Annotated in this window: 56 protein-coding genes and 1 pseudogene; 21 read left to right on the forward strand and 36 right to left on the reverse strand. The window is 59.3% G+C overall.

All coding sequences use genetic code 11. The features are described from left to right. Positions 1 to 165: 165 nt before the first annotated feature. On the forward strand, positions 166 to 1,299 hold the full coding sequence (locus tag ACODSM_RS15685; RefSeq protein ID WP_488805937.1) for a YagK/YfjJ domain-containing protein: 1,134 nt from the start codon (positions 166 to 168) through the stop codon (positions 1,297 to 1,299). A gap of 79 nt (positions 1,300 to 1,378) precedes the next feature. Here the strand turns inward: ACODSM_RS15685 and ACODSM_RS15690 are convergent, their stop codons facing one another. From ACODSM_RS15690 to ACODSM_RS15705, 4 genes are all read right to left on the reverse strand, one after another. Next, positions 1,379 to 2,137 carry a DNA/RNA non-specific endonuclease gene (locus tag ACODSM_RS15690; RefSeq protein ID WP_488805939.1) on the reverse strand — a complete coding sequence of 253 codons (759 nt, stop codon included), beginning with the start codon at positions 2,135 to 2,137 and terminating at the stop codon, positions 1,379 to 1,381. 322 nt (positions 2,138 to 2,459) lie between these two features. Further along, positions 2,460 to 2,753, reverse strand: a complete 294-nt coding sequence (locus ACODSM_RS15695) for a DUF4148 domain-containing protein (RefSeq protein ID WP_488805941.1) — start codon at positions 2,751 to 2,753, stop codon at positions 2,460 to 2,462. A 236-nt stretch (positions 2,754 to 2,989) separates the two neighbouring features. Further along, positions 2,990 to 3,370 (reverse strand): DUF72 domain-containing protein, encoded by a 381-nt coding sequence (locus tag ACODSM_RS15700; RefSeq protein ID WP_488805943.1) that lies wholly within the window; start codon positions 3,368 to 3,370, stop codon positions 2,990 to 2,992. Between the two features lie 685 nt (positions 3,371 to 4,055). Beyond that, positions 4,056 to 5,018, reverse strand: a complete 963-nt coding sequence (locus ACODSM_RS15705; RefSeq protein WP_488805945.1) for an IS5 family transposase — start codon at positions 5,016 to 5,018, stop codon at positions 4,056 to 4,058. Between the two features lie 491 nt (positions 5,019 to 5,509). On the opposite strand from ACODSM_RS15705, the gene ACODSM_RS15710 reads away from it, so the two are divergent. From ACODSM_RS15710 to ACODSM_RS15720, 3 genes are read left to right on the forward strand one after another with little or no spacing between them, the layout of a single operon-like run. Further along, complete coding sequence (locus ACODSM_RS15710) at positions 5,510 to 5,647, forward strand: hypothetical protein (RefSeq protein ID WP_156391310.1); 138 nt, start codon at positions 5,510 to 5,512, stop codon at positions 5,645 to 5,647. Between the two features lie 20 nt (positions 5,648 to 5,667). Further along, positions 5,668 to 5,991, forward strand: coding sequence for a heavy-metal-associated domain-containing protein (locus ACODSM_RS15715; RefSeq protein ID WP_015012964.1), 324 nt, complete (start codon positions 5,668 to 5,670; stop codon positions 5,989 to 5,991). Between the two features lie 18 nt (positions 5,992 to 6,009). Next, a complete protein-coding gene (locus ACODSM_RS15720) occupies positions 6,010 to 6,516 on the forward strand; it encodes a hypothetical protein (protein WP_488805947.1) in 507 nt (168 codons plus the stop codon). 394 nt (positions 6,517 to 6,910) lie between these two features. Here ACODSM_RS15720 and ACODSM_RS15725 read toward each other — a convergent pair. Next, positions 6,911 to 8,011 (reverse strand): annotated as a pseudogene (locus ACODSM_RS15725) (efflux RND transporter permease subunit); the annotation flags it as partial. Between ACODSM_RS15725 and ACODSM_RS15730 the strand changes: the two are divergent. Together ACODSM_RS15730 and ACODSM_RS15735 are read left to right on the forward strand one after the other, a co-directional pair. Next, the gene (locus tag ACODSM_RS15730) at positions 7,935 to 8,273 is read left to right on the forward strand and encodes a copper-binding protein (protein WP_488805949.1); all 339 of its coding nucleotides are present in this window, start codon (positions 7,935 to 7,937) and stop codon (positions 8,271 to 8,273) included. The pseudogene ACODSM_RS15725 and the gene ACODSM_RS15730 overlap by 77 nt on opposite strands. A 74-nt stretch (positions 8,274 to 8,347) precedes the next feature. Beyond that, on the forward strand, positions 8,348 to 8,641 hold the full coding sequence (locus ACODSM_RS15735; protein ID WP_488805951.1) for a hypothetical protein: 294 nt from the start codon (positions 8,348 to 8,350) through the stop codon (positions 8,639 to 8,641). A 595-nt stretch (positions 8,642 to 9,236) separates the two neighbouring features. Here ACODSM_RS15735 and arsH read toward each other — a convergent pair. The 8 genes from arsH to ACODSM_RS15775 all read right to left on the reverse strand — a co-directional run bounded on the left by arsH (position 9,237) and on the right by ACODSM_RS15775 (position 17,332). Next, the gene (gene arsH / locus ACODSM_RS15740; protein ID WP_055396770.1) at positions 9,237 to 9,950 is read right to left on the reverse strand and encodes an arsenical resistance protein ArsH; all 714 of its coding nucleotides are present in this window, start codon (positions 9,948 to 9,950) and stop codon (positions 9,237 to 9,239) included. Beyond that, positions 9,925 to 10,971: an ACR3 family arsenite efflux transporter gene (gene arsB, locus ACODSM_RS15745; RefSeq protein WP_197506379.1), complete on the reverse strand. Its 1,047-nt coding sequence runs from the start codon at positions 10,969 to 10,971 to the stop codon at positions 9,925 to 9,927. The genes arsH and arsB overlap by 26 nt, the downstream gene beginning before the upstream one ends. 8 nt (positions 10,972 to 10,979) lie before the next feature. Then, on the reverse strand, positions 10,980 to 11,486 hold the full coding sequence (locus ACODSM_RS15750) for an arsenate reductase ArsC (protein WP_063459417.1): 507 nt from the start codon (positions 11,484 to 11,486) through the stop codon (positions 10,980 to 10,982). Between the two features lie 89 nt (positions 11,487 to 11,575). Next, positions 11,576 to 11,899: an ArsR/SmtB family transcription factor gene (locus tag ACODSM_RS15755; RefSeq protein ID WP_063459325.1), complete on the reverse strand. Its 324-nt coding sequence runs from the start codon at positions 11,897 to 11,899 to the stop codon at positions 11,576 to 11,578. Positions 11,900 to 12,123: 224 nt separating this feature from the next. Further along, the gene (locus ACODSM_RS15760; RefSeq protein ID WP_024815622.1) at positions 12,124 to 12,558 is read right to left on the reverse strand and encodes a MarR family winged helix-turn-helix transcriptional regulator; all 435 of its coding nucleotides are present in this window, start codon (positions 12,556 to 12,558) and stop codon (positions 12,124 to 12,126) included. Positions 12,559 to 12,700: 142 nt separating this feature from the next. Beyond that, positions 12,701 to 15,040 carry a heavy metal translocating P-type ATPase gene (locus ACODSM_RS15765; RefSeq protein ID WP_488805955.1) on the reverse strand — a complete coding sequence of 780 codons (2,340 nt, stop codon included), beginning with the start codon at positions 15,038 to 15,040 and terminating at the stop codon, positions 12,701 to 12,703. A 271-nt stretch (positions 15,041 to 15,311) separates the two neighbouring features. Beyond that, complete coding sequence (locus ACODSM_RS15770; RefSeq protein ID WP_488805957.1) at positions 15,312 to 16,649, reverse strand: heavy metal sensor histidine kinase; 1,338 nt, start codon at positions 16,647 to 16,649, stop codon at positions 15,312 to 15,314. Beyond that, positions 16,646 to 17,332 (reverse strand): heavy metal response regulator transcription factor, encoded by a 687-nt coding sequence (locus ACODSM_RS15775; RefSeq protein WP_092699768.1) that lies wholly within the window; start codon positions 17,330 to 17,332, stop codon positions 16,646 to 16,648. Before ACODSM_RS15775 ends, ACODSM_RS15770 begins: the two co-directional genes overlap by 4 nt. 156 nt (positions 17,333 to 17,488) lie before the next feature. On the opposite strand from ACODSM_RS15775, the gene ACODSM_RS15780 reads away from it, so the two are divergent. From ACODSM_RS15780 to ACODSM_RS15815, 8 genes are all read left to right on the forward strand, one after another. After that, positions 17,489 to 17,827 (forward strand): DUF4148 domain-containing protein, encoded by a 339-nt coding sequence (locus ACODSM_RS15780; RefSeq protein WP_436075137.1) that lies wholly within the window; start codon positions 17,489 to 17,491, stop codon positions 17,825 to 17,827. A 74-nt stretch (positions 17,828 to 17,901) separates the two neighbouring features. After that, positions 17,902 to 18,261 carry a cation efflux protein, CzcI family gene (gene czcI, locus ACODSM_RS15785; protein ID WP_404302438.1) on the forward strand — a complete coding sequence of 120 codons (360 nt, stop codon included), beginning with the start codon at positions 17,902 to 17,904 and terminating at the stop codon, positions 18,259 to 18,261. Between the two features lie 157 nt (positions 18,262 to 18,418). Next, positions 18,419 to 19,774 carry a TolC family protein gene (locus tag ACODSM_RS15790; RefSeq protein WP_436075138.1) on the forward strand — a complete coding sequence of 452 codons (1,356 nt, stop codon included), beginning with the start codon at positions 18,419 to 18,421 and terminating at the stop codon, positions 19,772 to 19,774. 2 nt (positions 19,775 to 19,776) lie between these two features. Further along, positions 19,777 to 21,393: an efflux RND transporter periplasmic adaptor subunit gene (locus ACODSM_RS15795; RefSeq protein WP_488805960.1), complete on the forward strand. Its 1,617-nt coding sequence runs from the start codon at positions 19,777 to 19,779 to the stop codon at positions 21,391 to 21,393. Between the two features lie 15 nt (positions 21,394 to 21,408). Then, positions 21,409 to 24,597 (forward strand): CusA/CzcA family heavy metal efflux RND transporter, encoded by a 3,189-nt coding sequence (locus ACODSM_RS15800; protein WP_099655485.1) that lies wholly within the window; start codon positions 21,409 to 21,411, stop codon positions 24,595 to 24,597. Between the two features lie 63 nt (positions 24,598 to 24,660). Continuing rightward, on the forward strand, positions 24,661 to 25,041 hold the full coding sequence (locus tag ACODSM_RS15805) for a hypothetical protein (protein WP_044402376.1): 381 nt from the start codon (positions 24,661 to 24,663) through the stop codon (positions 25,039 to 25,041). 158 nt (positions 25,042 to 25,199) lie between these two features. Then, positions 25,200 to 25,457 carry a hypothetical protein gene (locus ACODSM_RS15810; RefSeq protein WP_092699802.1) on the forward strand — a complete coding sequence of 86 codons (258 nt, stop codon included), beginning with the start codon at positions 25,200 to 25,202 and terminating at the stop codon, positions 25,455 to 25,457. Between the two features lie 67 nt (positions 25,458 to 25,524). Further along, complete coding sequence (locus ACODSM_RS15815; protein WP_044402927.1) at positions 25,525 to 26,085, forward strand: hypothetical protein; 561 nt, start codon at positions 25,525 to 25,527, stop codon at positions 26,083 to 26,085. A gap of 33 nt (positions 26,086 to 26,118) precedes the next feature. On the opposite strand, the gene ACODSM_RS15820 is transcribed toward ACODSM_RS15815, so the two are convergent. The 4 genes from ACODSM_RS15820 to ACODSM_RS15835 form a co-directional block, all read right to left on the reverse strand. Next, positions 26,119 to 27,174, reverse strand: a complete 1,056-nt coding sequence (locus ACODSM_RS15820; protein WP_488805962.1) for a DMT family transporter — start codon at positions 27,172 to 27,174, stop codon at positions 26,119 to 26,121. 308 nt (positions 27,175 to 27,482) lie between these two features. Further along, positions 27,483 to 27,809, reverse strand: a complete 327-nt coding sequence (locus tag ACODSM_RS15825) for a hypothetical protein (protein ID WP_488805964.1) — start codon at positions 27,807 to 27,809, stop codon at positions 27,483 to 27,485. Positions 27,810 to 27,888: 79 nt separating this feature from the next. Continuing rightward, positions 27,889 to 28,023, reverse strand: coding sequence for a hypothetical protein (locus ACODSM_RS15830; RefSeq protein WP_488805966.1), 135 nt, complete (start codon positions 28,021 to 28,023; stop codon positions 27,889 to 27,891). Positions 28,024 to 28,045: 22 nt separating this feature from the next. Then, positions 28,046 to 28,267, reverse strand: coding sequence for a hypothetical protein (locus tag ACODSM_RS15835; protein ID WP_488805968.1), 222 nt, complete (start codon positions 28,265 to 28,267; stop codon positions 28,046 to 28,048). Between the two features lie 110 nt (positions 28,268 to 28,377). On the opposite strand from ACODSM_RS15835, the gene ACODSM_RS15840 reads away from it, so the two are divergent. Then, a complete protein-coding gene (locus ACODSM_RS15840; RefSeq protein ID WP_488805970.1) occupies positions 28,378 to 28,683 on the forward strand; it encodes a helix-turn-helix domain-containing protein in 306 nt (101 codons plus the stop codon). 32 nt (positions 28,684 to 28,715) lie between these two features. Here the strand turns inward: ACODSM_RS15840 and ACODSM_RS15845 are convergent, their stop codons facing one another. Further along, positions 28,716 to 29,600 (reverse strand): hypothetical protein, encoded by an 885-nt coding sequence (locus tag ACODSM_RS15845; protein WP_488805972.1) that lies wholly within the window; start codon positions 29,598 to 29,600, stop codon positions 28,716 to 28,718. 307 nt (positions 29,601 to 29,907) lie between these two features. Here ACODSM_RS15845 and ACODSM_RS15850 point away from each other — a divergent pair, with 307 nt between their 5' ends. Continuing rightward, complete coding sequence (locus ACODSM_RS15850) at positions 29,908 to 30,120, forward strand: hypothetical protein (RefSeq protein ID WP_488805974.1); 213 nt, start codon at positions 29,908 to 29,910, stop codon at positions 30,118 to 30,120. A 100-nt stretch (positions 30,121 to 30,220) separates the two neighbouring features. Beyond that, positions 30,221 to 30,496, forward strand: a complete 276-nt coding sequence (locus tag ACODSM_RS15855; RefSeq protein WP_488805976.1) for an H-NS histone family protein — start codon at positions 30,221 to 30,223, stop codon at positions 30,494 to 30,496. A gap of 755 nt (positions 30,497 to 31,251) precedes the next feature. Here the strand turns inward: ACODSM_RS15855 and ACODSM_RS15860 are convergent. The 16 genes from ACODSM_RS15860 to ACODSM_RS15935 form a co-directional block, all read right to left on the reverse strand. Further along, entirely contained in the window at positions 31,252 to 32,223 is a 972-nt protein-coding gene (locus ACODSM_RS15860) for a recombination directionality factor (protein ID WP_488805978.1), read from the reverse strand. Positions 32,224 to 32,325: 102 nt separating this feature from the next. Next, positions 32,326 to 33,339 (reverse strand): YqaJ viral recombinase family nuclease, encoded by a 1,014-nt coding sequence (locus tag ACODSM_RS15865; protein WP_488805980.1) that lies wholly within the window; start codon positions 33,337 to 33,339, stop codon positions 32,326 to 32,328. 185 nt (positions 33,340 to 33,524) lie between these two features. Further along, a complete protein-coding gene (locus tag ACODSM_RS15870) occupies positions 33,525 to 34,526 on the reverse strand; it encodes a DUF932 domain-containing protein (protein WP_488805982.1) in 1,002 nt (333 codons plus the stop codon). 198 nt (positions 34,527 to 34,724) lie between these two features. After that, positions 34,725 to 35,054 (reverse strand): hypothetical protein, encoded by a 330-nt coding sequence (locus ACODSM_RS15875; RefSeq protein WP_488805984.1) that lies wholly within the window; start codon positions 35,052 to 35,054, stop codon positions 34,725 to 34,727. A 346-nt stretch (positions 35,055 to 35,400) separates the two neighbouring features. Next, entirely contained in the window at positions 35,401 to 35,751 is a 351-nt protein-coding gene (locus ACODSM_RS15880) for a hypothetical protein (protein ID WP_488805986.1), read from the reverse strand. A gap of 385 nt (positions 35,752 to 36,136) precedes the next feature. Continuing rightward, on the reverse strand, positions 36,137 to 36,817 hold the full coding sequence (locus ACODSM_RS15885) for a TetR/AcrR family transcriptional regulator (protein WP_066788831.1): 681 nt from the start codon (positions 36,815 to 36,817) through the stop codon (positions 36,137 to 36,139). Positions 36,818 to 36,913: 96 nt separating this feature from the next. Beyond that, on the reverse strand, positions 36,914 to 38,065 hold the full coding sequence (locus ACODSM_RS15890) for an acyl-CoA dehydrogenase family protein (RefSeq protein WP_066788828.1): 1,152 nt from the start codon (positions 38,063 to 38,065) through the stop codon (positions 36,914 to 36,916). Between the two features lie 43 nt (positions 38,066 to 38,108). Beyond that, positions 38,109 to 38,897 carry an ABC transporter ATP-binding protein gene (locus ACODSM_RS15895; RefSeq protein WP_409886579.1) on the reverse strand — a complete coding sequence of 263 codons (789 nt, stop codon included), beginning with the start codon at positions 38,895 to 38,897 and terminating at the stop codon, positions 38,109 to 38,111. A 60-nt stretch (positions 38,898 to 38,957) separates the two neighbouring features. Continuing rightward, positions 38,958 to 40,208 carry an ABC transporter substrate-binding protein gene (locus ACODSM_RS15900; protein ID WP_082759273.1) on the reverse strand — a complete coding sequence of 417 codons (1,251 nt, stop codon included), beginning with the start codon at positions 40,206 to 40,208 and terminating at the stop codon, positions 38,958 to 38,960. A gap of 84 nt (positions 40,209 to 40,292) precedes the next feature. Next, complete coding sequence (locus tag ACODSM_RS15905; RefSeq protein ID WP_066788820.1) at positions 40,293 to 41,345, reverse strand: branched-chain amino acid ABC transporter permease; 1,053 nt, start codon at positions 41,343 to 41,345, stop codon at positions 40,293 to 40,295. Between the two features lie 2 nt (positions 41,346 to 41,347). Continuing rightward, on the reverse strand, positions 41,348 to 42,232 hold the full coding sequence (locus tag ACODSM_RS15910) for a branched-chain amino acid ABC transporter permease (protein WP_056743883.1): 885 nt from the start codon (positions 42,230 to 42,232) through the stop codon (positions 41,348 to 41,350). Then, positions 42,229 to 44,196, reverse strand: coding sequence for an AMP-dependent synthetase/ligase (locus ACODSM_RS15915; RefSeq protein ID WP_066788817.1), 1,968 nt, complete (start codon positions 44,194 to 44,196; stop codon positions 42,229 to 42,231). Before ACODSM_RS15915 ends, ACODSM_RS15910 begins: the two co-directional genes overlap by 4 nt. Beyond that, entirely contained in the window at positions 44,193 to 44,990 is a 798-nt protein-coding gene (locus ACODSM_RS15920; protein ID WP_066788815.1) for an ABC transporter ATP-binding protein, read from the reverse strand. The genes ACODSM_RS15915 and ACODSM_RS15920 overlap by 4 nt, the downstream gene beginning before the upstream one ends. 112 nt (positions 44,991 to 45,102) lie before the next feature. After that, positions 45,103 to 45,864: an SDR family NAD(P)-dependent oxidoreductase gene (locus ACODSM_RS15925; RefSeq protein WP_056642823.1), complete on the reverse strand. Its 762-nt coding sequence runs from the start codon at positions 45,862 to 45,864 to the stop codon at positions 45,103 to 45,105. 33 nt (positions 45,865 to 45,897) lie between these two features. Then, positions 45,898 to 47,136 carry a thiolase family protein gene (locus tag ACODSM_RS15930; RefSeq protein ID WP_066788812.1) on the reverse strand — a complete coding sequence of 413 codons (1,239 nt, stop codon included), beginning with the start codon at positions 47,134 to 47,136 and terminating at the stop codon, positions 45,898 to 45,900. 129 nt (positions 47,137 to 47,265) lie between these two features. Next, positions 47,266 to 48,315: a CaiB/BaiF CoA transferase family protein gene (locus ACODSM_RS15935; RefSeq protein ID WP_421563350.1), complete on the reverse strand. Its 1,050-nt coding sequence runs from the start codon at positions 48,313 to 48,315 to the stop codon at positions 47,266 to 47,268. Positions 48,316 to 48,452: 137 nt separating this feature from the next. On the opposite strand from ACODSM_RS15935, the gene ACODSM_RS15940 reads away from it, so the two are divergent. The 3 genes from ACODSM_RS15940 to ACODSM_RS15950 all read left to right on the forward strand — a co-directional run bounded on the left by ACODSM_RS15940 (position 48,453) and on the right by ACODSM_RS15950 (position 51,641). Further along, positions 48,453 to 49,235 (forward strand): enoyl-CoA hydratase/isomerase family protein, encoded by a 783-nt coding sequence (locus ACODSM_RS15940; protein WP_067511708.1) that lies wholly within the window; start codon positions 48,453 to 48,455, stop codon positions 49,233 to 49,235. 12 nt (positions 49,236 to 49,247) lie between these two features. Beyond that, positions 49,248 to 50,471, forward strand: a complete 1,224-nt coding sequence (locus tag ACODSM_RS15945; protein ID WP_066788308.1) for a phenylacetate--CoA ligase family protein — start codon at positions 49,248 to 49,250, stop codon at positions 50,469 to 50,471. Positions 50,472 to 50,540: 69 nt separating this feature from the next. Further along, on the forward strand, positions 50,541 to 51,641 hold the full coding sequence (locus ACODSM_RS15950) for an MBL fold metallo-hydrolase (RefSeq protein WP_066788307.1): 1,101 nt from the start codon (positions 50,541 to 50,543) through the stop codon (positions 51,639 to 51,641). A gap of 312 nt (positions 51,642 to 51,953) precedes the next feature. On the opposite strand, the gene ACODSM_RS15955 is transcribed toward ACODSM_RS15950, so the two are convergent. Continuing rightward, positions 51,954 to 53,252: a Y-family DNA polymerase gene (locus tag ACODSM_RS15955; RefSeq protein WP_488805993.1), complete on the reverse strand. Its 1,299-nt coding sequence runs from the start codon at positions 53,250 to 53,252 to the stop codon at positions 51,954 to 51,956. Between the two features lie 20 nt (positions 53,253 to 53,272). Further along, positions 53,273 to 53,719: a LexA family protein gene (locus tag ACODSM_RS15960; protein WP_488805995.1), complete on the reverse strand. Its 447-nt coding sequence runs from the start codon at positions 53,717 to 53,719 to the stop codon at positions 53,273 to 53,275. 36 nt (positions 53,720 to 53,755) lie between these two features. Here ACODSM_RS15960 and ACODSM_RS15965 point away from each other — a divergent pair, with 36 nt between their 5' ends. Continuing rightward, positions 53,756 to 54,454: an SOS response-associated peptidase gene (locus ACODSM_RS15965; protein ID WP_488805997.1), complete on the forward strand. Its 699-nt coding sequence runs from the start codon at positions 53,756 to 53,758 to the stop codon at positions 54,452 to 54,454. Positions 54,455 to 55,248: the final 794 nt, after the last annotated feature.

The following is a 55,248-nucleotide window of genomic DNA, read 5'->3' on the forward strand; positions in this document are numbered from 1 at the left end:
CCCCCCCCCCCCCAGCACTTGTTGGATCAGTTGCGCGATGCAGCTGAAGCAGGATGCAAGTGGCAAAGGTTTTTTTCTCCAAAGTGCTGTTGAGTTATTGTGTTTCTCAGGGAGTTTTCGTTATTTGATGCTCAGATTGGAGCTTTTGAATAGGGAGTGTATGTTATGTCTTTCAATGAGAGTGTTGGGTGTGATGAATTAATTGAAAAGAATGGGTTGATTGTTAACACGTTGAGCCTTAGAGACGGATTGGAATTGGAGTCAGTAAGTGCACTCCAGTCCTCGATATCGTCGAATATCTTTGTCAACGATGTGCAATGTAATTGGCGAGTAGATGAGCATTTATCATCATCAGCAGCAGAGACTGATATTCAGTGGATTGCTTCACTACACGAAGCCGCAGTGAAGTGCAAAAGCAATAAGCGCAAGCTTATGGTTGGAAATAGGCTAGGTGCTCTTGGAGAACGGACTGCCTCTGGCTTCGCAAGCCTGCTAGTCGGTCAGACGTGGCAGGGTGCTCATGACCGCCTCGCGAAGGTTCGCCAGCCTTACCTGCAGTGGGTCGCTAGGGCGTTCGAACGCCTGCGTCCCCACGTTGATCCTTCTGTGCTGATCGACGAACAACAAGCCATTCCTCTTGCCCGACGCTTGATTGTGGAAATGGTTGATCTGGCAGATAACAAAACGATACTTGCTCGTCTCGATACAGTGCGCCGGGAGCACCAGCGAAAGCGCTCTGCGTTGGTTAGGCGTCTCGTTGCTTTCAAGCGAGCCTTCCCGAAACTGATGGTCCTACGCCTGGACTTTGGCTACGGAAAGGAGCACTCGCCGATCTCCACAGATCGCATCATTAGCGACTGGGAGGTGCTCAAGGCCTTCATCAGCACGAACTTTCCCAGCAATCTGGGCCATGTCGTCAAGCTCGAATACGGGCTGCAGAAGGGTGCCCACATGCACGTGCTGCTGCTGTTCAATGGCGCAATGGTGCGTCAGGATGTCACCATTGCCAAGCTGATCGGAGAGCATTGGTCCAAAGTGGTCACTGGCGGCATGGGTGTGTACTTCAATTGCAATGCTGCGCCCTACAAGAACAGGTTCAGTTACTGCGGCGTGGGGGTGTTCAACAAGTTAGATGAGGCAACGGTGGCTGGATTTCAGGCGGTGGCCGATTACATCACCAAGCCTGATCCGTTGGTGACCTTGATGATGCCCCGTGAGAAGCGGTTTTACCGCGCGCATCTGGCATTGCCAGAGCGCAAGCGTCGTCCCTGCTCTAAAAGTACGGCTCTGGCAGCTTAGGTAGAGCGAAATAGGAAGGGGCGCAAAGCCCCTTCGTCTGAACACCGGATAGTGGCTACGCAAATTGACCGGGCTCGGCTCAATGCTGCAGTGCACTTCTTGGCAAAAACTCCACGCCCGTGCGTTTCACCAGCTCCTGGTAGCTGATCGGCCTATCCACCGTCTCCCCCTCTCGGTTCTCTTGCCAATGCGCCCATGCCCTTTGGATGGTGGCGTCATAGACCAGCTTGTACAGATAGGTCGGCACCTTCACCCCATTGGAGCCAATGCGCGGCCCCGCATCCGTGAACACCGGCCCAGTGATCACAAACACATCCCCTTTGGCCCGCTTCACGTAGTGCCGCGTGTCCTGCTCGATCTTGTTCCAGGCGCCCCCGTTGTGTTGGGTATTCTGGGGGACCATGTTCGCCAGACTGAAACTCTGGGCCATGGAAGTGGGTGTGGCCATATCCCCCGCCGGCGCCATGTGGCCTCGGGAGTAACCTGAGTTTTTGTAATCCTCCAGCTCCGCACGCTCCCCACTGGGCAGCCGCGCATCCGCGAAGAACCGTTTGGCCCGTTTCTCATTGGCCCCTTCCAGCATCTGGCGATTCAGCCTCTGGGCTACGAACACCGGAGTCTTGGTCGTCCCGGAGTGAAGCACTGCAAAGGCCTCATAACAAAGCTCCCTCAGCTGCGGCCTGGGTGTGATGGCCGGTGGTATGCCATTCGCAAAGAACTGCGGGCACTGCGCAAAGGAGGTGGGCTCGGGCGTGAGCAGGGCCGCACTGTCGAACTGCGGAAACCGCGCCCAGGAAAGATTCGGTAGAGCAACGCCGGCCAGAGACAGGGCCAGCACAGCCGCCAGGCGCACACGGCCTGGCCAAGAGAACAAACTATTCACAGAAGGAGCATTCGGGTCGAACAAAACGGAGCCCGATTGGAGCACCGATCACCTCTCGCTTTGGGCCCGAATGCTCGGAAACCGCAGGGTTTTACAGCTGCTTGCAGGTGGGCTGCCCACAAACAGAAAAGGCTCCCAGTGGGAGCCCGATCTGCCTGCCCGCCCCTGCGGCTCAGTTAACACTCCCCATGGCAGCAGCACCCGCAAATGCAAAGTGCCACCACCATGGGAAGTCCCGCAACTGCTTCAAACCAATCTCAGCAGTTGGTCTGCCAAATTACATGGCGCTGAATTCACCCGAAGGGATCTGGCCGGTGCGCACAGCTTCAGCAGCCTGGGCACGCACGGCAGCGCGGTCAGCGGTGGACTTGTAGGTCACCACACGCGAACCAGCAGGCTCGATGCTGCGTGTTTGAGCCACGGTAGCGGCTTCGGCAGCCACTTCAGCGCGGGTGCGGTTCGTGTCGAACTTCAGGGCAAATTGCGAGCCATCGGCTTCGTCAGCATGGGCACTAAAGGCGGCGAAAGCGGCAACAGCGGCGACGGAGAGGAAGCGAGCGGTCTTGTTCATGATGAAAATCCTTGGAAGTTAAAAAGCGTCTCAAAAAAGCCGGGTCAAAAACCATTCCTGAACCGGGTTCGGTGAGTCGCCTTGCGGGTTCGGCTCATCGATGGGATGAACTGTACGCCGATGGTGTTCAGAGAAAAACCACCCAGTCGCGAACTAACTGTTCCAGTATTGAAAACAATCTCTCGGCACCTTCCTACGCCGAATCTCCGCGCCTTCGCGTCTCATCTAGCACGCCTTCAACTCGCTTTCAAGGCCTCCAAAAACTCCCGTGCATTGAGCTGGCTCTTGTCCTCCATGCAGTTGTTGAACACCGCATGCGGATACCGCACTGACCGCGCAATCGGGCTGTACCGCTGGGCCAGAGTCTGCAACTCTGCGGAGGTGTACGCATAGTCAAACCGCTCGGCCGCTGACTTGGCTGGCATCCCGTACGCCACCTCATTGCGCCCATGGGGCCTGAGCAATGGATGCGCTGGATGGGTGGACTGTGAAGCACTCGGGGGAGGTGCTGTATGCGGGACCGGGCCTGTGGTGTTGGTGGAGCCGCCTGCGCCGTTTTGAGCGTTGTGTCGAAGGAACCCGTAGGGCGTACCTGTGGTCAGCAGTTGGGGGCGCATTCGGCTACAGCACGTTTCTTTAAGACGGCTACGAATACAGTTTCGTGTTGGACGCAATGCTTTCTGACTATCAACGGGGTGGCTAATTTGCTCCGCATCAGTTTGCGGACAACGGACCTGCTTGTTAATCGTCCAGGTCTCGAAGTCGACCTTCCATGAATGATGAGCACCGAATCGTTACCTGCGTTGTAGGCGCATTCCAGAGCAGCAAGAGTTTTTTCGTGAACATCTTGCATTAGGTCTTCATAAGGTCGTTCTCTTGGACCAAGATGTCTCTCCCTTGACTTTAGATGTAGGTCCAACTCCAACTGATTTTTGGTGCGATACAGAGTCCAGTCCCCGGTTCCCTGGATGAACATGGAGCTTGTCGTACGAGGCATGTTTCCAAAGTCCTTTATCAATCGTTTTAGTATTCAGGGTGCAATTTAGTTCAGTGCAGCGAGCTACCTTGACAGGCCCGGTCACGATGTGCCGGGAGCTGTTTGTCTCAAGAGCGGTAGGCATGAAGTATCCGGCGAGTTCTAGGGAAACTCTTCACGAATCGCTCCTGACTGTGCCCTGGCGATGCCTGAAGTAAAACGGGACTGACTCTGAGCAATTGCGGGCGTGCAGTGCTCTTGGTGGGCACTGCGCGAGGGCAATCGTCCGACTTCTTGGGGCTCTACGCCCCCTGCACGCGCACCTGTCACAGGCCCGCCATCAGCTTGTGCCTTGCCATCCACAGGTTTGCCAGTGCAAACAGCGTCACGATCTGCGCTGTGTTCTTCTTGAGCCCACGGTAGCGCACCTTCACATATCCAAACTGTTGCTTGAGCACTCGGAAGGGATGCTCCACCTTGGCCCGGATGCTGGCCTTGATGCGCTCGAGCTGATCGATCAGCGCGTCCACGGGCTTGTCCTTATCCAAAGCGCGACGCAGTCCCGGGCGCATGGCCACATGCCAGCGTACGTGCTTGTTGGCGTCGGGCCGCTTGTCCACCCCTTGGTAGCCTGCATCACCAAAGGCGTCTGTCTCCTGCCCGTGCAGCAGACTGTTGGCTTCAATCACATCACCGACGTTGCCGCTGGTGCCTCGCACCGTATGTACCAAGCCCGAATCCGCGTCCACCCCAATGTGGGCCTTCATGCCAAAGTACCACTGATTGCCCTTCTTGCTTTGGTGCATCTCGGGGTCGCGCTCGCCGCTTTGGTTTTTGGTGGAGCTGGGCGCGGCAATGAGCGTGGCATCCACCACGGTGCCAGCTTTGAGTTGCAAGCCTTTGGCTTGCAGCAGGGCATTAACCGTGGCCAGAATCTGTTCGGCCAGCTTGTGGCGCTCCAGCAGATGGCGAAGGCGCAGGATGCTTGACTCGCTGGGGATGTGCTCATCCCAATGGGACAGGCCGGCAAAGTCACGAAAGGCGGGCACGTCGTGCAGCGCTTCTTCCATCGCTGGATCGCTGAGCTTGAACCACTGCGGCATGAAGTGGATGCGCAGCAGGGTCTGCACTGCAAAGGGCTGCTGCCCTCTGCGCCCGCTCTCAGGAGCGTAGGGCGCTATCAACGCCACTAGTTCAGCCCAAGGAACTACCAGCTCCATGGCGTCCAGAAATTCGCGCTTGCGGGTGCGCTTGACTGTGTTGCTCAGGCCCAGGCTGCTTTGCTTCATGGCCCTATTGTCTCGGCTCCAAGCCTTCGTAAGCACATCACGCAGGGATTCGTGCAGACCGTCCCTAGCAAGAAGGCTGGAGTGCTCCCCACCCATACAGTGATACCACAAGAGCCGTAGGGCCAGGCGATAACAAAGTCAGGGTGAAGTATCGGGATAGGGTGCCGCACTTCGCGGCGGTGCCGTATGGGGCCAGGGCCGCGGCGATGGAGGTTCGGATGCGCCGTTTTGAATTGCACGCGACGGGAGCGTCTGGGGCGAGTTAATTTTGGCTGGTGAGCTGCTTTGCAGCGGTTGCCGTCGCTCGTCCTGCCGCTATGGAAGTCCGCTGACGATCTCTCATCGGTCGTTCGGAGTAGTGGGCCATATTTTTGGATGGAGATAGAGAACACCAATCTATTAGCTCCTCACATGGCTTGCGCTTTCAAGCCAGCTTAAGCAGGTCCGCGAGGTCCATAGGCGGCTCGATAAAACGTTAAGAGCCTCTTAGCATGCAACTCGCCAAGCATGATCGCATCGGCATAGCCTTACATGCCTTGGCGACTGCCGCTCTCGATCTTGACGCCCGGTTGATTTTTGCGAATGGGCTTGACCTTCTCGTCGTGACAAGGTTCATAGTCAAAACATGAATCAACTGAAGGAGGCTCACATGGTCCGTTTCAATGTTCCTGACATGACGTGCGGTGGTTGCGCCCAGCGCATTCGTCGAGCAATAGCTCAGGCCCCAATGCCGGCGGGTGTCGAAGTAGAAATCGATGTGGCCGCGCGGCAGGTCCGCGTTCCTGGGCAAGCCGAAGACGACACTGTGGAGCTTGTTCGCTCCGCAATTGAGCGTGCCGGATACAAAGCAGACGCCGTGGTGGGGACTTCATCGGGCCGAACAACCGGTGGCTGCTGCTGTGCGTCTCGGTCCACAACCTCTGTTGATGTGAATCAAGGCGCTGCGAACCGTACGTCGTCATGCTGCAATTGAACCTACAAGGAGACCATCATGCGTCTGAATATCGTCGCTGGGCTGTTGACAACCCTTTTCGTGGCGGGATGTGCCATCGCGCAATCTCCAAAACCTACGGACGAACACGCAGGCCACCACCCCGGTGATGCGCAGAGCGGTGGCGTAGCCACCCAGTCTGCCCCGACAGCTACTACCCCGCCAGCACCGGACGCCTTTGATCGTCAGATGAAGGCGATGCAGGAATTGCACAAAAAAATGCAGGCGGCCAAGACTCCCGCCGAACGTTCTGCTCTGATGGACGAGCACATGAAGCTCATGCAGTCCGGCATGGCCATGATGGGTGCTGGTAATTCTGGTGGCATGGGTATGGGGATGATGCAGCAAGGGGCGCAGGCCAAACCTGCCGCACCTGCAGCCTCTGGAAACTCGGGCATGGGAGGCGGCATGATGGGCATGCACGCTCAAATGGAGCGCCGCATGGCCATGATGGAACAGATGATGCAAATGATGGTGGACCGCCAAGCGGTCATGCCATCCAAATAGCCCCCCCGCGAGCGTCCTGAGGGGCGCTCGCCACAAAATCTCATTGAGATTCTGTAAACCACCTTCCTGAATCGACCAGCGCAAGGCGTGTTTCCCCTGAGCCCGTTACTGCCGCCCGCAAGCACTACGCATTTCAGAAGTGGGGATGTGGTCGGCTCCTTTGCATCCATGCTTGATCGATAGCTCAATTGGGTGCCATTGATGGCGGCGACGGTGTTCTTATCGGGTCTTCAGTTTTCAGCGATAGCGACAGGGGGGGCGCCGCTGACCTGGTAGCGCCGCTTTGATCGGCACCCAGGCCATGGAGCCAGTCCGATTGAAGCTGCATTGCCTGACGTCGCCACGCAGCCTCTCGATCAGCAAACTCGACGCCCCTAAGCCTGCCTCACGAAGCCTAAGTGTCCAGCTGGTCGCGTTTTCTCGGCTTTCTCATCAGCACATAGGCTGCAGGAATCACGAACAAAGAAAGCAGCGGTGCGGTCACCATACCGCCCAGCATGGGAGCCGCGATGCGGCTCATGACCTCCGAGCCTGTCCCGCTGCTCCACACGATGGGTACCAGGCCCGCCAGGATGACGGCTACGGTCATGGCCTTGGGGCGCACGCGCAGCACTGCACCTTCCCGGATCGCGTCCAGCAGCTCTTCCAGCGTGGGCTGCCTGCCGTCTGGACATCTCTCTGCGAGTGCGTGCTTGAGGTAGATGAGCATGACCACCCCGAACTCTGCCGCGACCCCCGCCAGAGCGATGAAGCCCACACCGGTGGCGATGGACAGGTTGTAGTTCATCAGGTACAGGAACCAGATGCCCCCAGTGAGCGCGAATGGCAGCGTCGCCATGATCAGTCCCGCCTCGCCCATGCGCGAGAAGGTCAAGTACAACAGCACGAAGATGATCAGCAAGGTGGCAGGCACCACGACTTTCAGGCGGGCATTGGCCCGCTCCAGGTACTCGAACTGACCTGAGTACGTGATGCTGACCCCGGGCTCCAGCTTGATCTGGCGGCCCACCGCATCGCGCAGGTCATTGGCCACCGATGCCAGATCGCGCCCCCGCACATCGACATACACCCAGCCCGATGGGCGGGCGTTCTCGCTCTTGAGCATGGGGGGGCCATCGGTGATGGAGATGCTGGCCACCGTGCCCAGCGTGATCTGCTGCCCCATGGGCGTGGAGATGGGCAACTGGGCCAGGCGTTCCGGGGAGTCGCGCCACTCACGCGGATAGCGCAGGTTGATCGGGAAGCGGGCCAAGCCCTCGACCGTTTCAGACACGTTTTCACCACCGATGGCCCCGGAGACCACGGCCTGGATTTCGGACACGTTCAGCCCGTAGCGCCCTGCGGCCGTGCGGTCGATGCGGACATCGACGTAGCGCCCCCCCGTCAGGCGCTCTGCCAACGACGAAGTCACTCCCGGAATGCCCTTGGCGACCTGCTCGACTTGGGCAGCGATCCCGTCGATCACCTTCAGGTCGTTGCCGGTCACGGCACAGGCCACGGGCGACGCTGGCAAGCCAGCTGCCATGGCTGCGGCCTCTATGACTGATGGAGAGGTACGAAAGATCGACAAGGACGCGGGGAAAATCACCATCAAGCATGGCGACATCAAGCATCTAGACATGCCGGGGATGACCATGGTGTTCCCAGCCAAAGACAAGGCCCTGCTCGACAAGACGCAAGTTGGCGACAAGATCCGCTTCATGGTGATCAACGAGGGTGGAAAGATGGTCGTCACTGCCATCGAACCTGCCAAGTAGGGATAGAAGTGTTTGACGGCGCCCCCAAGAATGGGTGCGCTTTCGCTCATACCTCAACCCACCAAGGAAAAATCATGAAAACGCTCCTTATTGCCCTCGCCATCACAGCAGCATCGTCCGCATTCGCCGCTGGCGACACCCAGGAAGCCACGCCCTATACCAACTCCAAGGCGCAAGCGCATGGCGAAGACCACAAGAAAGCCCGTCCTGCAACCGGTGTGAAGCAGATCAAGGATGGCGGTACAGCGCGAGGTGAAGGCTCTGGCCTTGCGGACACCAGCAAGGCCGAAGCCCGTGGTCAGGAAAAGGCCAATGCGCGTGAAGCCATGCCGCACAAGGAAGCCACTCCGGGCTCCACGCCTAAGTAATGCAAACAGGTGGGCCACAAGCGTGGCCCGCCCAAGTACGGGCTGGCCGCAATCGTGGTGCAAGGTGATGGCTCTGCAAGCCACCTCACGGCCTAGTTCAATGCCCGCTCCGATGCACGTGTACGCCACGCATCCATGTCATGAGATCCAAATGACTGGTTGTCGGCTTGTTGGTTACCCCAGAGTGAGCGGGGGCGGCCTTGGCACCGCGACGCTTCGGTTTGACAAAGCTAGCACTGTGATTGGGGGCCGAGGGACTGTCTGCGGCGAGGTTTTCCAGAATCGCGCAATGGGCATGTTCGTCACCTGCGCACACAGAAACCAACTGCTCTAACGCCGATTTCATCTCGACAATTTCCCGTAGCTTCCGCCAAATGGCGCTCGGCTATCGCTTTTAACTGCCGACGGCGTGTGTCACCCCATTGCATTGGCCGATCCACTCCTTGATCTGGGGCCTGGAGTGTTAAGGTTGTTCGATTTGCCGATACCGTCTGGGTCAGGAAAACGCTGCCCAGCAATATCAAGCAAATGACAAGGATTCTTCGCACGGAGGAGCTGTACTCCAGCTGCCTGCCGGCGCCCTGAGCACTGCCAGTCAAATGCTGCGCTGATTCACCCGCTTTGACAGCGCGTCTGCACTCTCGCGTCGCTCACTATACCGATCCACCAGATAGTCTGCACTATCGCGGGTCAGCAGCGTGAACTTCACCAGCTCTTCCATTACATCCACCACACGCTCGTAGTAGCTTGATGGCTTCATGCGGCCACTTTCGTCGAACTCCAAAAAGGCTTTTGCGACCGACGACTGGTTGGGGATGGTGATCATGCGCATCCACCGACCCAGTACCCGCATCTGATTGACGGCATTGAACGACTGCGAGCCACCCGAGACTTCCATCACCGCCAGGGTCTTGCCCTGGGTCGGCCGCACGGCCCCCACGGACAGAGGTATCCAGTCGATCTGCATCTTCAGGATGCCGGTCATCGCGCCATGGCGCTCCGGTGAGGTCCAGACCATGCCCTCCGCCCATTGGGCCAGCTCTCGCAACTCCACCACCTTCGGATGGCTGTCGGGCTCTGCGTCCGGCAGTGGCAGCCCTCGCGGATCGTAGATGCGGGTTTCAGCACCGAGGGCGCGCAGCAGTCGCGCAGCCTCTTCGGTCAGCAATCGGCTATAGGAGCGCTCTCTCACAGAGCCGTAGAGCAGCAGGATGCGGGGTGCATGGGTAGAACGCTGTGCGGGCACCAGTCGCTCAAGATCGGCCTGCTCGAAGAGCGTGGCATCAACGTTGGGAAGATCCGGATTCATACCAGTCCTTTGAAGAGTTCACGACCTTGACCACCAGCAGCATGACCGGCACCTCGATGAGCACCCCCACCACCGTGGCCAGGGCCGCACCCGAATGAAAACCGAACAGGCTGATGGCTGTCGCCACGGCCAGCTCGAAGAAGTTGGAAGCACCGATCAATGCTGATGGGCAGGCAATGGCATGCTTTTCTCCCGCTGCGCGATTGAGCCAATACGCCAGTGCCGAGTTGAAGAACACCTGGATCAGGATGGGTACGGCCAGCAATGCGATGACCAGGGGCTGCTGCAGGATGGCCTCGCCCTGGAACGCGAACAGCAGCACCAGGGTGAGCAGTAGCGCAGCAATGGACCAGGGACCAATGCGATGCAGCGCAGCGTCGAACACGGCTTGACCTCGGGCCAGCAGTGCCCGGCGCAACCATTGGGCCAGCACAACGGGAATCAAGATGTACAGGACGACAGAGGTGAGCAACGTGTCCCACGGCACCGTGATTGCCGACAGGCCCAGCAGGAAAGCCACGAGCGGCGCGAACGCGACGATCATGATGCTGTCGTTCAGCGCGACCTGGGACAGCGTGAACAGCGGGTCGCCCCCCGTGAGACGGCTCCACACGAACACCATGGCGGTGCACGGGGCGGCGGCCAGCAGGATCAAGCCAGCGATGTAGCTGTCGATCTGGTCAGCTGGCAGGTATGGGGCAAACCACTGACGTATGAACAGCCAGCCCAGAAAAGCCATGGAGAATGGCTTGACCAGCCAGTTCACGAATAAGGTGACCCCGATGCCGCGCATGTGGTTGCGCACTTCGCCCAGGGCGGCGAAGTCCACCTTGAGCAGCATCGGAATGATCATCACCCAGATGAGCAGGCCCACCGGAATGTTCACGCGGGCGACTTCCCACGCACCAATCGCGCGTGCTGTTCCAGGAAACACCTGGCCCAACCCGATCCCCACCACGATGCACAGCACCACCCACACGGTGAGGTAGCGCTCGAACACGCTCATGCTGGATTTCTGCATCCCGTTTCTCAGTTTGTGACCAGTTGGCGAGCGGTGGTCTGAAGCACCGCCTTGGCCAGCTTGTCTTCGGGAAGGCTAACCAGCAGTTCGAGCCGACGCTTCATGGCGTGCAGCGTCTGGCGGAAGGCTTCAAGTTGCTGCTCGTCCGTGCCGTCGCCCTCGCTGGGGTCTGCATAGCCCCAGTGCGCTGTGGCGGGGTGGCCTAGCCAGATGGGGCAGACCTCGCCCGCCGCGTTGTCGCACACCGTGATGATCAGGTCCATCTGGGGCGCGTCGGGCGTGGCGAACTCATCCCAGCTCTTGCTGCGCAGGCCTTCGGTGGAAATGCCTGCTTTTTGCAGCACCTGCAGTCCGAGGGGGTTGGGCTGCTGGTTGTCGCGTGGGCTGCTCCCAGCGGAGTAGGCCTTGAACCGACCGGCACCCATGTCATTGAGCAGCGCTTCGGCCAGGATGCTGCGCGCCGAGTTGTGTGTGCAAAGAAAGAGAACTTTCAAGGGTTGTGGGGTTGCGCTCATGGTGAACTCCAGGGTCAATGGTGGTGAGATAGGTGAATCTGGGCTGAGCGCACAGGCGCTTGGGGCATGGATTGCCCTACAGGGAACCCTCAGCAGTTGCAGGAGGCGGCCTCTTCAGTGAGGCATAGCGCACCCTGGCAACAGTTTTCTGTCAGGTAGGCCAGCAGACCGTTCATGGTCTGGTACGAGGCGCGATACACCAGGTTGCGCCCGTGGCGCTCCTGGCTCACCAGGCCAGCATGGGCCAACTCTTTGAGGTGAAACGACAGGGTGTTGGAGGCTACTCCCAGCTGCTCGGAGATTGCGCCAGGGGTGAGACCATCCTTGCCTGCCACGACGAGTGCGCGGAAGACACGGAGGCGTACCTCTTGAGCAAGCGCTGCAAGCGAGCGGACAACTTCAGGCTCATTCATTTCTCAATAATACACCAATTATTGAAATATAAGCCGGCTAAATCCACTCCTATTTGCATGGCGAGTGGCGGCTCGGGAAATGCGATTCGCCCCAATGGCCGTGATGAGTGGCACGCTCCAAAATCACACACCCTGGCTCGACCATCGAGGTACGCAGTCCAAAAGGCGCCAGCATCGGTCAGGGGTGGCGGCTTGCATCCGAAATCCTTGATTGAAGGAATCAGTCAGTAGACTGATTGGTCTTCTCTCAGGGCCGTCAACAACAACAGAAGGGATTTCTCGACTGCGGCACGATCCCGCTCACTCAGGCAGGCAAGCAATTGCACTGCGTGGTCATCCAGGGCAGCATTCCAATGATTGACTGACTGAAACCCTTCGTCGGTGAGCGTGACCAACCATTTCCGGGAATCGGCGGGATTGGGCTCCTTGACGACCAGACCACGGGTCGCCAGTGCGTCAACAGAACGCGACACCCAACTTTTTTCGCGTCCAACCCGCCTGCCCAGTTCAGTCATCGCAAGCGTCCCGGAGCGCTCCAGTTCGGCGAGCAGATTGCATTGGCTGTTCATCTTGCTGTTGCGTTCCACTGACCTACTTTGCGATTGTGTGAACAAACGGGCGACCTCCCGCAACAGACTTCCCGAAATGGCCGTTGTCATTTTGGTGCGTATTGCAGTGGATAGTATGAAGTCTTGGTTTTTTTGTGTGGCCAACGCTTCCGCTCAAGAGCCAAGGCGGTCGGCTCATAGCGCCGAAACTAGCTCGTGGAAGTGAGCATGTTCAGCCAACTATGCGGTCTGGCTACCCTCGTACCCTTCGAAGAAGGCGCAGGCCATTGCCCACCACCAGCAAGCTCGCTCCCATATCCGCGAAGACCGCCATCCACATGGTGGCCGTGCCAACGACCGCCATCACCAGGAAGACGCTCTTGATGCCCAATGCCAAGGTGATGTTCTGCCAGAGAATGGCGTGGGTGCGCTTGGATAGACGCACCGTCTCGGCGACGCGCTGCAGGTCATCGTTCATGATGACCACATCGGCTGCTTCCATGGCCGTGTCGGTTCCCGCCGCACCCATGGCAAAACCGATGTCGGCCTGCGCCAGCGCCGGCGCATCGTTGATGCCGTCGCCGGTCATGCCGGTGGCGCCATAGCGCTTTTGCATTTCCTTGATGGCGTCGAGTTTGGCTTCGGGCAGCAGATCTCCACGGGCGTCATCAATGCCGGCCTGCGCCGCGATGGCTTTTGCGGTGGCCGTGTTGTCGCCGGTCAGCATCACCGAGGTCACACCCAGTGCCTTGAGATCGACGATGGCCTGTTTCGATGTCTCACGGATGGTGTCCGCTACCGCGAACAGCGCCAGGACGCCTGAATCGTCAGCCAGGAGGGTTACCGTGCGGCCTTGTTTTTCATGGGTGGCCAGCTCCGCCTCCAGCTCCGGACCGCACAGTCCTAGCTCATGGATCAGTCGGTGATTGCCCAGCATCAAGCGCACACCATTCACCATGCCTTCGACGCCGCGCCCAGGCAAGGCCTTGAAGCTTTCTGCTTCTGGACCCTTTACATCCAAGCCCTGGACAATCGCCTTGGAAACCGGGTGGTCGGAACGAGCCGCCAGGCTGGCAGCCATCTGCTGGACTGCTGCCTCGTCACCGGCACCCCACACCTGCCACTTCACCAGCTTGGGTTTGCCTTCGGTGATGGTGCCGGTCTTGTCCAGCGCCACCGCCTTCAGAAGCCGGGCATCTTCCAAGTAGGTTCCGCCCTTGATCAAGATCCCACGGCGCGCTCCCGCGGCCAATCCGCTGACCACCGTGACCGGCGTGGAAATGACCAGAGCGCATGGGCAGGCGATCACCAGCAGGACCAGGGCCTTGTAGAGCGCCTCCAGCCAGGTAAGTCCCATCAGGAAAGGAGTGAGGACCGCCACCGCCACGGCAATGGCGAAGACTGCGGGGGTGTAGATGGAGGCGAACCGATCCACAAAGCGCTGCGTCGGAGCGCGCGTGCCCTGCGCCTGCTCAACGGCTTGGATGATCCTGGCCAGGGTGGTGTTGCTCGACAAGGCTGTGACCTCGAACTCCAGCTCACCAGTCTCGTTGATCGTGCCGGCGAACACCTGGTCGCCAGGTGCCTTGTCCACGGGGATGCTCTCGCCAGTCACGGGGGCCTGGTTGATGGCGCCATTGCCCTTGGTCACCTTACCGTCCAGCGGCACGCGTTCGCCCGGCTTGATGCGCACGGTCGCTCCGATGGCCACCGAAGCCACCGGTGTAGCGGTCCATGCTCCGTTGGTGCCCAGTACCAAAGCCTCTTCGGGCGCCAGTTCCAGCAAGCCCTTGATAGCGTTTCGGGCCCGGTCCACTGCCTTGGCTTCGATGAGCTCCGCAATCGCGTACAAAGCCATCACCATCGCGGCTTCTGGCCACTGACCAATGAGGAATGCGCCGGTGACGGCCACCGACATCAGCGCATTGATGTTCAGCTTGCCGCGCAGCAGCGCCGCAATGCCTTTTTTGTAGGTGTCGATGCCGGCCAGCCAGATAGCCAGAGCGGCAATCGCCATGCCGGCCACTTTCCAGGCCATCTGGTCGGGAGCAAAGAACGAGAGGACCTCAGCCCCCGTGGCGAACACCAGCGCGGCTACCAGCCGGGAGATGCCGCCTGCAAAACCATGTCCATGGTCGTCGCCTTCGGCTGGTTCGCCCGCCTGTCCGCCCTCGGAGCCATTGGCGCCTGGAACTGGCTGCGGATCGAAGCCCGCTTTGCGGATGGCATCGAGTGCCAACGGGTAGGTGCCTTCCTCTGCATCGATCTTCAGCGTCCGCGCGCCCAGCTGAAAACCCAGAGAACGAATTCCACCCAGAGGTTCCAGAGCACGGCGAATCTCAGCCTCCTCCGCACTGCAATCCATGGTCGCTATGCGAAACAACCGTCCTTGGCTGCCTTGGGATGGTGCTGCGGTAGCGACCGGCCGTGGATCGAAGCCTGCCTTGCGGATTGCATCGAGCGCCAGGGGCAAGGCGTGATCCTCCGCATCGATCTTCAGAGTGCGCGCGCTGAGCTGGAAGCCCAGTGAACGGATACCCTGCACAGGCTCCAAAGCCCGCCGTATCTCAGCCTCTTCGGCACTGCAGTCCATGGTGGCGATCCTGAACAGCTTGGCTTGGTTCGGGTTGCCTGGTGAAGGAACTGAAGTTGGGACATTCGAACAGCCTGAGGAGCAGCAGGTGTCAACAGCGCTGGGAGGTGTGCTTGTTTCTGATTTCATGGTCCAATTGGAAACCTTGAAGTGGCTTTAAAGTCAAGCGGCGAATAAAAAATTCGCAGCTTCGTCCTACGTAAATCGGATTCTTGAAGGCGCCGCGCTCAGTGGCAGCGTCACAAACGATCCCAGTCTGTCGAAATCGCCATCAGTTAGAGCGGATTTCGATTCCCACATTCGTCACCCCGTTCTCTGACGATGCGACTGGCTTGCCCTGATGCATGCGTGCAATCGCACCTACTATGGCCAGCCCGAGGCCATGGTTGCTCTGCCCATGGCTGCGAGCAGGATCTGCACGGAAAAATCGGTCAAACAGCTGCGGAAGTATCTCGGGATCGATCGTGCTGCCGTAGTTGGTGACACTGATCAGCACACGACCCTCATCGGTGGTTCTGAGGTTGACCTGGACGATTGAGCCAGGGCTCGCGTATCGAGTGGCGTTGCCGAGCAAGTTCGACAGGGCACGGCGCAACAACGGCACGTCGAAGGCGCCATGCGCATCGCCGACCACCTTAGCGGTGAGACCAGCCTCGGCCAGTGCTGCTTCGTGGTAATCCAGTACGTCAGCAGCCACCGATGCAAGAGTCGCAACGGGGGCCCGACGTGCTCCCACACCCCGATCCGCCTGGGACAGGAACAGCATGTCATTGACGATGCCCGTCAGGCGGTGCAGTTCCTCCAAATTGGACGCCAGCACCTCGCGAATATCCGCCTGCTCAGGGCGCAGCAAAGCCAGCTCATTGTTGGCAATGAGCGTGGCCAAAGGCGTGCACAACTCATGCGCCACGTCCGCATTGAAGCCTTCCATCTGGGAGTAGGCCTTCTCAATGCGAGCCAGGAGCGCGTTGAACTGGTCGATCAGAGGCACGAGCTCAAGGGGCTGCTCGGCGCTGTCGAGACGTTGATGCAGATTGTCAGCCGATACTGCACGCGTCTGGCTGGCCAGTCTTCGGACAGGCGCCAGGCCCAAGTTGACCAGGGAGAATCCGCCCAGTGATACAACGACGGCCCCACCGATGGCCGCGACCAGCAAGGTAAGAGCCAGCCGGTGCAACAACTGGTTGTCGGTTTGGATGTCCAGCGACAGCTGGACGCGCAAGTTTTTTGGGAGAGTCTGGTCCGCAGTCTGTGCTACTTCGAACTGCCGTTGGCGCCAAACCGTCTTCGCATTCTGGTTGCGAGTGTGGGCGTAGAGAACAATCCCGTCCGCCTGCGCGACTTCGAGCGACAGATCTCCGTGCCCCACAAGGAAGTCATCAAGTTTGTGCGCAAGGTCTTCCGAATCCCCATGCTCCTTGCCATCCCCCAGCAAATGCCGAATGACGTTTTCCTTTTGCTCCAGCGTTTCCTCTTGCCGATCACGAAAATTGAACTCGGTCACCAGATACACCGCCAGACAGACCACCCCGAGTCCGGCAAAGCTCTGCAGCGCCAGCCACCACGACAACCGCTGGCGCAATGAGCGATGTTGGGCCAGCTCCTTCATCCGTTGCGGTCCTCCATCACGTATCCCATGCCGCGAATGGTGTGGAGCAGCGCAGTGCCAAACGGAACATCGATCTTGGTACGGAGGCGCCGGATCGCGACTTCCACTACGCTGGTATCGCTGTCGAAATTCATGTCCCACACCTGCTCAGCGATCTCAGTGCGAGAAAGCACTTCGCCTTTTCTTCTCAGAAACAGAGTCAGCAGCAGAAACTCCTTCGCAGTCAACTCCAAGCGCTGGCCACACCGGGACGCTTTGCGCCGTACCAGGTCTAATTCCAGGTCGCCCAACCGCAGTTGCGTGGGCTCTGCGGCATCCCGCGCGCCATGGGTCCGCCGCAGCAGCACCTGGATGCGGGCGCTCAGTTCGGAAAACGCAAAGGGCTTGACCAGATAGTCGTCGGCACCCGTCTTGAGTCCCAATACCCGATCCTCGACGCTGACCCTTGCTGTCAACATCAAGACCGGGGTCTGCTTGGTCTTGCGAAAGGCCGTTAGAAGGCTGAAGCCGTCGATCCCTGGGAGCATCGCGTCCAAGACCAGCAGATCGTGCACGCCTTCCAGAGCCATGTGAAGGCCATCCACCCCGTTGTGTGCAACGTCTACCACGTAGCCGATCTCTCCCAGGCCCTTGCGCAGATACTCGGCCAGCTTGACTTCGTCTTCGATGAGCAGAATTTTCATGCCGCCATTCTCGAAGAATGTGGCGCGTTTGTAGTTTACGAATTTGTAATCTGGCGGTGGGCGCAGTGTCGCGCGCGGATTTTTACAGTCTCCTCGTGTCGAAAGGCATAGTCCCGGCAAATCGCCGAGGGCTGATTCAAATCAAGGGACAACACCATGACCGTTCGCAAACCCCTCACGCTCACTTTGATTGCCTTCGCTATCGCGGCTCCAGGATTGGCATCTGCCTCGTCGCTGTACCATCCCGCCGACGGCGAAGTGGGCATGACCACCCATCCCGACCACATGCAGAGCACAATGTCCCGTGGCGATGTGCTTCAGGCTGTCGAAGTGGCGCGCAAGGATGGCACCCTGGCGATCCTTTCACGCGGAGGTGCCTTGCCTGTCAAAGCAACGGGCGTAACGAAGACCCGCGAGCAAGTTCAACAGGAATTTCTCAACATGTCGGCAGCTGAAAAGAAGGCGCTTCTGGACATGAACGGCGGCGCTCGCTGATTTCCCACCCCAGTGCCCTTCAGCGGCCATCCAAGCCTCAGTGCGCCCTTCATGACGCATGCTAGACTTCAATAATGCGCCGCTTGATCGCTGTTTTTATGCTTGCATTGCTTCCGTTCCAGTTCAGCTGGTCTGCGGTGGCTGCTTATTGCATGCATGAGAACTCAACCGCGCAGTCGCAGCACCTTGGGCATCACGAACACAAGCATGAAGCCAAAGGCGGGAATGGTCAGGCCGAAAAGTCCAGCCAGGGAGCCGATGCATTTGATGTTGACTGTTCAGTCTGTCATGGCGCGGGTATCGGGGCCTTAAACTGGTCAGATGCAAAGCCAGTCTTCATCCATGAAAGCCGCGTGGAGCCTCCTTCAGGCAAGCGCCTGCTGGCTGTAACCCCCACGCCCCCAGACCGCCCTCAGTGGTCCGTCCTCGCCTGATCGGCGGGGGCATCTCACTTTTCTTTTTCAGTCTTGTCTGCCATCGCGGCGGAAGCAGTTGCGTGTGTTGCAGCTGAAGTGACTGACGAGTTGCCAGGCAGCTGCACGGTTGCAAGTCCGCCGATTCCCGCGTGTTTTGAAATCACTGGAGAATCGGATGTTCAAGGGTACTTACCTTCAAGAGATGCCGCCCGCATGGCGCGGCCGTAGAAAGATCAAGCTCGCGGCAGGCGCTGCAGCTATATGGCTGAGCGCCTCGGGCGGTGCCTTTTCGCAGGGCTTGCCACCAGGGCACGTCGTTGGAGAACGAGCACCTCAGGCTGCTGCAGCCGCCACTGCGGAGCCATTGTCGTTGGCCAAGGCCATCGAATTGGCCCTGGAGGGAAATCCGGAGGTGGCTGCGGCGAAACGCCAATTGGAGGCAACCGAAGGACAGGTTCTTCAAGGACGCTCGCGCCCCAATCCAGAGCTTGCGTACTCCCTGGAAGACGCACGCTCCAAGACGCGTACGCAAAGCTGGCAACTCAATCTTCCCTTGGAACTGGGTGGGAAACGTGCGGCGCGCACCAAGGCGGCCGAAAAATCGCGCGAGCAAGCACAGGCCCAACTCGCCGAGCTGCAAGCCACCGTGCGGGCCAATGTCGCTGCCGCTTACTTTGATGTTCTGACTGCGCAGGAACGATTGGTACTGGCCAGAGACAGCGCAGCGCTGGCCAAATCTTCAACGGATACCGTCTCAAAGCGTGTAGCCGCTGGCAAAGTATCCCCAGTGGAAGAGTCCAAGGCCCGGGTTGCCGAAGCCGGCGTTCGCGTCGAACTCGCCCAGGCCGCAAGCGAACAACGCAATGCACTGTCTCGCCTTTTCGCGCTGTTGGGACGGATCGATGCGCCGTACACCGTCCTGGAGGGCAAGGCCGAGAACCTGCCCTCGGTCCCGAGCCTCGTCGATCTCCAGCCCCTGATTGCTTCTTCGCCAGGCGTGGTACTTGCGCGAATCGAGGTGGATCGGCGCAAGGCCTTGACCGACCTGGAACAAAGCAAGCGCGTCCCCGATGTCACCGTCAGCGTCGGCATGCAGCGCAGCAACGAGACGCAGCGCAACGTCCTTCTTTTCGGGGTCTCTGTGCCTCTTCCCGTCTTCGACCGCAACCAAGGCAACCTCCTGGAGGCGCTGAAACTTGAGGACAAGGCCCGCGATGAGCTGCAAGCAGCCACCGTGCGCCTGCACAGCGAAGTGGCGCAGGCACGAGAGCGCCTTTCCACGATCACCGCAGAGGTTCAGTCACTGCAGCAGGAAGTTCTGCCCGGTGCGAAGTCGGCCTATGACGCCGCCACCATTGGGTTCGAGAACGGTAAGTTCAATTTCCTGGAAGTGCTCGATGCCCAACGCACTTACTTCACAGCCAAATCCCAGTACCTCAAAGCCCTTGGCGAAGCACACCGTGCAGCGGCTGATATCGACCGCCTGCTCGGGGCCAGCATGGTTCCCGGCCTGATCGCAACGCAACACTGAGCATGACCATGAACACGAACTCCAGCAAATCCACCATCAGTAAAAAACACCTGATCGCCATTGCAGTAGTCCTCGCAATAGGGGTCGGCGCGGGAACCTTCATCTTGCAAGGTGGCGGCAAGCCCAAAGCCGCAGCCACCGAGGACGATGGCCACGGTCACGGCGGCCATACCGAGGCCAAGGGACACGGCGACGGCGAGCACCATGGCAAGGGTAGCGAAAAGGGCCACGACGATGACAAGGGGCATGCCGATGGTGAACACCATGAAAAGAGCGAAGCCAAGGGACCACATGGCGGTACCGTGTTCAAGGAAGGCGACTTCAGCTTGGAAGCATTGTTGTCTGAAGACGGTGGCGAGCCTCGACTGCGAATCTGGCTGTCCGACAAAGATAAACCGCTGCCCCTGAATGCTGCAACGGTCACGGCAACTGTGACCCGCCAGACAGATGAAAAGCAGAAACTGACGTTTGCCGCTGAAAAAGACAGTCTTGTCAGCCGAGAGATCGTTGCTGAACCCCATGCTTTCGACATCGAGATCATTGCGCAGACTGCCACAGAGCCTTTCATGTTCGTGATGAGCAAGGAAGAAGGAAAGATCGAACTGACCGATGCCCAGATAAAGGCTGCATCCATCAGCCTGGACGCTGCTGTGAAAGCCAACATCAAGACGGCGTTGCTCCTTCCCGGGGAGATACGCTTGAACGAAGATCGCACGTCTCACGTTGTTCCCCGGCTTGCGGGAGTCGTGGAAAGCGTCAATGCCAGCTTGGGCCAAGTGGTCAAGAAAGGGCAAGTTTTGGCGGTGATCGCGAGCCCGACTGCTTCCGAGCAACGCAGCGAGCTGCAGACGGCCCAAAAGCGCTTAACGCTGGCAAAGACCACCTACGAGCGAGAAAAAAAGCTGTGGGAGCAGAAGGTGTCTGCCGAGCAAGACTACCTGCAGGCCAAGCAGGCCTTGAGCGAAGCAGAGGTCGCAGTAGCCAACGCCAATCAGAAACTGAGCGCGATGGGCCTGTCCGCCTCGTCGGTAGCAGGACTGAACCGTATCGAGTTGCGAGCGCCCTTTGATGGCATTGTCATCGAGAAGCACCTTAGTCTCGGCGAAGCCGTGAAGGAAGATGCTGCGGTTTTCACCATCTCGGACCTTTCTCAGGTTTGGGCTGAGATCAACGTTCCGGCGAAGGATCTGCCATCGGTGCGCGTGGGCGAAAAGGTCACGATCAAGGCCACCGCCTTTGACGCCTCGGCCACAGGCACTGTCGCTTTTGTAGGAGCGCTCATTGGCGAGCAAACCCGCACGGCAAAAGCCCGCGTGGTTCTTGACAACCCCAAGGGCGCTTGGCGCCCCGGCCTGTTTGTCAATGTTGAGGTGGTGTCCGAAGAAACGGCAGCGCCTGTAACCATCTCGGCCGACGCCGTCCAAAACGTCGGGGAAAAGCCGGTGGTCTTCCTCAAGGTTGATGGAGGCTTTATCGCTCAACCCGTGAAGCTGGGCCGAAGCGATGGCAAGCGGGTCGAAGTCCTCTCGGGTCTCAAAGCCGGTATGCCCTACGCCTCGACCGGCAGCTTCGTCGTGAAGTCTGAACTCGGCAAGGGATCTGCCGAACACACGCACTGATCGCGGAGCGCATACATGTTTGAAAAACTCATTCGATTCTCGATCGAACAGCGATGGTTGGTGCTTCTAGCGGCCCTGGGCATGGCGGCGCTTGGCGTCTTCAGCTACCAAAAGCTGCCTATCGATGCGGTCCCTGACATCACGAACGTCCAGGTTCAGATCAACACCCAGGCCGCAGGCTACTCGCCTTTGGAGACTGAGCAGCGGGTTACATACCCCATCGAGACGGTCATGGCTGGCCTGCCAAACCTGGAGCAGACCAGGTCGCTTTCGCGGTACGGCCTGTCGCAGGTGACCGTCATTTTTAAAGACGGAACCGACATCTATTTTGCTCGGCAGCTCGTCAACGAGCGTATCCAGGAGGCGCGCGACAAGCTGCCTGCCGGCATCACGCCAGCGCTGGGGCCCATCTCGACCGGGCTGGGCGAAATCTATCTCTGGACTGTCGAAACCAAGGACGGGGCGAAGAAGCCCGACGGCTCGCCCTATACCGCGACAGACCTGCGCGAGATTCAGGACTGGATCATCAAGCCACAGCTGCGAAATGTTCCTGGCGTGACCGAGATCAATTCCATTGGCGGCTTTGCCAAGGAATACCAGATCGCGCCCATCCCTGAACGCCTGGCTTCTCTGGGCGTGACACTGCAGGATGTGGTCACTGCGCTGGACCGCAACAACGGCAATGTGGGCGCGGGCTATATCGAAAAGCGTGGCGAGCAGTATCTGATTCGTGCACCTGGTCAGGTGAAGTCGCTGGAAGACATCGGTAACGTGATCCTGAGCAGCGCCAACGGTGTCCCTGTGCGCGTGCGCGACGTGGCTGAGGTGGGCATTGGCCGGGAACTGCGCACCGGTGCAGCAACCGATAACGGGCGCGAAGTGGTCCTCGGCACGGTGTTCATGCTGATCGGCGAGAACAGCCGGACTGTCTCGCAGGCGGTGGACAAGAAGATGTTGGAAGTCAACAAGAGCCTCCCAGACGGAGTACACGCGGTGACGGTCTACGACCGTACCGTGCTTGTTGACAAAGCCATCAGTACGGTGAAGAAGAACCTGCTGGAAGGCGCAGTTCTCGTGATCGTGATCCTGTTCCTCTTTCTGGGCAACATCCGCGCCGCAATCATCACGGCAATGGTCATCCCCTTGTCGATGCTCTTCACCTTCACGGGTATGGTCCAGTACAAGGTGAGCGCCAACCTGATGAGCCTGGGGGCGCTGGACTTCGGCATCATCATCGACGGCGCTGTCGTGATCGTGGAGAACTGCGTGCGGCGACTTGCCCACGCTCAGGCGCACCACGGCCGGCCGCTGACCCGGGCCGAGCGCTTTCATGAAGTGTTTCTGGCCTCCCAGGAGTCACGCCGCCCATTGCTGTTCGGACAGCTCATCATCATGGTGGTGTACCTGCCCATCTTCGCGCTGACAGGCGTTGAAGGGAAGATGTTCCACCCCATGGCATTCACGGTGGTCGCGGCACTGCTGGGCGCCATGATTCTGTCGGTGACATTCGTCCCCGCAGCGGTGGCCCTGTTCATCGGCAATCGGGTCAGCGAGAAGGAAAACTTCCTGCTGGGCCATGCCAAGCGCTTGTATGGTCCACTGCTCGACCGTGTCATGGCCGCCAAGGCGGTCGTACTGACCGCAGCTGCAGTTGCTGTGGTCTTGTGCGGGTTGATCGCCACGCGCATGGGCAGCGAATTTGTGCCCAATCTCAATGAAGGCGACTTTGCGATCCAGGCGCTGCGCATCCCGGGTACCAGCCTTTCCCAGTCAGTCCAAATGCAGCAGCAGATTGAAAGGACCTTGAAAGAGAAGTTCCCCGAGATCGAGCGCATCTTCGCCAGAACCGGTACTGCGGAGATTGCCTCGGACCCCATGCCGCCGAACATTTCGGACGGGTACATCATGCTCAAGCCAATGGCCGAATGGCCCGAACCTCGAAAAACCCGCGACGAACTACTCGCGGCGATTCAGGAAGTCATCGGGAAAATCCCGGGCAACAACTATGAGTTCTCCCAGCCCATTCAGCTGCGCTTTAACGAGCTGATCTCCGGGGTGCGCAGTGACGTAGCCGTGAAGATCTTCGGTGACGACATGGATGTCCTGAACAAGTCCGCAGAAGAAGTCTCCGCAATGCTGCAGAAGATTCAGGGCTCCTCTGAGGTGAAGGTTGAGCAGACGACGGGGCTTCCGATGCTCACCGTGAATATCGACCGCCAGAAGGCTGCTCGCTATGGTCTGAACGTTGCCGACATTCAAGACACTGTGGCCACCGCTATCGGTGGACGCGAGGCCGGCACTATGTTCGAGGGCGACCGCAGATTCGACATCCTGGTTCGTCTGCCTGAATCCCTGCGCAACGATCTCGAAGGGATGAAGCGCCTTCCTATCCCGCTGCCGCGTTCTGCCAATGGGACAGAGGCCAAAACGAACTTCATCCCGCTGGGCGAGGTAGCAACATTCGAGCTTGCTCCTGGCCCCAACCAGGTGAGTCGAGAGAACGGCAAGCGCCGCATCGTCGTGAGCACCAACGTGCGCGGGCGCGATGTGGGCTCTTTCGTCGCAGAGGCTGAGAAAGGCCTGGCCCAGATCAAGATTCCTACCGGCTATTGGACGAGCTGGGGCGGAACCTTCGAGAACTTGCAGTCGGCCACGCAGCGCCTGCAGGTCGTCGTGCCGGTGTCCCTGCTGCTGGTTTTCGTGCTGCTATTCGCTATGTTCGGCAACGTCAAGGATGGTCTGCTGGTCTTCACTGGCATCCCATTCGCTTTGACGGGGGGCATCCTGGCGCTTTGGCTTCGCGACATTCCGATGTCTATCTCTGCGGCTGTCGGCTTCATCGCGCTTTCTGGGGTGGCCGTGCTCAATGGTCTGGTGATGATTTCGTACATCCGCAGCTTGAGGGAAGGCGGCGTTGGTCTTGACGAAGCAATCCGTGACGGCGCGCTCACCCGGCTACGGCCGGTTCTGATGACTGCCCTGGTGGCCTCGCTGGGCTTCATTCCAATGGCCATTGCGACAGGCACCGGCGCTGAAGTCCAGCGTCCCCTGGCCACCGTGGTGATCGGCGGAATTCTCTCGTCCACGCTGCTCACGCTTCTCGTGCTGCCGATTCTTTACCGTCTGGCCCACCGGCCCGATGAGGAAGATGAGGACGTGTCCGCTGAGCCCTCGCATCCCCCAGACGTGTCCGCGTCCGCGTAGTTGAAACGGTCCCGCTCGCTGATCGTGGGACCGTCCCTTTTCTCCAACCCCAAAGGAACTGTCATGAAACTCTCCCAACTTATTCTCGCCCTGTCAGTGTCGATCTCGGGCGCAGCCTTCGCTGCGGACAATCACGGTCACGACCTAAAGCCGATGCACGGTGGTGCTGTTGCAGAAGCCAAGGAGGTCGAGTACGAATTCGTTGCTAGCGCCGACAAACTGCAGCTCTATATGCGCGACCACGGGAAGCCCGTTGCTGTGACGGGGATGACCGCCAAGGTCACTCTGTTGGCTGGCAGCGAGAAGCAGGAAGTTCAGCTCCAGGTCGGCGACGGCAAGCTGGAAGCGTCGGGCAGCTTCAAGGTTCCCGCAGGTACCAAAGCCGTCGTCGCCGTCTCGAAGGCCGGCAAGTCGGTTGCCTCCGTTCGCTTCACGCTGAAGTAGTACACGAAGGCCGGCTGGGGGGGATCGCCTTCGCAACGCCTCCAGAAGTGATCCCACTTTCCGCAGTCCGTTCACGTCAAAGCAGCTGACTACATATCGGCGAGGTCGGACCGCCCATCGGCAACATGCCTGTGCTGGAGGCCAAAAAGGAGCGATCCATGTCAATGCAGGCTGCACAGGTCGCGCTCTTTGCCAAGCTGTTCTGGATTTGGATCGGCTTGTTGATCTCCGTGTTTGTGTTTTGGAGGCTGCGGCGTATCTGGCTCAAACGCCACCCGCCAATGGCGGTGAGAGTCAAGTACAGCCGACGCTTGGCCAAGAGACTGAGGGATCGACAGGCAATGCGTTTGAAACACCGAAAAACACCGAAATCGCGACACCGCCATATGCAATCCAAGGCGGCAGACCGTGGGTGACGGTACCGGAGTCGCTGATGAAGCTTCAGGCAATACGCAACAACCTCCACAGCAAAAGAACAGATCCATGACAAAAATACCTGCATATTCAGGCACCCGCCGCCTCTGCGTGATCCTGACCTCTGTGCTGGCAGCTAGCCTGCTGGCGGGTTGTGCTACCTCTACTGGGGCCGATACCTCCGCCGAAGCGCCATACTGCTACAAGACCAGTAAGGGCAGAGTAGTCGCGTGCACTCGGGTGCCCGCCCCCAGCCTGAATGCCGACGCTCAGGCGAAGCGCTTTACTCCCGATCCGAATGCGCTCACCGTCTACGTCGTACGGCGCAACTGGGGAGATGGCGGGCGCTTTGTGAAGATCAGCGCGGATAACGCAATGGCCGCCGAGACTCTCCCCAACACGATGGTGCGCTTCAAGTTGAAGCCAGGAACGCATACGTTCACCTTGGATTTCGAAGGAGAGCGTCAAGTCGCAACCGTGGATGGTAAAGCTGGTGACCTACGATTTCTTCGGATCGATGGAACGGTTTGGGCATGGAAGAGCACGTTTGTATGGGCGACTGACGGCGAGGATGCAATTCGGGAAAGGGCTTACAAGGCTCGCCTGGTCGCCGACCTGACGGTCAAGTGACCTCGGGGGAGCAGACAAAAAAATACCGGGGGTTCAGTGAACGTGTTGATGGTGCACGTCAGGAGCATGGGGATGGGCGTGGGTCATAGGTTCATGGGTGTGCTTGTGACTGTGGCTGCCCTTTGGCATCACATCGTGCAAATGTGAATGGTGCCCATCGTCGTGCCGGTGGGCATGCTCATGCTCAAGCACTTCGTGTGTGTGCTCGTGACCATGGCTTTCCGCCAAGTGCAGTACCACTCCTGCCAGCATCAATACCCCGCCCAGCAGCATCAACAATCCCGCAGGGCGGTCCCCGAAACCGAAGGCCACGGCAGCACCGATGAAGGGCGCGAAAGCAAACACCGAGCCTGTGCGCGCCGCGCCAAACGCCCGCTGGGCAAGAAGGTAAAAGCGCAGACTCAGGCCGTAGCCAGTGGCTCCCACGGCGAGAAGTCCTAGTGCTGCGGATAACGAAGGCCAAGGCTCCCCAGTCGAAACCGCCAATGCAGCCGTCACTACGGCTCCCAAGGTAGCCTTGGCCATCACCACCTGGCTGGGGTCGCGCTCTGCCAGTCCACGGGACAAAGTGTTGTCCACCCCCCAGGCGACGGTGGCCAGCAGCACGGCAAGCAACCCCATCAGCTGAACGCCGCCCCGTAGGCCCTGGTCCAGAACGAGCGACATTCCTCCTGCGAGCAACAAGATCATGGCGGCCCACACGCGGCGGTCCATGGTCTCGCTGTAGAGCCACCACGCCAGCGTAGCGGTGAACAGTGCTTCCAGGGTCAGCATAAGTGATGCGCTTGCGCCGCTCGTGTGTTGCAGGCCCCAGGCCAGGGCCACCGGCCCCAGCGCCGCGCCAAAACCGGCCATCGCCAGGAGGCGCGGAACGTCAGAGCGCTGCACTCGCGCTTCGTGCGCAGCAGTCCGCAGCGACACTGCCCCGATCAGGGCCGCTCCTAAGTACAGCAGCGCTGCGGTCGTGAAGGCCCCGAGCCCTGCGCCCAGCCTCTGTACCGCGGGCGTGCTGATGCCGAAGAGTACCGCCGCCAGCAGGGCGAGAAAGCCACCGCGCAAGGCGGGAAGATGCAAAGGGTCACGCTTCATAGGTGAGGGATTTGAGCACGACATCGGAGTCTGGTAATCCCCAGAACTGGACAAGGCAAGGGGTTCAAAGACGGAAATAGCTGACTCGACGAGAAGTGGAAGGTCTGCTTTCGAAGAAAGCGGCCAACGACATTGTCAGACTGAGCGACGGCAACCAGCCTGAACCAGCCATCATCTGACCCGCAATGATGCACCGCATTGCATCCGAGACCCGTTTGAATCCACCGTAACTCAAAAAAAAGAAGCCCCAGGAAAAAAGGGACCAGGCCGCAGCCCAGTCCCTTTCTCCGCAGAGCCCTCAGTCTCCGTCACCGCACCTCACTGCCCGGCCTGGCAGTACACATCGCCAAGGCTTTCACAAAGTCCATCTGCAGTGTCTGCATCGGAATCGCCCGGTCATTCATGAATTCCTGCAGATTCTTCAAGTCATACCGTTTGCCCACTTCCTGAGTGGCGCACTGGCAATCCTTGTCACTCACCCCGCCTTCCTTGCAGCCCTTCATCAGGATGCGCTCTCCTTGTGAACCAGAGCACCCGGCGAGCGCCACCACAAACCCCAACAAAGCCATGTTGCAGGCCGTCCGCATGCGGACTCCCATCCTTGCCTGACCTGCAGACATCGTCACTGATCGCATAACCCCTCCTTGTGTAAAAAATGAGCGCGCACCCAGCCTCCCAGGCGCGCTCGTCGTTTGCCTACCCGCTCAAATCACCTCACCGCTTGCCACCATTGGCCATCCCAATCAGCAGCCAGAGCACGATCACTCCCATACCGAACCAGAAGCCCAGCGAGGCAAAGAACAGGTAGACCATCAATCCCCCCAGAATCAACTGAGCCAGGAACGCCATGGCACTCGCTCCTTGCTGGTTCTCAACTGGCCATCACAAACGCCACCATGGCCACAATCAGCAAGCCCCCGATGAACTTGCCCAAACCCGGCAAGACCACCACCGGCCACACCAACCCCTGACCCAGGTGGTACGCAAAACTCCGGTAGGGCTCATCTCCCCAGTTGTTCGCGTAGACCGCATACAGCAGCCCGATCAAGAAATACCCCACTAACACCCAACGACCCCAAGTAAACCGCTTCATGGCAATTCCTCCCCAAGTTGAAGCACTAACCACTCAAAATCCCCACGGAGTGCACAAAAGGTGATGCAAACTCCGTAGATGCAAAGAAGGCAAAACCGCATCCTCCGGCGGTGTCTGCCAAACCCACGCCCCCGACCCATCTGCCCGACCCGGGCAACGTGCGCGAAGTCCTCGCGTACTGGATTCGGCTACTGCGTGTAGAAAAAGGCTGGTCCCAAGAGCGCCTGGCCCACGAGTGCGAGCTGGACCGCACCTATGTCTCGGCGGTTGAGCGCTGCCGCTGGAACATCGCCCTGGCCAACATCGAGCGCATCGCCCAGGCCCTGGGCGTGGAGCCCTGGACCCTGCTCAAACCTCCAGAACAGGCCCTCAAACCTCCACGGAAGTCCGTGCGCAAGCCCGCAGCCAAGGTTTGATCCTGCGGTCGAGAGAGACGGGATAACGTCCTTCATTGCGAGAACACCGGCTTCCCATCCCGCGTGAGCGCCCCCTGCTGGTACACAAACTCCACCATCTTCAGAGCCGCCTTGCGCTGCTCTTCCTCGGGTTCAAACGGCCCCGCAAACCCCAGCATCCGGATGGACAACCTAGGCGCCTGGTTCCGCTTCTCCTCGACCACCGCAAACACCCGATCCGAGCAAGACCCAAACTTCGGAGACACCTGCGTCCCCTGCGCCGACACCACCAGAACCTGGAACAGGGCAGGGCAGGCAGTCCCCGATCCGCTTTGCAGCAACAGAACATCTTCTGCACCCACCGGGGCGTTGCGCACAATGCTCAAAGGCTCCTCCTGGGCCGGTAGAACGGTCTGCCCATTCACCAACACCGCCGAATCACCCTCCTGCACCACCACCTCCCCAAACCGGGTCTTGACCCGGGCCTCTGGCGCCTCCAGTGCAGACTCCACCCGGGCAGGGCCAGCATCGATCATTCCCAACCAGGCGGAAGGCGACACACTGAACCCCAGTTCACTCAGCACCTTTGTCGCAGGGGCCTGGCCATCGAGCGGCCTGGCGCGAACCCCCTCCACAAAACACGGCATGTTCTGCACACACTGCGACAACAGCCGCTGTCCCAGAGGACTCTTCGGATCGAACACATAGGCCACCAGATCCCCCGTCTCCGGACTGAGCTCGAACACAGCCCCCTGTTCACCCCGGCGATCCAACACACCCGCGATCTCCAGAAACCCCGACACCGTCTGCACCGGCAACTCCGGCGCCTCGGCCTCCTTGCGTTGGCAACCGGCAAGCAACCCAGCCAGGCCCAACGCCACCAACGAAACAACCACCAGGCTGCGCGCAAGCCGCACCCGTCCTCTCATGGATTGCATAAAACTCCCCCTCCATCAGTAAATGATATGTGATGCAAATGCATCAATTGAACGTCAAACAAAGACCGTCGGTTGACCCATTGCTGAACGGGCAGGGATGAAGGAAGTGGCTGCGAGATCTTTGCCGCAGTCCAGCCGCTACCGTGTGAGATGTGCCACATGGAGCGTGACATCCCTGCCCGTGACCAGCTGACTCCCTGCGCATCTGCGCAAACGCTGGTGCCTTGGTACGATCCCCTGAATCCCAAACCAAGACCCCCCCAAGAACAGATCCTCCTGAGTGAAGAACCTGAGTCCCGCCTTCCCGATGAACCCGTCCCCCACCCGAAACTGCTGCGGCTACTGTGGTGCCACCAGCTACCACCGGGTGGTCGCGCGCGACGAGACCGGTGCCATGCGCTACACCGACACCCTGCAATGCAGTGGATGCAGCCGTGAGTTCGCCAATCTGGAAATCTGGCGCCAGGGCGGGGCGCAGACACCCATCCATCCTCCGGTCGTCTCTGCCCCTGCACATTGACCGTCCAAGCTCCCGTCTTGGCGTAGAGTGTTCCCTGTGCCCAAAAAGGCCCGCTCTGGGCCAACACACAACTCCTCTGCACTCACCCCAACGCATCCGCATGTCCAGCTACGCCGAACTCCTCGCCCAGAAGAAACTCCTCGACGAACATATCGCCAACGCCAGGAAGGCCGAGTCAGAACAGGCCCTCCAAACCGTCCTGCAACTCGTTCAGGAATTCGGATTCACGGCCCAGCAGGTCTTCCCCTGGAAGCCCCAGCCCAAGAAGGTCGCAGCCAAGTACCGGGATCCAGCCACTGGTGCCACCTGGTCTGGCCGGGGCAAGCCGCCCCAGTGGATTGCGGGCAAAGACCGCACGCCCTTTGTGATTGCCTGAGCGGCACGGAAAAAGAGTCAGGCAGCGCATAGACACTGCCTGACCTCCCGCCAGATCACTGGGCGTCCTGGCCCTTGCCGGGAGACAGTGAGATGGCCAAGAGGACGAACCCGCAGTCCAGGTTGCCCTCCAACGTACGCGCCGACCACACGCTCCGAAACTCCGCCACCCGCAAGGCCGCCTCATGGTGTGGATAGGCACCTGGGACCAGACACTGGTTGTGCCCCAATCCCCATCCAGGATGTACTTGGGTATCCAGGACGAGAAGTCCGGACGCCTTCGTGCACACCACACTGCCTGATCCATCCCGCGCCCGACGCCAAGGTCCCTCCACCCCGACCACCAGCATCCACTGAGGTGGCGGGGAAGGCCGGCGAGGAGTTCCCCGTTCCTCCCTGGCAATCGACTGCCAATGCAACAGCACCAGGCCACCCCGGTGAATCGCCTCGTGACACCGCGCCAGCAAGTCCGATGTTTCCTGCTCCCAGACGAGCTGAGCATTGAATCCTGGCAGCAGCCTCGTTGCGTGGCGCAACACCCCGGCCGCACTGCTCACCGTTGGTGCTGCCACCCGCTCGCCGGTGAGCAAGGCCACCGCCTGCTGAAGTGCCACGGCCCCCGTGCGATGCGGAGGTGCTCGATGCCTCACCAGAATTCCCGGAAGCACCTTGGCACTTGGTTCCGAATCCGGCCCACTGCGATAGCAAGGCACCGTCTCCATCACCAGCCCCACGGCATAGCGCCGAACCAGCCCTTCAGACACCCGCATGGGAAACCCCTGGATCACCCGTTGCGGTGGCACGCACCCCCAGTGCCTCCTGCTTGCGATGCAGCTTGCCCCGCAGGGAGATCGGCGCAGGCGCTTGCTCAGCTCCACCCTCTCTATCTCCCTCCGCATCGGAATCAGGATAGAACTCCTCCACGACCTCCACCCCTTCCTCTTCCGACTCCTCGAACTCCCCCAGCGCCAAACCCTGCCGCGCCGCTTCATCCAGCGCCGCCTGGTCCAGCCCCAGAGCCGCCTGCTGCTCGCGTTCCTGCCGTGCCAACGCCACGACTTGAGCCAAGCTACTACCAGCTCTCAGCGTCAGATCCACGTAGTAGATCGGCGTGCGGTGCGACAGCGTGGTGGACTTGCCCCGCAGCCGAAGCTCCAAGGGCAATCCGGCCAGCAACCCACCCGAGACTGCGAACAAGTACCGCAGCCGAGCCGACAACGTCCGAATACTGTTGAACCCCGTCGTCCGGAACACAAAGCTGCCCAGTTCATCGCCAGCCGTACCTGCTTCGGTACTCCCCTCCGCCTCCACCCGCACGTGCAGCCGCCCATACGGCTTGCAGTTCCCAACCTGCGCGAGCGCACAGACCGCAGGCGAAGGGCAGGGCAGGGACTGCATCCCCGACAGGGTCACCCGCTTGCAGCTCTCGCCATCTCCCACACACAGAGGCCTCCCTGTGGCCCGGTCAAACATCGTGTAGTTCGCCCTGAGGCTCAGGTCCGGATCATCAAACAGCAACCGCACCGGAATGCTGCGCAGCTTCGCCCCTGGCTCCTTGCGAAGTTGGGCATCCACCGGATGGGACACCCACCCCTCCTTGTTCTGGACCTGGCTTGTCAAGGTGAACTCATCGTCCTTCTCGGGAAGACGGCGTCCAGCCTTCTCCACCACCCGCCCAATTGCAATGCGCCCGATCACGGGCGGTGTCAAAGCCAAACCTTTGAGCATGTGAATCTCCTTGTTGAATGTAAAAACACCCCCAAAGCACAACGGGCCTCACCGTCACCGATGAAGCCCGTCTGGGGATGCGTTGAATGAAATGAACCCGCCTCACGTCTGCACCAGAAACCTCCGACTCCCCGGCTTGGGCACCGTGTAGGCCTTCACGATCTCCGGCTGCTCCTTGGCCAGCCGTGCCGTATCGAGCTGCGTCCCATCCCGGCTGCGTTTGAAACTCACCTCGCCGTTCTCAAACAGCGCCCGGCTCGAATCCCCCATGCGCTGCTGAATGGTTTGCTTGAGCTGGGCCTCCAGAGCCGTGTTCGTCGCCAGCACCTCCCGCACTGCCAACAGGTCCGAGAACACCGCCCCCATCACCAGGTCATGCTTGAGGTTCAGGGTGAACCCCGTGTCTCTTGGATACAGCGCCCGCAAAGCCCGGTCTGCCGAATCCGACCCATCGGCCGGGGGCGCCTGGCCCCGCTCCACATAACCCCAGAACTCCCGCTCCAGGGTGATGAGCTGGGCGATCAGCTCCTCATCCCGCTCGATCCGAAAAATCTGCAGCTCCTGGCCCCCGAGCAGCACCGCCACATCTGCCGCCTGTTTGCCAGTCACGGCCAACTGGTGCTGCACCTGCAACTGCACATACTCCGGCACCCCATCCCGCCAGAGCCAGGCGCCCTGAATACCTGCTGTCTTGCATTCCAGCAACTGGACATCGGTGGCCCCCAGGACCTCCCGGTCGATATTCGCCAGCATCCACGGATGCTCAGGATGCTGCAGCACCGCATTGATGCGGCGCACCCGATTCCCTGTACGGCGGGTGTAGTGCGCTGCCACGATAGGCTCCAGAAGAGAACCCCAGTACATAGGACTCTGATCGTCCGCACCCCCATCGCCCGGTGGGGCGGTGGGAGCACGACCGGTCTTCTCCATCCACAGCTCCAGCTGTGACTGGTAGGGGTTGAGCCCCACAGCCGCCGCAGCATCCGAACTGCCAATACCGCCCTTGCGCACCTGCAACCACTGATCGCGATCCAGGTCCTGGGTCTTGACCAGCCGAAGGGCGGGGCGGGGTTTGGTGGAGGAAGTCCCCACCGGTGAAACAACAGGTTGAACCATGTTGACTCCTTGAATGTGAAATGAATGAAAGCCGTCTCGTTCGTCACTCCCCGCACCCCACAAAGCAAAAAGCCCCGGTTCCTAGAGGAGCCGGGGCCTATGCCGCGTGGAAATAGTGAAGTAATAGCCGAGAAGGCTACCTAGACGAAAAAAGAACCCTCTTCGTAAAGACACTCGCCCCGAACTCACGACGCCAACTGCAACGCCTGCTCCAACGCCCGCTGCTTCAGCGTGGCCCCCTGGCCAAACCAGGCACTGTCCAGCCGGTACTCCTGACTCCGTGCCCGGCGCTCGTGGTCCACGAACTCCGTGACGGCGCAGAGCAGGCCCCAGGCCGTTCCCTTGGCGGCAGCCAGCTCCGCACCCCGGCCCTGGCCCTCGTACATCGCCTGCACCTTCTTGAGGGCACGCTCATTGGTCAGACCTGCCGACGCATCCGCATGACCATCGGTCTGGCACAGCACCTTGAGGAAGTAGTTCATGGACTCATGGCTCTTGACCTTGCGCTCGGACAGGGTCTTCATGCGGTACATGAAACCGTCCCATTGCGAGACGGCAATGCCCAACTGCTTCTTGACCGCCTGCGCATCAAAGCTGGTGCTGTGGGGGACCTTGATGGCACTCGACGTTCCGGACAGGGCAATCGAGAGGGTGTTGTTGCAGACCACCCGAACCGTCGTCGGTGTGGCCGTGGTGGCCAAGGTCCCATCGCAGGAAGTGGCCAACAGCAGATAGCCATGGACCACATCGTTGCCCTTCAAAGCAGAAGACTTGCCCGTGCGGGCCAAAGCCCAGAACTTGCGCCCGGCCTTGAGAACCCCGGCGGTCTCCAGTTCATACCCAGAGACTTCCGTCAGATCCCGATAAAACTCCAGTACCTGCTTGGGTTGAACGACCTGGTAGCGGGCACTGACCACCGACAAAGGGGCCTTGGTATCACTGCGGTACAGCACCTTCTGGTCAGGGAACTCCATGGGCTCGCCATAGAGGTCCGAGACAGAAGAGGATGTACCGACCGCAGAAGTGGATTCCGTGGCCATGTAGCGAACAGGGGTCTCACGGATGGTCCAGTCCATGCCCGCTTCACGGGCCCAGACATCGATGGGTTGTTTGGCGGGCAGTTGCTGACCCAGGTTGTGCCAGGGGGTCTCGCCGACATAGGCCATGGTTTGAACGAGGTGTGCCATTGAAAAACTCCTTGTAGAAATGAAAGAAAGAACGAACGAAAGAAAGACCAGACCAAAGCCACCCACCCACGGCTGCGCCACTGCGCTGCCTCAGAGAGCGCACAGCAAGGACAAAGAGCCGGGTAGGGGAGTGAGAAAGGAAGAGAGAAAAGAGAAGCGAGACGGAGAAGGCGCCAGGACGCATACCGCCCCTGCACCTCAGTCGCGCGAAGCGCCAAAGGTGTGGCCGCACTCCAGGCAGCGGTAGTTGTCCAGGCAGTTCTGATCGACGGCTTCACCGATCTTGCTGCCGACTTCGCAGCCGATGGCGCCGCCGACCAGGCCACCGAGGGCGGCACCGGCGAGACCGCCCAGGACGGATCCTGCGGGGCCTGCAAAGGCGCCGAGCGTGACGCCCAGTCGGGCACCGCGCAGCGCACTGGCTGCACCGCTGGCAGCGCCTGCGAGGGCGCCGACAGCGCCACCGGTGTTGCGACCGAGATTGCGGGATTCCAATCGTGGGGATTGGCATTGGGGACAGGTGAGCATGGAAATCTCCTTGAAAGAACATGCGGGTGAAAGAACCAGAGAACCGAGACAGAAAGACCCACCGGCCGCCCCAAAAGCAAAAGCCCCGGGTGCATGAACACACGGGGCCGAAGAGGGGGCAGATGGCTGAGCCGAGAAGCAGAAAGACAGAAAACCCTGACCAAGACGGCATAAAGCCCGGCAGCTCGAGATGAGCGTGCCGGGCTTTATGGGCGTTGGACGGCTGCCAAGGGGCAGACGATGGTCAGGTCACTGGGGTGATATGTGACTGAAGAAATTTAGGATCGAGGAAAAAGACACCCCCAGTGAGATGCAAAGAGCTCTTGAAGCGAATTGCCAAGGGATTTCAAGCCACGGTGGGCTGCGGTTGGACGCTCGATGAAGGCCCTTCCATGCTGAGAATGCACTGCCGCACAGAACGCATGATGGACATGGTCTGCATTGGCCGATCCTTCTCGTGGATGGCAAAGCAGTGGCGGCCGTACTTGCCTTGGATTACACGAATCTGTGTGTCGGATGCTGGAACCTCAGGGGTTCGCTGTGCGCTGTGGATCAGGCGCTTGATCTCGTGTTGATCGAGGTCTGAGACCGATTGACCTGGCTGATGGCGGTGCAGGATCTTTCGGTAAAAGAGACTGGCTTTGTTGATGCTGGGAAAGTCTTGGCCGTCGATGTGGACGGGGATTCTGGATGGCATGGGAACTCCACGGGTCGCGGGGACCGTTGTTGTTGAACAGGTGGAGTGGCCCGGGCTACTGTGAACCACTCACAGTATTGGGGGGCTACTGTTAAGCGGAGTGATTCGCTTTCGAGGGCTGCTTCAGGCTGGGTGCTGCCGTTCGTACTTGACGGCTGAACGACAGCAAAAGGCTGCGTGCGGTCGTCCAAGTTTTCTTGGTCAATGTCGACTTCCGCCGCAACCTGACCTTTATCGCAATCATCAGGGATCAACCGCTGAGACCCCAGCTAGCGCTGGGCAGCAAGATGCCTATGCCGACAATAAAAGAGTGGCTCGGGGGTCTTATACGCACCTGGTCCAGACGCGACCATATAGTCGCCCGGAATGCGACAAGTAAGCAGATTCACCCTTGATTGGGACGAATACCATGCGCAAGAAAACCGATAAAAATATCGGCCACTTCGTCGCTTCCAAGGCTGCCATCGATATGCATCCATTGGGTAATCGAGCTAACAGCGCCCATGAACCAGAACACCGCCAATTTCACGTTGCACGGGGCAATGGAACCATCCTGAACACCCCCCTCGAGCACTTTGCGCAGCTCTTGATCAAACTTTCGCCGACGCAAAGTGATTTTTTTCTGATCCGCCACAGTCATACCGGAGAAATCCTGGAGGATCGCCGGTGCGCCCATTTCATCCGTTAGCAACGAGATGTAGTTCTTAATGAAGACCGAGATCCGACCGAAACCAGTATTTTCCGAAGCGATCGCGTCTTGCAAGACGCGATCTCCCAAATGCATGGCAAGCTCGTGGCATTCGTAGACAAGTTCCTGCTTGTTCTTGAAGTAGTAGTAAAGGGCAGGCTTGGTGACGTTGAGCGTTTTTGCAATCTCGTCCAAGGAGACATTCTTGTACCCATGGCGGCCAAATGCGCGCGAAGCTTCCGCAATGACAGCTTGCTTTTTGAGCTGGTACTGCTCATCCGCGCCGCTGACCGCATTGTTCCATTTCGCGCCCTTGCCCGATCTCTTTGCAGGATCGCGTGGGCGTGACTTGGGTTTTGCCTCAATTTGCGTACTCATTGATGTTGTATTCCTTGCGGGCATTCGTATCGCTAACTGAGGCAAATGGTTTCGAACTGCTTTCGCCGGTAGGGCTGCGGAGAAAGGCCGTGCTCATCAGCCAGCCAGGATGCTGCGCGCAATGATCAACTTTTGAATGTGACTAGTGCCTTCGTAGATCTTTGTAACGCGCACATCGCGATAATAGCGCTCGACCGGGAAGTCGTTGACATACCCGTAGCCACCATGCACTTGCAGCGCCGCAGAGCAAACCTTTTCAGCCATTTCACTGGCATAGAGTTTAGCAACGGAGGCCTCCTTACTGGTTGGCAGGCCCGCATCCGTAAGACGAGCTGCATACAGCATGTACTGATGCGCCACCTCAACCTGCATGGCCATTTCCGCCAAATCAAAGCTAATGGCCTGCAGTTCGGTGAGTGGCTTGCCATAGGCCTCGCGCTCTTTGGCGTAGCGGATGGCCGCCTCCAACGCTGCACGGGCAATGCCGATGGCCAGGGCGGCGATTGCGATGCGCCCATCGGACAACAGCGATAGTGCTTTGCCATACCCGCGCCCTTCCTCGCCGATCATGTTCTGAACTGGAACACGCATGTTGTCCAGCTGAATCTGAGCCGTGTGGGCCGTGTGCTGGCCCAGCTTCCTTTCGATACGCAAGCATTGGTAGCCTGGATCTTCAGGGTCCGCGATGAACAGGCTGAAGCGGTGACGGGCACCTGGTTCCGCAGTTGCTGCCACGACGAGCGCAAAGCCCGCTTCACTGCCGTTGGAAATCCATTGTTTGCTGCCATTGATCACATAAACGTCGCCGTCCCGCTTAGCCGTGGTCCGGATGGCTGCGGTATCCGAGCCTGCATGGGGCTCTGACAATAAAAAGGCACCAATGCGCTTGCCACTGGCCAGATCCGGCAGATGGCGGGCCATCTGTTGTTCGGTTCCAAAACTACGTAACACGTGCGCAGCTGAGTTGTGGACGTGCATCATGGTGGCGAAGCCACCATCGGCCGCTGCGAATTCTTCAATAGCCAGGCAATACTCCACAAATGAAAGCCCGGAACCGCCGTGTGCTGGCGGGGCGAGCATGCCCATGAAGCCTACGTCGGCAACTGCCTTGATTTCGTCGTGTGGCCAAGCCCCCGTGCGATCACGTTCGGCGGCCGTGCTACCCACCACTTCAGTCGCGACACGCCGGGCAGACTCCCGAATAATGACTTCTTGTTCGCTCAGCAATGCATTGGAAACGATGCTCATAAACCCATCCTTGAAAACTTGGAAAACGGCTGACCCAATGCGGTCAACCCAGCCAGCGCTTGCGGCGGCGGTAATGTTTCATGTCGCGGAAACTCTTGCGCTCCCCATCGACCGTCAGGCCGAGGTAAAACTCCCGTACGTCCTCGTTGGTCTTTAGGCTGCTGGATGGTCCTTCCAGAACGATCCGCCCACTCTCCATCACATAGCCATAGTCGGCCAAGTCGAGGGCAACGCGCGTGTTTTGCTCAACGATTAGCAGCGTCAGGCCGCTCGTTTTGAGGTCATTTAACAAACCATAGACCTCATCGACCATCAACGGGGCCAGGCCGAGTGAGGGCTCGTCAATCATTACCAGTTTGGGCCTGGCCATCAGGGCTCGGCCAATCACTAGCAATTGCTGCTCCCCGCCGGACAAATAACCCGCCGTGCGACTGCGCAAGGCTGCCAGGCGCTTGATGCGGTCGTACACCTCGTCCAGCATTTCCTTGGCCTCGCTGGCGCTGCCCATGTGGCCGCCCACTACCAGGTTCTGCTCCACCGTCATGTGACGCAAAACCTTGCGCCCTTCCATGACGTGCACCAACCCTTTGCGAACGACATCGACTGGGTTCGCACCTGTGATGTCCGCATCATCAAATTTGATACTCCCCGCCGTCACACGACCATCCTCTGTCCTAACCAGGTTGGAGATGGCCTTGAGCGTGGTGCTCTTGCCAGCGCCATTGGCGCCCAGCAAGGTCACGCACTGTCCAGCGGGGACTTTGGCGGTAATGCCTTTGACAGCAAGAATGACGTCGCTGTAGAGGACTTCAACGTTGTTCAGTTCAAGCACGGGTAGCTCCAGATGATGTGGCCTGGGTCTCGGTGGCCCGAGACCCAGGCCGATTTGCAATTACCACTTGTTCAACACAGGAACCGGAACGTTCTGCTCGAGAAGTTTGTACTTTCCCTTTTCGACGGTGCCGATGTTGACGGCTGTGCCCGAGGTCGGGAACGGCGCATCATTGTTGAACTTGATATTGGGCAACAAGCCAAAGCTGCGCTCGGTAGGCATGGGGGTGGACAGCAGTGCAGCGCGAACCTCTTCGCCCGTCACACCGCCAGCACCTTTGACCTTGACAACATTTTCAACGGCACGAACCGTCAACATCGCTTGGCTCATGCCCATAATGCAGGCGGAGTTGTAGGCGGCTTGCAACTTGTATTGGCTGCGCAGTTTCTCGAAGAAGTCCCGTGCCGGTGTTGCGCCTTCGGCGGCCATGGCCATGCCATAGACCTCAAAGTTTCCATCCATTTGGCTCAGGTCACCCAGCGCTTTCCCCGACGAAAGCAACCCGTTATGAGCGCTAACCACTATCGGAATATTGGTTTTTCCAAGGCTTTGCAGGGCGCGCCGTGTCGCCACTACCGATGCTGTATTGTTGAACACCTGCAGTACCGTGGCCCCCTTGCGGACCAGGCGGCTGACCTGCTGGGTAAGGTCGGTCGGCTGTGCTTCGGTATAAATCGTTTCAACGACTTCAATGATCTTCGGATTGTCCTTAGCGAACTTCTCGACACCTTTGTGGATGTCCACGTAGGCCGGCGATACTTCCGATGAAATCACCCCCACCTTGAGAGGAACAGGCGAACCCGACTTCTTCTGCATCCACACATAAAACGCAGCCGCTTCGTGCGGGTAAGTGGCACGGGCATTGAACACCCAGTTATCACCCTTCCAAGCGAATCCATATCCTGCTGTCGACTGGACAAGAGGCACCTTGTCACTAGGCAAGCGCTGCTGCAGTGCATTGGTATCTGCACCGCCCACACCCAGAACAGCCACCGGGTTGAGCTCGGACTTGATGCCTGGCCAGAGGCTGGCCACTTGGGCGACGTCATAGCGGGTGTCGAAATCCTTGATTCGCAATGCCACGCCCTGCGCCTTACCGACCTCTTCGCTCCACCAGTCGAGTACCGCACGGCGGCATCCCGTCATATCTTTCATGATGTCTGCGAAAGGTCCGGTGAAGTCAGCCAGGCCAGCCACGTTGTAAGTAGTCTGAGCTTGTGCCATGCCGCCAAGGCACAAGGTTGACGCCAGCAAAGCGCCGCGTTGCCCCAGCTTGACCATTGCCGACAACTTTGCTCGATTCGTTTTCATAAAAATGTCTCCTTTTGTAGTAGCGCTTTGCATTGGATCAGCCCTTCCCAGCGCCTAAGGTGGCTGCAGAAAACAGGATTGCGGTCAATATGGGTAGGGCCACATGCGATAAGACCGCTTGACGATGTTCCACCGGTGCATCAGACCGCGTGGCTCAAAGATCAGAAAGGCCGCGATGACTCCACCCAGGAAAATATTCATCACTGCGAAAACAACGTCTCCGCTCAGGAAGGAAAAGTTCTCGACCAGTGAAGGGCCCACGATGGTGATCGTCTCCTGGGCAGTACGGATAACAAAAACGCCGATCAGCGCGCCCGTCACCGACCCCATGCCACCCACAATGATCATCGCGATGAACCATATCGAGTGGATCAGGGTGAACTGGTCAATCGCCACGAACCTGACGTAGTAAGCCCAGAGCCCTCCACCGATGCCCGCGTAAAACGCACCCAGCAAGAAGGCAAGTACCTTGGTGCGCACGACATTGATGCCCATCATTCCTGAGGCCACGTCGTCATCACGCACTGCCGCAAAAATTCGACCATGGCGGCTGCGTGCGACGCCGTAGGCGCCCGCAATCATGATGAAGGCCACTACCAGACACAGGTAGTAAATGCGGGTATCGGTGTTGAAAACGAACCCAAGGAACTGTGCTGGTTCCAGAGTGATGCCGTTAGATCCCCCCAGCCATTTGGCAGGCAGGTTGAGCACAAAAAAGTGGAACAAGATCTGCGCAGCAATCGTGGTCAAGGCAAGGTAAAAACCCTTTATGCGCATTGCGGTTAATCCAAACACCAGCCCAAAAAGCGCCGCGCACAGCCCGCCGATGGGCAAAGCCAGCCAGAAAGGCAGGTGGCCTTTCGTCGCTAGGAGCGCTGTTGCATACGCACCAACCCCCATGAACGCAGCTTGGCCCAAATTGATCTGACCCGCTAGACCAGTATTGATCTGCAGCCCCATGACCACCACTGCAGTAATCAGCATAGAGGTCATGATCGCCACCCAGCGGACCTCGCTGATCAGGGGCAGCGCAAACAGCGCGATAACAAACAGGCCCAATGCCACCGCCTGGCTGCGCGTGCGAATTAGTGCTTGGTCTTTGGCGAAAGAAGTCGCGAATACACCTGCGGGATCCATGCTCATACCCTCTCAATGGTTTTCCACCCGAACATGCCGGTGGGACGAATTAACAACACCACCAGCATGATGATGAAAGGAAAGACGGAGCCCAGCGCTCCCCCCACCAGGGGATCGAGATAGGCCGAAGCCAAACCCTGAATCACACCCACCAAAACACCGGCGATCAGCAACCCTGCGAGGGACTCCAACCCAGCCAGCAAGGCCACCGGCAAAGCAGCCAGGCCGATGTCGGAGCTCATCATGTTGATGGAGCGGCCACTCAAATGCACTATCGCCCCCAGTGTGGAAAGCACGGATCCCAGCACCCACGCAAAGGCAATGGAACGCTGCACCGAGATGCCCATGGACATGGCCACCTGGTGGTCTTCCGCCACGGCCGTCATGGTCAAACCAGCCCTTGTCCGGTTGAAAAACCAGGAGAGACCAACGCCGATGAAGATGGTCATAATTCCACCGTAGAGCATCGAACGGGAGACGATGAGATCGCCAACGATGATCGGATCCAGAGGAAAGATGATCGGAAAAGCACGCACCTGTGGGCCAAAAAGCACCAACACAACGCCTCGGATCAGAATCAAGAGACCGATCGTCACCATGACCATCGAGAAGACAGACTCTCCAACCAGACGGGCAAAAAATATCCGCTCAATCATGAAACCAAAAATTGCAGCACTAACGAATGCCACGGGCAATCCGACCCACAGCGGTAGACCCATCTGAATAATCGTCCACCACACCATGTAGCCGCCAAAGACCACCAACTCACCTTGTGCAAAGTTGAACACCTTTGACGCGCGATAGATCACGACGAACCCCATGGCGATCAACGCATACAGAAGCCCTGACAGCGCACCGTTTATCAGGTAATTAATAAAATCGATCATTTCCGTCCTCTGCTTCGGGCTGCGCCCAGGTGGTCTGACCCTGCGGCGTCCGTGTCATGGATGGACACCAGAGCCTCGAAATTGCCGCGCCGACCGTCCTGGTAGGTCACAGGAATATCGATACGCACGGCGTGCGAGCCGTCATATAAACCGTTGATCAGCGTGGCGTATCGCACCTCCAGGAATTCGCGCCGCAGCTTTCTCGAACGTGTTAGCTCGCCCTCGTCCGGATCAAGCTCTTTCGGAAAATTGGCGAATCGCTTGACTCGCGCATGCGCCGGCAAAAACTGGTTCACGCGGGCAATTTCCTGGCCGATCAACTCGGCGATCTCTGGCCGCTGTGACAGATCGGTGAAGGTTGAGAATCCGATCCGCTTGTCTTCTGCCCACCGCGACAGAACAGACATGTCGATATTGATGAGAGCGGCCACGAAGTCCCTTGTCTCGTCTCCCACCGTCATGATGTCCTTGATGAAGGGACTGAACCGAAGGCGTGTCTCGACGAACTGCGGCGGGAAGGTTTCGCCGCTGCGCAAGCGCTTCAAGTCCGACAACCGCTCCAGGAACACGAGCTCGCCTAGCTCCGTTTTCGTTACGGCATCGCCCGTGTAGAACCAGCCATCTTTCACCTTAGACTCTACGGAGCTCTCTCTGCGGTAGTAGCCCAGAAACGGGCTTCCGCCACGGATCTGCAGTTCGCCGTCCGCACTCAAGCGCCATTCCAATGGTGGGCCCGCCTCTGGATGCGCCTTCATCCAGTGTCCTACGGTCTCCAGATCAAATCGGTCACCCTGGTGGCATGTCAGCAACCCGGTTTCGGTGGAGCCATAGATGTTGCGCAGCGGTATACCCATGGCATGGAACATGCGAAACACATCTGGTGCCATGGTGGCACCACCGCAGCTGGCACAGCGCAGCCGGGTCAGGCCGAGCAGATCTCGCAACGGGCGCAGAACCAGTGCATTGGCGATAGGAAACAGCAACCGGTCCAGCAGGCCAACGGGTTTTCCATCCAAGCGCCCCACATTGACGGTGTGACCGATCTTCATGCCCCACTCGTAGACACCTCGTCGAATGGGTCCTGCGTCGAGCATGTGCGCCTGCACAGAGGACGCCATGCTTTCCCACTGGCGCGGAGCAAATGTCATACCTTCCACTGCCAATTCCCGAATGTTGGACAACACCTGCTCCGGGCCCTCAGGGAAGTTCACTACCATGGGCAATCCCAATCCCATGGTGATGCCATATATTTGTTCAGTGGCCCAGGATGGCGCGATGTAACTCAGGTATTCCATACCCGGCCTCACATCCATGGAATCGATCAAGCGCTGCGCGTTGTCGATTAAGAAGCGATGCGTGAGGATGACGCCCTTAGGCTGCCCCGTCGTGCCGGAAGTGTAAGAAAGAACCGCTATGTCATCGGGGGCTCCCGCATCCACTAGCGCGTCGTACATCTTTCCGTTACGTTGATGGATTTCACGCCCTTGCCGCTGCATGCCATCGAAGGTATGCAGGATGGGGTCGTTATACGACCACATCCCCGTTTCGTCCCAATACACAATGTGGCGCATCTTCAAAGTCTTGTTCCGGACATCCAGGCCCTTGTCAACCTGTTCTTGGTCCTGCGCGAACAAGATGACTGCTTCGCTGTCGTCCAGAAGATAAGCCACCTCCTCCGAAGTGAGGTCCGGGTACATGGATACAACTTTGCATCCCAGTGCATGCGCGGCATACTCGGCCCAGTAATGCTGTGGCTCATTCTCACCAATGATGGCAATGGTCTCGCCCGCTTTGACGCCCGCTTGGTGCATGCCCAGCGCAATCTCTCGAACGTTGCGCTGCACATCCGCAAAGCTGTACTCCCGCCAAATTCCGCGCTGCTTATGGCGCTGGGAAAGACGGCTGGGATTGGCATGCGCATGCTTGCGCAGCAACTGGGGAAGAGTCGCGATTTCGAGTTTCATTGGACGCCCTCTCCAAGGTAGGCTTTAAGCACAGCGGGATTAGCCTGGATTTCCTTGGGCGTTCCATCGGCGATCTTGCGTCCAAAGTCCAGCACAGCGATGCGGTCAGCTAGGTCCATCACCACACCCATGTCGTGCTCCACCAAAACAATAGGAATGCGCTTTGCCTCGCGCACATCCAGAATGAAACGTGCCAGGTCTTCCTTCTCTTCCGTATTCATACCGGCCATAGGCTCATCCATCAGCAGAATCTTCGGGTCTTGGGCCAGTGCGCGCCCCAAGTCCACGCGCTTGCGAAGCCCATAACCGAGGCTGCCCACCGGCACATGCCGGATGGATTCAATTTCAAGAAACTCAATGATTTCTTCCACTACCTCCCGATGCAAAACTTCTTCGCGCTTTGCCGGGCCGAAATGGAAAAACGACTGCACGAGATTGGCCCGCATGTGCATGTGGCGCCCCACCATCAGGTTCTCGATAACGGTCATGCCCGAAAAAATGTGCGTACCTTGAAAAGTGCGCGCCAGGCCCTGTGCCGCCACGTCGTGAACCGCCATGTCGCGCACGTTGCGCCCGGCCAGGGATATCTCGCCTTTCTTGGGGCGGTAGAACCCGCTCAGGCAGTTCATCAGAGAAGACTTTCCCGCTCCGTTCGGCCCGATGATTGCCAGCAGCTCGTCCTTGCGCACATCAATCGAAACATCATTCAGCGCCACAACTCCACCGAACTGCAGCAGCAGATTCTGGGCTGTCAGCACCACGCCTTCCCGCTGGCTTTGAATGGCTGCATTCATTGGCACCTCCACTCTGAATTCTTGGCTTTGTCCATCGAATTTCCTTCATAAGACCTTTGCAGGGTCTACGCATCCATTTGCGGGAATGCTCGCAGCGATCAATGGACCACGACTAACAACGGACACCCGCATCCAGGCTGATCGTGGTGGCATTCAAATAGGCGTTTTCCACAACGTGCCGAACCAGTCCACCGAACTCTTGTGCCTGCCCCATGCGATGAGGAAAGAGGATGACGTTGTCAATAATGTTTTGCGACACCTTCGTTGGCATGCCTGCAGACATGGCGGTCTCAAACAGACCAGGCGCCACGGCCACCACTCGGATTCCGTGTTGCGCAAGATCCCGCGCCACCGGAAGCGTCATTCCAATGACCGCCGCTTTGCTGGCGCTATATGCGGCCTGGCCCACTTGACCCTGCCACGCAGCACCAGATGACGTGTTCACGATGACCCCCCGTTCACCGTCGACATTGGGCTCGTTCTGCGACATGGCCAACGACGCATAGCGCACCACGTTGAAGGTCCCGGTCAGGTTGATGGCGATCACCCGGTTCCAAAGATCCATCGGGAATAACTCGCCCTTTGAAAGCGTCTTGCAGGGACCCAGAATTCCCGCGCAATTTACCGCCACATGCAGCGCACCAAATTCCGCCACTGCCGCGTCTACGCCAGCCTTCACACTGGCCTCGTCCGAAACATCAACCTTCTGGATTCGCACGCGCTCGCCCATCGGCAGCACCTCGCTCGCAAGGCGCTCTTCGTCCAGATCAACCGCCATGACGCTCGCTCCGGCCGCAAGCAATGCCTTGCAAGTGGCGAGCCCCAGGCCTGAAGCAGCTCCTGTGACGAAGGCAATGGTATTTTTGACATCCATACTATTTCTCTTGTCTCTTATTGAGTGCAGCGCTCAGCGCGCCAAGATGGTGATACAGGCAACAGCTTCTTCAATGCCCTCAAGACCGCCACCGTTTTCTGCCAGCGCAATCCTTGCGTCAGTCACCTGCCGCAGTCCGGCTTCCCCGCGAAGCTGAGTTACCAACTCATGGACTTGGGCAATACCGGTGGCCCCAACAGGGTGCCCCTTAGACTCCAGGCCGCCGGACGGATTAACGGGAATGCGGCCACCAATCCGGGTATCACCCCGCTCGGCAATCACACCGCCCATGCCGAACTCACAGAAACCGAGGTTTTCTGTCTGAATGATTTCACCCATGGCCGTGGCATCGTGCACCTCGGCCACCGAGATATCTGCTGGGCCAACACCCGCCAGCTCATACGCCTTGCGCGAAGCCAAAGCCGTGCAGTGGTTGGTGTAGTCGTCCTCGCTCCGGTCAGAACCGCTTTGCACCACGGCCGCCAACACCTTGATGGCACGTTTTTCATCGATGTTGAGGCGTTTGAGCGCCGAGCGTGTGCACAGGACGGCCGCTGCTGCGCCGTCAGACACAGGAGAGCACATGGGCAGGGTCAAGGGATAGGTGATCGGCGGCGCAGCAAGCACTTCCTCGATGCTGTAGGCCATCTGGTACTGCGACAGCGGGTTGTGCATGGAATGCGCATGGTTCTTGGACGACACGGCAGCCAACTGGCGCTGCGTCGTCCCGAAGGTGCGCATGTGCGATCGTGCAAACGCGGCATACACGTCCATGAAAACGCTGTACGGCCTGGGTGAGGTACTCCCCTCAGGCACAGCCACGTCGCGTCCCATCTTCATCAGCTCCGCACGGATCTCTTCTGCACGCGAGAGATCCCAGGCACTGTCAAACACCGAGAACATCTTGAGCTTGTCGGTTGAGAACATCTTCTCTGCACCAACGGCCAAAGCGACATCGCCAGCACCCGACTTGAGGTGATTGCAGGCTAGAACGAACGCCGACGAGCCGCTTGCACAAGCGTTTTCGACGTTCACCACCGGAATGCGCCCGATGCCCATTGCCCGTAGCGCAATTTGCCCACGAATCATGTGCTGGCCATCCATATGCCCTTGGGAAGTGTTGCCAAAAAAGGCGGCTTCCAGGTCTTCCTCTTGCAAACCCGCATCCGCCAAAGCAGCTGCAGTGGCCTCACGCGTGAGCGCCTTAATGTCCTTGTCCAGATGCCGACCAAAGGGCGTCATACCGACACCGACCACATAGATATCTTCCATCTTTCTTCTCCTTGGCAGGTTTCATGCAATCCATGCAACCAAAAAATTACTCTATATAAAGTTGTTTTACTTTAAAGTAAAATTAAAAAAAATTTGCTAGGGAAATCCCTTGGCAATCACATTCGCTGCTCAGCGCAGCGGCAGGAATCGCATGCCCCGCATGGTCTCAATATCGCCCTGCGCAGTCACGCCGTACAGGCCACGGGCCACGTTGTGGGGATGAGAGGCGGCTTCGGCCATGTTGAGCACCGGCGCGAAGCAACTGTCAGTGCCCTCCATCAGTGCATTCCAGTGCACACTGGGTTGCGAAGCAAAGCGCTGCGCGATCCGCGCCTTGAGAGACGGCCACGAAGACTTGTCCATCTGCTGCGCGGGATCCACATCCGTCAGCTCCAACTGCTTCAACAGCAAGGCATAGAACGGGGGCTCGATCGCACCGACCGTGATGTATCGGCCGTCGCTGCACAAGTAACGGTCGTAGAAGGGCGAGTCATGGAAGACACTGGGTTCACTGCCGTCCACGCCACCGCCTTGGCGAATCAGCTGCACAAGCGGCGACAGCATGGCCAACACATCCACGATGGCGCCGTCGACTACGCAACCCTGCCCAGTATTCCGGGCGCCAAGCAACGCCGACACCATTCCAAACCCGAGCCCAAGCGCACCGGCAGCATCCCCGACCACCGTAGGCGGAAGCATGGGGGGGTGTCCCGGCTGCTCGGTGAGCGACATCAGCCCCGTAAGAGCGACATAGTTCATGTCGTGCCCGGCTGCCTGGGCCAGCGGCCCATCCTGCCCCCAGCCTGTCATGCGTCCATACACAAGCCGCGGGTTGCGTTCACCGCATACATCGGGGCCCAGACCCAAGCGCTCCATCACACCCGGGCGGTTGCCTTCAATCACTCCGTCGCTTTGCGCGACCAACTCCAGCGCCTGCGCCTTGTCCTCCGCCCGCTTGAGATTTAACGTGACGCGCCGTTTACCACGAGACAAGAGCGCCCCGTCTTTCGGCGTTAGCTCGTCAGGCAGTGAGCCCGCACCGGGCCGCCCAACCACGGTCACGTCCGCACCCATTTGCATCAGCATGAACCCCGCCAAGGGCCCTGGGCCAATTCCCTCGAACTCAACGATCTTGATTCCAAGAAGCGGAGGCATTGGCGATCGCGTCTGAGTTTTCATCAAAAAATTCCACAAATTTAATTTTTTACTCTAAATTAAAATAATTGACTTGATAGTAATGGAAAACCCCATACCCACGAAAACCGAGGCAAAAGCAGAATCGACCCATGAACACACAAGTCACCAATGAAAGACAGATGTCGACGCCGGTTGTTATTTCAGAGGTCCGAAAAGGCAGCATGTGGATCCGCCTGAACCGGCCTGAGGCAATGAACTCACTGACCCCAGAGGTACTTCGAGGGATAGACCAGGCACTCAACGAAGCACAGAACCGGGCGGACGTGAGGTCCGTCGTCTTGACGGGCACTGGCCGGGCCTTCTGCGCAGGCGCCGACCTAAAGTACGTCAAGACACAAACGGGCGAAACTGGCACCATCGGCTTTCTGGACAGCGTTCTGGTCACCATGAACCGCATCGATCGCTTTCCAAAACCCGTGATCGCAGCCCTGAACGGCATCACCCTGGCGGGCGGACTAGAACTGGTGCTCTGCTGTGACCTCGTGCTGGCGGCACGCAGTGCCAAGATTGGCGACGCGCACGCCAACTACGGTCTACTCCCAGGCGGTGGAGGCTCGGTGCGCCTGCCACGAGTTATTGGCCCCACGCGCGCCAAGTACCTTCTATTCACGGGTGACTTCGTGGACGCAGCAGAACTGGTGGAGGCGGGCCTCGTCAACCAGGTGGTGGACGACGACCAACTCGAAAGCGCGACGCAGGCTGTGGCTGACAAGATCGCCAGCAAGAGCCCTCTGGGCCTGCGCCGCATGAAAGCGCTGATCGACGATGGCTTGCAACAGCCCCTGGACACTGCCTTACGGCTGGAGTTGCTGGCATCCGAAGTGCATGCACATAGCGCCGATCTCCACGAAGGCCTGGCCGCCTTCAACGAGAAGCGCGCCCCGCGCTTCACGGGCCACTGAGCCGGCAACGCCATGCGTACGTCCCCGACCACCAACCGATTCGAAGCGCTGCGCGCTTCGCAGCAATTCGCCTACGACCGCGCCCCCTCCATCCGCGCGGTCTATGAGCTTGCGACAATGACACCGCAAGATCTCCAAGGCCCGGCCGACCTCGCGCGACTCGCCGTCACAAGCAAGGATGCACTGCTTGAGAAGCAGCGCCAGTCACCGCCATTCGGTGGGTTTCTGGCGGCCGACGACGCATCCATCCGTCGGGTCTTTGTCTCACCGGGCCCCGTCTACGAACCCCAGTTGTTCGACGACGACACTGGCCACGGTTTTTCGCATGCATTCCGTCAGGCAGGCATCGGCCCGGGTGACCGCGTTCTCAACACATGGTCCTACCATCTTGTGCCAGCCGGCCTTTTGCTGGATGCGGGCATTGCCGCTACCGGAGCAACGCTCATCCCCTGCGGACCCGGCGGCGCCGAACAACAGGCGCAGCTCATCATGGAACTGGGCATCACCTGCATTTGCGCCTCCACATCCTTCTTCGTGACCTTGGTCGAAACGCTTGAGCGCATGGGCTACGACCTGCCTTCTCAATGGAAGGTCCGCTCCGCAATGCTGGGGGGCGAACTGGGTGACTGGATGGGCAAGCGCCGCAGGCTGGAGGAGAAGTACGCCATCCGCACGTTCTCAGCCTACGCCACCGGCGACTTCGGGCTGATTGCCTACGAGGAACCAGGACAAGTGGGCTACACGGTTCAGCCTGACCGGCTTGTCCAGATCTGCGACCCCCGCACCGGCGCTCCCCTTCCCCTGGGCGAACCAGGTCAAATAGTGGTCACCACGCTGGACAGCGGCTGGCCCCTGGTCCGCTTTGGCACAGGCGATGTGGCGCAAGCGCTGACCCATTCACCGGATGGTCTCGTCGAACGCATCAGCATGTTGCAAGGCCGAGTGGGCCAAGGTGTCAAAGTGCGCGAAATTTTCATCTATCCACGCAACGTGGAAGAACTGCTCATCCGGCTCCCTGCTATCGAACGTGCCCAGGTCATCGTTGGAAAACAACAGCATCGGGAAACCGCGACCTTGCGCGCAGTACTGACGCCAGGGGCCTCTCAGGACGCCACACAAAGTGACTTGATGGAAGTATTCAGGCAACTGACCCGCCTGAAGCTCGACTCAGTCGAGTGGCTAGTCCAGGAAGATATGCCCACTGACGCCCCCTTGTTGGTTGACAACAAGCATTGAAATCCTAAAAAGCGTTTGGTCTGATGCACCAGGTGGCTACACCGTCGCTCACCCCATGAAACGATAGTAATGATTGATCCCGCAGCCAATGCACTGACCTACCCATTCGAGCCACCAACACCACGCCACTGGGTCGAGGTCGCCCCTGGTGTGCGCTGGATCCGGCTGTCCATGCCATTCCGGCTCGACCACATCAATGTATGGGCCATAGACACCCATGATGGCTGGGTACTGGTAGATACCGGCCTGAACACCCCCGACACCGTTGCCGACTGGCTGGCCCTCATGGCGCAGGGGCCGCTGGCACGGCCGCTCCAAGGCGTGTACGCCACACACATGCACCCCGACCACATCGGCCTAGCTGGTTGGTTCACGCGTCGCGTTGGTGTGCCGCTGCACATGAGCCGCCTGGAATACCTGACCTGCCGCGTGATGCATGCCGACACTAACCGCGAGGCCCCGCCCGACGGCGTGCTCTTCAATAGGCGCGCCGGCTGGTCGGAGGCAGCCATTGAAAGCTACCGCAGCCGATTCGGCAGCTTTGGCAAACATATCCACGCTCTGCCCGAGAGCTACCGACGCTTGCAGGACGGCGATCACGTCCAGTTGGGTAAGCATGACTGGCGGATCATCACCACCGGCGGCCACTCACCAGAACATGCTTCTCTGTACTGCCCCGATTTGAAGCTACTGATCGCCGGCGATCAGGTACTGCCGAAGATTTCGTCGAATGTGTCGGTGTTCGCCAGCGAGCCACAGGCCAATCCGCTGAAGGAGTGGTATGGGGCGCTCGACAAGCTGATGAGGGATGTTCCCAACGATGTGTTGGTCCTCCCCTCTCACAACGAGCCCTTTTATGGACTGCATGAACGCCTTGAATCGCTCAGGTTGGGTCAAAATAGTGCTCTGGAGCGGCTGCGTCAGTCACTGTCTACCGGACCTCAACGGATCGTCGATGCGTTCGCTGCCCTCTTTAAGCGCGCCATCGGAGAGCAGGATCCGCAGCAACTGAGCCTGGCAACAGGTGAGGCCGTTGCTTGCATGAACTTTCTCATTGCACAGGGCACCGTAGAGTTCATGATGGACGAAAACGGGGTCGCGTGGCACTCAAAAAAGCTTGAAGGCGCTGTCGCCGAGGTCAAACGTTCTCCACGTGCCAACTTTGACTGACCCCGTCTCGATGGGGCGATAGCTATGGCGTCTGCTCTGAAGTCACCCTGCAATCCGCATGAATGCTGAGGCTTCTTGTGTATGCTCATCTCACGCTCACTGGGCGTACATCATGCTTAGCATGCATCGGCGTTCATCGCAGTCGCCAGGAGGCTGCTCGTAAACGGCCGCTATGAACCGCCCCGGGATTTAGGAACTCGTTTGGAGTCCGTTCAATGACTGCTTCGTGGCGAGTAGCGTGAGTCCGGCCACCGGTTGCCACCGTCCGCAACCGCTGCAGAGCCGACTTCGAGCGCGGGAGCGCCCCCACTCTCAGGCCCTCGCCACCGGCACATCCTCCCACCGCGTCGTGTACTGCGGTGTGCGCCTCTCCTGCTTCATCCCCCAGTCCTTGCCCTTGTTCGTGCCCCCCGTGGCACCGGACTGCACAGTGCCTTTGCCATACCGCTGGTTGAGCGCATCCAGCGCCACCATCAGTTGGGTGCGGTCCCGGTGGTCTTCATCCTCCAGATCCAGCTCGCCCTGCAGCACATTGCCCGGCACCAGGTCCAGCAGCATCACCCCGGCCTTGGCCATCTTGTACCCAGGCTCGTACATGCGGCGCATGCCCGCTGTGGCCGCCCACACCAGCTTGCCGGTGTCGGCCGTAGGCCGGCGCAGGGGCACCACGACTGACTTGTTGAAGCGCGGGCCGGGGCGGAACGGCGAGGTGTGGCAGAACACCAGCAGTTGGCTGGCCAGGCTGCCTTGCTTGCGCAGCTTCTCGGCCGCGCGGCTGGCGAACTCGCTCACAGCCTCCACCAGCGGCGGCAGGTCGGTGACCGCCTGGCCGAATGACCGGGTGCAGGCAATCTCTCTCTTGGGCTCGGGCGCGTCATCCAGCTCAATGCACTGCATACCCTGCACCTCGCGTACCGTGCGCTCCAGCACCACGCTCCAGCGCCTGCGCACCATGGCTGGGTCCAGCCGGGCCAGGTCCAGGACCGTATGCACCCCACACTGATGCAGCTGCGCGCCGATCTTGCGGCCCACGCCCCAGACTTCTTCCACCAGCGTGCCGGCCAACACGTCGTCCAGGTCCTGGGCAGGCAGGGCGGTCAGGTTACACACCTGGGCCAGCTCGGCGGGGTAGCTCCCCGGTTTGCGCTCGGCCGTCTTGGCGATGTGGTTGGCCAGCTTCGCCAGTGTCTTGGTCTGGCCAATCCCAATGCCGCAGGGGATGCCCACCCACTGGTGGATGCGCGCACGGATGGCGTGGCTGCGTTTGGTCAGGTCGCCCCGCATGCCCTGCAGGCCGATGAATGACTCGTCAATGCTGTAGATCTCCTGCGAGGGGCCTAGGCCCGCCGCCAAGCTCATCATCCTGTTGCTCATGTCGCCGTACAGGGTGAAGTTGGCACTCAAGGCCACCAGGCCGTGGGTCTCTTCCATGTGCCGTATCTGGAACCACGGCGCCCCCATCTTGATGCCCAGGGCCTTGGCCTCATTGCTGCGGGCAATCGCGCAGCCATCGTTGTTGCTCAACACCACCACCGGGCGGCCGTTGAGGCTGGGGCGGAACACCCGCTCACAGCTCACGTAAAAATTGTTGCCATCCACCAGCGCGTACATGCTGGCCTCCGTCCATCAGATCAGGTGAGAAACAGCTTCACGCACCCACTCACCACGCCCCACACCTCAATGGTCTGGCTGTCGCGGGGGATGATGTCGGGATATGTGGGGTTGGCCGCGCGCAGCTTGATGCGGCCGGCGCGCTGGTGCAGATACTTCACGGTGCATTCGCCGTCCACAATGGCCACGACGATGCTGTTGTGCTTGGGCTTGATCGCCCGGTCCACCGCGATGATGCAGCCGTCCTCAATGCCCGCGTCCCGCATCGAGTCGCCCCGTACGCGCCAGAAGTAGGTGGCCTGGGGGTGCTTTACCAGCAGCTGCATGATGTCCAGCCGCTCCACCACAAAATCGTCAGCAGGCGATGGAAACCCCGCGCGCACGCTCACCCCGCACAGGGGCAAGGCCAGCGACTGCGCCGCCGTGTCGTACGGCACGGGTAGCGGGGAGTTCCAAAGACTGTACATATTTACAGTGTAGCTCCCTGCTGCCAGAATGTTGCCATGTGTACCTACTACGAGGTCCCGGGCCGCGAGCAGCTGGTGCTGCACTTCGGTGACGTGCCCGAGGAAGAGTGGCGCGACAAGATGAGCCCGCTCTACCGAGGGCCGTTCCTGCGGGCCAAGGGCGGGGCAGGGCGGGAGCTGGTGGTAGGGCAGTGGGGCATGATCCCGCCGCACTCCAAAACACACATCCCCACCGGCAAGGACGGCAAGCGCCTGAGCACCGTCAACGCACGCCGTGAAGGCATGGCCAAGTCATGGACCTACGGTGGCCCCTGGCGCAAGGGGCAGCGCTGCATCATCCCGGCGCAGTTGTACGTCGAACCCTACTGGGGAACCGGCAAACACATCCCCTGGCAGTTCGAGCGCGCCGACGGCGAGCCCTGGGGCCTGGCGGGCCTGTGGAGCGAATGGACCGACCCGGCCACGGGTGAGGTAGTGCTCAGCTACACCATGATCACGCAGAACTGCGACGACGTGCCGGTTCTCAACCTGATGCACAGGCCGGACCCCAAGCGCGCGCCTGACATGCAGGATAAGCGCACGGTGGTTCCGTTGGAAAAGGGCGACTGGGATGCCTGGCTGCATGGCACCGTCGAACAGGCAGAGGCGCTGATCAAAGTGCCGCCACTGGAGCTGTTTGTGCACCGGGCGAAGGACCCGGCACAGCAGGTAGAGTTACCTGTCCAGTCAGAGTGACGCATGCGTGCAATAGCCGTTACCCGCGCCGACTTGAAGCGGCGACATAGATTTACGTTCGTCCGGACCAACGCGAATCAGGCCGCGTTGGATTATCTGGTGCATAGCCGAGTGGTGCAAAAGTCGGCGACTCTCTCATCTTGACGGAGAGTCTCTCGATACGGTGGTGGTAAAGGGCCCTCACCAACTCACTACTGGCGCCTGCGAAGCAGTAGATCAAATAGTCAAAGCTTTTAAGATGCTCATCCGAGTGGTTTCCACAGCGGCGGGTCGGGCTCTGGTAAAGGCAGCGTTTCTTGTTGAGGTCTTTGCAGAGCTTCCCACTGACGCATTCGTTTCAATTGCCGGGGCTTAAGAAGTACGGCACCAGAGCGATGGGTCTTCGACATGCAGGACTCCTCAAGGGTTGAATTGCGCGCGCAAGGACGGTTGCGTGCCATCCTGTTTGTCTTTAGTTCTCGCGCGTCTTTCACGGCCTGCGAGTGCCTTGTCATGGTGCGGGTCGTGAAACTCTGTAATCGCAATAAATTGCCCGTATGTAAGAGCGAGAACCTGCACATGGCGGTCGCAGGTACAAGTAGTTGGTGCACGCTGCTTTATCATTGGATTGACTTCCGATCAACGAAGGACGTCAGATAAATTTAGGCGTGTGGTGATTCCAATGCCGCCGGAATAGTGCCGCCGTGCGTGTAGGCATTTTCCGATGGCAAGCACGGTAAATAGGTTCACGTCTGAGCCACAGATTCCACTTCACCTCGACTTGGAAGCGGGCCTTCGTCGTCAGGCAAGCAAAG

This window comes from Acidovorax sp. FG42, from assembly GCF_057809195.1.

Excerpts from the sequence above, each read along its gene's own strand:
- ACODSM_RS15685 (WP_488805937.1), top strand. The coding sequence starts at position 166 with ATGTCTTTCAATGAGAGTGTTGGGTGTGATGAATTAATTGAAAAGAAT.
- ACODSM_RS15695 (WP_488805941.1), bottom strand. The coding sequence starts at position 2,753 with ATGAACAAGACCGCTCGCTTCCTCTCCGTCGCCGCTGTTGCCGCTTTC.
- ACODSM_RS15700 (WP_488805943.1), bottom strand. The coding sequence starts at position 3,370 with ATGCGCCCCCAACTGCTGACCACAGGTACGCCCTACGGGTTCCTTCGA.
- ACODSM_RS15705 (WP_488805945.1), bottom strand. The coding sequence starts at position 5,018 with ATGAAGCAAAGCAGCCTGGGCCTGAGCAACACAGTCAAGCGCACCCGC.
- ACODSM_RS15710 (WP_156391310.1), top strand. The coding sequence starts at position 5,510 with ATGCAACTCGCCAAGCATGATCGCATCGGCATAGCCTTACATGCCTTG.
- ACODSM_RS15715 (WP_015012964.1), top strand. The coding sequence starts at position 5,668 with ATGGTCCGTTTCAATGTTCCTGACATGACGTGCGGTGGTTGCGCCCAG.
- ACODSM_RS15720 (WP_488805947.1), top strand. The coding sequence starts at position 6,010 with ATGCGTCTGAATATCGTCGCTGGGCTGTTGACAACCCTTTTCGTGGCG.
- ACODSM_RS15730 (WP_488805949.1), top strand. The coding sequence starts at position 7,935 with ATGCCCTTGGCGACCTGCTCGACTTGGGCAGCGATCCCGTCGATCACC.
- ACODSM_RS15735 (WP_488805951.1), top strand. The coding sequence starts at position 8,348 with ATGAAAACGCTCCTTATTGCCCTCGCCATCACAGCAGCATCGTCCGCA.
- arsH (WP_055396770.1), bottom strand. The coding sequence starts at position 9,950 with ATGAATCCGGATCTTCCCAACGTTGATGCCACGCTCTTCGAGCAGGCC.
- arsB (WP_197506379.1), bottom strand. The coding sequence starts at position 10,971 with ATGCAGAAATCCAGCATGAGCGTGTTCGAGCGCTACCTCACCGTGTGG.
- ACODSM_RS15750 (WP_063459417.1), bottom strand. The coding sequence starts at position 11,486 with ATGAGCGCAACCCCACAACCCTTGAAAGTTCTCTTTCTTTGCACACAC.
- ACODSM_RS15755 (WP_063459325.1), bottom strand. The coding sequence starts at position 11,899 with ATGAATGAGCCTGAAGTTGTCCGCTCGCTTGCAGCGCTTGCTCAAGAG.
- ACODSM_RS15760 (WP_024815622.1), bottom strand. The coding sequence starts at position 12,558 with ATGACAACGGCCATTTCGGGAAGTCTGTTGCGGGAGGTCGCCCGTTTG.
- ACODSM_RS15765 (WP_488805955.1), bottom strand. The coding sequence starts at position 15,040 with ATGGACTGCAGTGCCGAAGAGGCTGAGATACGGCGGGCTTTGGAGCCT.
- ACODSM_RS15770 (WP_488805957.1), bottom strand. The coding sequence starts at position 16,649 with ATGAAGGAGCTGGCCCAACATCGCTCATTGCGCCAGCGGTTGTCGTGG.
- ACODSM_RS15775 (WP_092699768.1), bottom strand. The coding sequence starts at position 17,332 with ATGAAAATTCTGCTCATCGAAGACGAAGTCAAGCTGGCCGAGTATCTG.
- ACODSM_RS15780 (WP_436075137.1), top strand. The coding sequence starts at position 17,489 with ATGACCGTTCGCAAACCCCTCACGCTCACTTTGATTGCCTTCGCTATC.
- czcI (WP_404302438.1), top strand. The coding sequence starts at position 17,902 with ATGCGCCGCTTGATCGCTGTTTTTATGCTTGCATTGCTTCCGTTCCAG.
- ACODSM_RS15790 (WP_436075138.1), top strand. The coding sequence starts at position 18,419 with ATGTTCAAGGGTACTTACCTTCAAGAGATGCCGCCCGCATGGCGCGGC.
- ACODSM_RS15795 (WP_488805960.1), top strand. The coding sequence starts at position 19,777 with ATGACCATGAACACGAACTCCAGCAAATCCACCATCAGTAAAAAACAC.
- ACODSM_RS15800 (WP_099655485.1), top strand. The coding sequence starts at position 21,409 with ATGTTTGAAAAACTCATTCGATTCTCGATCGAACAGCGATGGTTGGTG.
- ACODSM_RS15805 (WP_044402376.1), top strand. The coding sequence starts at position 24,661 with ATGAAACTCTCCCAACTTATTCTCGCCCTGTCAGTGTCGATCTCGGGC.
- ACODSM_RS15810 (WP_092699802.1), top strand. The coding sequence starts at position 25,200 with ATGTCAATGCAGGCTGCACAGGTCGCGCTCTTTGCCAAGCTGTTCTGG.
- ACODSM_RS15815 (WP_044402927.1), top strand. The coding sequence starts at position 25,525 with ATGACAAAAATACCTGCATATTCAGGCACCCGCCGCCTCTGCGTGATC.
- ACODSM_RS15820 (WP_488805962.1), bottom strand. The coding sequence starts at position 27,174 with ATGAAGCGTGACCCTTTGCATCTTCCCGCCTTGCGCGGTGGCTTTCTC.
- ACODSM_RS15825 (WP_488805964.1), bottom strand. The coding sequence starts at position 27,809 with ATGCGATCAGTGACGATGTCTGCAGGTCAGGCAAGGATGGGAGTCCGC.
- ACODSM_RS15830 (WP_488805966.1), bottom strand. The coding sequence starts at position 28,023 with ATGGCGTTCCTGGCTCAGTTGATTCTGGGGGGATTGATGGTCTACCTG.
- ACODSM_RS15835 (WP_488805968.1), bottom strand. The coding sequence starts at position 28,267 with ATGAAGCGGTTTACTTGGGGTCGTTGGGTGTTAGTGGGGTATTTCTTG.
- ACODSM_RS15845 (WP_488805972.1), bottom strand. The coding sequence starts at position 29,600 with ATGCAATCCATGAGAGGACGGGTGCGGCTTGCGCGCAGCCTGGTGGTT.
- ACODSM_RS15850 (WP_488805974.1), top strand. The coding sequence starts at position 29,908 with ATGAACCCGTCCCCCACCCGAAACTGCTGCGGCTACTGTGGTGCCACC.
- ACODSM_RS15855 (WP_488805976.1), top strand. The coding sequence starts at position 30,221 with ATGTCCAGCTACGCCGAACTCCTCGCCCAGAAGAAACTCCTCGACGAA.
- ACODSM_RS15860 (WP_488805978.1), bottom strand. The coding sequence starts at position 32,223 with ATGCTCAAAGGTTTGGCTTTGACACCGCCCGTGATCGGGCGCATTGCA.
- ACODSM_RS15865 (WP_488805980.1), bottom strand. The coding sequence starts at position 33,339 with ATGGTTCAACCTGTTGTTTCACCGGTGGGGACTTCCTCCACCAAACCC.
- ACODSM_RS15870 (WP_488805982.1), bottom strand. The coding sequence starts at position 34,526 with ATGGCACACCTCGTTCAAACCATGGCCTATGTCGGCGAGACCCCCTGG.
- ACODSM_RS15875 (WP_488805984.1), bottom strand. The coding sequence starts at position 35,054 with ATGCTCACCTGTCCCCAATGCCAATCCCCACGATTGGAATCCCGCAAT.
- ACODSM_RS15880 (WP_488805986.1), bottom strand. The coding sequence starts at position 35,751 with ATGCCATCCAGAATCCCCGTCCACATCGACGGCCAAGACTTTCCCAGC.
- ACODSM_RS15885 (WP_066788831.1), bottom strand. The coding sequence starts at position 36,817 with ATGAGTACGCAAATTGAGGCAAAACCCAAGTCACGCCCACGCGATCCT.
- ACODSM_RS15890 (WP_066788828.1), bottom strand. The coding sequence starts at position 38,065 with ATGAGCATCGTTTCCAATGCATTGCTGAGCGAACAAGAAGTCATTATT.
- ACODSM_RS15900 (WP_082759273.1), bottom strand. The coding sequence starts at position 40,208 with ATGAAAACGAATCGAGCAAAGTTGTCGGCAATGGTCAAGCTGGGGCAA.
- ACODSM_RS15905 (WP_066788820.1), bottom strand. The coding sequence starts at position 41,345 with ATGGATCCCGCAGGTGTATTCGCGACTTCTTTCGCCAAAGACCAAGCA.
- ACODSM_RS15910 (WP_056743883.1), bottom strand. The coding sequence starts at position 42,232 with ATGATCGATTTTATTAATTACCTGATAAACGGTGCGCTGTCAGGGCTT.
- ACODSM_RS15915 (WP_066788817.1), bottom strand. The coding sequence starts at position 44,196 with ATGAAACTCGAAATCGCGACTCTTCCCCAGTTGCTGCGCAAGCATGCG.
- ACODSM_RS15920 (WP_066788815.1), bottom strand. The coding sequence starts at position 44,990 with ATGAATGCAGCCATTCAAAGCCAGCGGGAAGGCGTGGTGCTGACAGCC.
- ACODSM_RS15925 (WP_056642823.1), bottom strand. The coding sequence starts at position 45,864 with ATGGATGTCAAAAATACCATTGCCTTCGTCACAGGAGCTGCTTCAGGC.
- ACODSM_RS15930 (WP_066788812.1), bottom strand. The coding sequence starts at position 47,136 with ATGGAAGATATCTATGTGGTCGGTGTCGGTATGACGCCCTTTGGTCGG.
- ACODSM_RS15935 (WP_421563350.1), bottom strand. The coding sequence starts at position 48,315 with ATGAAAACTCAGACGCGATCGCCAATGCCTCCGCTTCTTGGAATCAAG.
- ACODSM_RS15940 (WP_067511708.1), top strand. The coding sequence starts at position 48,453 with ATGTCGACGCCGGTTGTTATTTCAGAGGTCCGAAAAGGCAGCATGTGG.
- ACODSM_RS15945 (WP_066788308.1), top strand. The coding sequence starts at position 49,248 with ATGCGTACGTCCCCGACCACCAACCGATTCGAAGCGCTGCGCGCTTCG.
- ACODSM_RS15950 (WP_066788307.1), top strand. The coding sequence starts at position 50,541 with ATGATTGATCCCGCAGCCAATGCACTGACCTACCCATTCGAGCCACCA.
- ACODSM_RS15955 (WP_488805993.1), bottom strand. The coding sequence starts at position 53,252 with ATGTACGCGCTGGTGGATGGCAACAATTTTTACGTGAGCTGTGAGCGG.
- ACODSM_RS15960 (WP_488805995.1), bottom strand. The coding sequence starts at position 53,719 with ATGTACAGTCTTTGGAACTCCCCGCTACCCGTGCCGTACGACACGGCG.
- ACODSM_RS15965 (WP_488805997.1), top strand. The coding sequence starts at position 53,756 with ATGTGTACCTACTACGAGGTCCCGGGCCGCGAGCAGCTGGTGCTGCAC.